Consider the following 57671-nt stretch of genomic DNA (forward strand, 5'->3'; position numbering starts at 1 on the left):
AAATGAACTTAATTTAGATGACATTAAAAAATCTATTGATGAATCTTTAGCTAAATTAGAAGCACAAAAAAATAAATTAAACACCAAAAAACAAGCCAAAGAACTAGAAGCACAACATTTAGCTACAAAAGTCGAAACTTTAATTAAAGAAATTAAAGAAAAAATCCAATTAGCTAATAAAGCTAATTCTTTAAGTGAACTAACTTTAGCTAAAGCTAAGTTAGACGAAGTCTTAGCTAAAGCTGTTGAATTAGATAAAAAACTAACTAAAGCAAAATTAGATGACCTAAAACTAAAATTAGAATTAGAAGTAAAAGAAGCTAAAAAAGTTCTAGAAGCTATAAGCCAAAAACTACAAGAAGAACAAGATAGAATTAAAGCTATTAAAGATGATTTAAGTTCGAAAACTGCTAGCCTTAATAAACTAGCAAAAGAAACTAAAGATGCTTCTGATATTCCAACATTAGAATCTAAACTAGCAGCTTTAGATGCTTTAATTATTACTTCAAATGAACTAGAAACTACCCTTTCAAGTGATAAATCTAAAGATTCATTTAAAACGCAATTTGATACATTCAAAGAAGCTCTAAAAGAAGCTCTAAAAGAGCAAACTGAATCTAAAGCTAGATTAAAAGCGCTAAAAGATGCCAAAGATGCACTAGACCGAATCGTTCAAGAAGCAATTCAACAAGCAGATAATGCTTTAGAAGAAGCTGAAAATAATAAAAATAGTGAAGATAAAGCAAAATTAACTGAAGTTCTTGGAAAATTAGCAGGCGCTAAAACAAAATTAGAAGACGCTAAAAAAGAAACAGAAAAAGCAGGTGATGTTACAAGCACTAAAAAAATTACAGATAAAATTGCTGAAATTATCGCTAAAACCACTCTAATCGAAAATAGAAAAGCAGCAGTTGAACTAAAAGAACAACAAATTGCTCAAGAAAAAGCCAAAATTAAAAAACAAATTGAAGATCTAGAACAAAAAACTCAAGATGTTGAAGGTATTCTAAATTCTTCTAATAAATCAGATATAGTTAATTCTAAAAATGTTCTTGAACAAGAAATTAAAAATGCTCAAGAACTATATGATAAAAATAAAGATGAACCTAAACTTAATGATGATAATAAAACCTTAAAAGATAAAATCGAAGCTGCTCAAGAAGCTTTAAATAAAGCAGCTGAAGCAATTGAAAAAATTGAAAATAAAGAACAAGAAATTAAGACTGAAATTCTTAATGCTACTACAGAACTAGATAAAGCTAATGAAGCTGCTAAGGAAGCTTTAAAAGGTGAAGATTTAGATAAACTTAAAGCAGCTCAAGATCCTTTAAATAAAGCTATTGAAAAAGCTAAACAAGCTATTCAAAAAGCAAAAGATAATAATTTAGAAGATGAAGCTAAAGATTTAAAACAAAAATTACAAGAAGCTGAACAAACCAAACAAGCTCTAGATAATAAAGTAAAAGAAAAAGAAGCTGAGGATCTAGCAAGTAATAAACAAAAAATAATTGATGCTATCCAAGGTTTAGATGATGCCATAAGTGAAGTAAACGAAGCTCTAAAACCAGCAAATGAACATAATTTAGCTAAAGCAACTGATGCATTAAATAAAATAAAAAATGCTTTAGAAGCAGCTAATAATACTAAAGATGAACTAGAGCCTAAAAAAGATAATTTTAAAGCTGAGTTTAAAGAACTAGAAAATAAAATTAAAACTGCTGAGCAAAAACAAGCAGATATTTTAGCTCGCAAAAATCAAATTGATCAAGAAAGAAATGATGCTAAACAACAATTAAAAGATATTCAAAAATCTTTTGAAGAAAACTCAAATCACTATGATACTAACAAAGACAATTTAGCGGAAGTAGAAAAATCAATAGCAGCTTTAGAAAAAAATAAAACAGATATTGAAAAATTACTACAAAAACTTGATGAAATTAAATTTGATGAACCTAAAGCTGAAGTTAACACTTTAAAAACTGATATTACAGCTAAACTAACTGAAGCTAGAAATCAAAAATCAGCACTAGAAACAGCTGCAGAACAAGAAAGACAAAGAATTGCTCAACTAAAACAAAAATTAAGCGGTGCTAAAGATGCTTTAAAACAATTAACTGAGGCCTTAAATAAGGCAGTTGGTTTAGATGATAGACAAACTGCACTAGATGCTTTAGAATCAAAACTAGCCGAAGTTCAAAATCTAGTTAACATTTCAGAAGATGATAAAACTAAAAATGCTAAAACTGAATATGATGCTTTCAAATTGGCTTATGATGCTGCTAATAATTTAGTTGCAACTCAAAAACAACAAATTAAAGAAGTTAAAGAAGAAATTGAAAACAAAGTTAAAGACCTAGAACAAAAAGCTAAAGAAGTTATTCAAAAAGCTGACACAGCTATTGCTGATAATAAAGCAACTGACTTACAAACTTCATTAACAGAATTAGGTGACTTAGAAACTAAACTAGATGATTTAGTTAAAGAAATTGAGCCTAAAAAATACAAAGCTCAAACTGATAAAGCTAAGGTTTTATTAGATGATGTTAAATTTAAAAAAGAAGAAGTTGACCAAAAGCTAAATGCTGAAATCAATAGAATTAATAAAGTTAAAACAGAATTGGAAAAAGCTAAAAATGATTTAGCTAATGCTAAAAAACATGCAACTGATAATATTAATAATATTGATGAGCTTAAAAAAGCTATTGTTGCTTTAGAAGCCCAAAAAACTACTTCTCAAGGTAAATATGATGAACATAATATACCTATTAACCAAGCTGTTGGCGAACTTAAGACAGCTTTAGATAATCTAAAAGATGAATTAAAAGATATAGATGCATTTATAGCTAACTTAAAACAAAAACAAGCAGATAATGAAAAAGAAGTTAAAGATAAACTAGATGATGCTTTAAAACAAGCAGAAGACGCTATTAAAAAAGCAGATGAAGCTGGTACTGATAAAACTAAACTAGATGAAGCTAAAGAAGATTTAGAAAAAGCTAAGGAAGCTTTAGAAGAAGCAAAACAAAAAGCCGAAGAAAAAGGTGATGCTGATTCAGCTAAACAAGCTGAAGATAAAGCAAAAGAAGTAACTGATAAATTAACTGAAATCAATAATAAATTAGATGATACTATAGCTAAAGAAATTGATAGTGCAACTACAGCATTAAAAAATGCTATTAATAGTCTAAATTCAAAAGATGGAGTTGATGAACTAACTACAGAACTACCAAAATTTGAAGCTGAAATTACTAAAGCTAAAGCCGTTTATGATAAATATAATAAAGATGAATACAAAAACAAAGTTTCAGTCCCTGAAAAGTTAGAAGCACTAAAAAACACTTTAGATCAAGCAAACACTCTTAAAACAACTAAAACAAATGACAAAGATACTAAAAAACAAGCTACAGAAAATAAATATACTGAAGCTGAAAATGCCAAAAATGAGGCATTTACAGAAGCAAATGGTGCTGGTGAGGATTCAACTAAATTAGTAGCCGCTTTAGAAAAACTAAGAGCAGCAAAACAAAAAGCAGCTGATGCTAAAACTTTAGCTATTACTAATAAATATAAAGAATATGAAACTAAAGCTGAAGACTTAGAAAAAGAAATTGATGATAAAATTACTGAAACACAAGAAGCTTTAGATAAAGCTAAAGGTGAAGATGCTAGAGTTGACGCTTTAGAAAAAGACTTAAAAGAAGTTATTAAAAACCTTGAAGCAAAACGTGATGAAGCTAATGGTGCTAAAGGCAATATTGATTCATTGGATAGCATTTTACCCGAACTAGACACCGAACTAAAATCTGCTATTCAAAAACATAATACTGAAAACAAACCAGAAAACACTAAACATCAAAAACTTGATGTTGTTCTAAAACAACTAAAAACGCTAACCGATGAAGTTAGTGGTATTTACAATACTCTAAATACAGAAAATACTAAAGATAAAAAAGAAATAACAGATGCTTTAGCTAAAGAAAAAGAAGCATTTAATAATTTAAAACCAAATGTAACTGCTGCAATTAATGCAAAAAATATTGATGAGCTTAAAAAAATTATTAAAAAATTAAGTAAGATTAAAGAAAATGCTGAAAAAGTTAAAAATAGTGCAACCTCAAAACACTATTCAGCTAAAGCAACAGAAGCACAAGCCTTAATTACTGACATAACTAAGTCTATTGAATCTGCTCAAAAAGCACTAGATGAAGCCAAACAAAGTGAACAAGACAGAATTAACACAGTTAAACAAGCACTAAAGAACGCTACACAAAGTTTATTAGCTAAAAAACAAGAATTAGATGGCAAAACTAAATATGATGAAATTAATTTAGCTGTCGTAACCACTAATGCTGAACTAGAAAGTGCAAAAAATGTTTTAAATTTACATAATAGTGTTAAAAACCAAGGTATTTCTGCGCTAAAAACTGAATTAGATAATTTAACTAATGCAATTTCAAATACCGAAACATCGATTACAACAGCTGAAGCTAAAGCCACTGCAATTAAAACAAGACATGAAAGCTTATATAAAACTTTTAAAGACGTTGATTATAAAAATGCTGAAGCTCTAGCTAAAAATGCAGGTACAGAAATTGCTAAAATTAATGAAGCAATTAGAACATATGACGAAGCTTTAACTAAAATTAATACCATTAAAACTAATGGCAATAATGATGGTTACACTGATTTAGATACTAGAATTGCTGATGATATTACAAATATTAATAAAGCGTTAGAAGATTTAAGAGCCAAATTACAATCAGAACAAGAGAAAGAAAATGAACGTGTTAAGAATCTTAAAAAATTATTGCAAGACCATATTAATGCGATAACTAATGTACAAACTGAAGCTGAAGCTAAAAAAGATAAAATTGATCCTTTAAAGACAAAATTAGACGATTTAACTAGCACTATAACATCAGCTGAAGTAGATTATAACACTAATAAAAATGATAAAAATGATGAAATTAAAGCCTTAATTAATACTTTAAAAACTACAATTGATGCTGCTAATGCTAAAAAAACTCTACTTAATACAGCATTAACTAATGCTAAAAAAGCAATTGATGATGCTCTTAAAGAAGCTAAAACAAAATCTACTAAAGCTATTAAAGATGCTAAAGATGCAGGTAATGACATTACTAAATTAAATTCTGCTATTGAGGATCTTAAAAAAGCTATTACAGATGTTGAATTGGTTATTCAACAAGCAACTGATAAAGAATATAATGCTCCTAAACAAGAAGCAACTGAGCTTTTAAATAACCTAAAAGAATCTTTAAAAACTGCTGAAGATAAGGCTAAGGGCGAAGAAGAAAGAATTAAAGGTATTATCGACGAAATTGATAGAAGACTTCAAGAAACGGCTCAAAAACTTCAAACTGCTAAAAATGCTGAAGGAAAATATGATACTTCTGTAATTGCACTTGGTGCTTTAAATACTCAAATCACTCAAAATAATGATTATCAAACAGACCTAAATAAGGATGCTAAAAATAAAACTCCTAAAATTACAGCTAAATTAGAGGAACTAAAAAATAAAACAACTGAAGTCAAAACTAAACATGATAACTTAGTAGCAAAAAATAATCAATTGAAAACTCAAGTAGAAGCTAAATATACTGACGCTCAAAGTTCATGAAACACAGCTAGAACAGGTTTAGATGCAGCTATAGCAAACAAAAATGAAACTAAACTAAAAGAAATAAAAACTGCTCTAGAAGCTTCATTAGAATTAGCTAAAGCTGCTAAACAGCTGGCAACTGATAAAGATTATGGTGCAGTTAGAATAAATTCAGATGATTTAATCAATAACATTGAAAGAGATCTAACTAAAATCAAGGACGCTCTAGAAGGTGTTGAAAGAGACAGAATTGCTAAAGTTAAGGAAAAACTTGAAACTGTTATTAAATCTCTAGATGATTTAATTAAGAAAAATGATCATGCTAATAAATATGACAGTACAAAAAGATATGTAAGTGAATTAAATAATTTAATCAATACCATTAAAAATGATGTTTATGATATATACAACAAACCAGAAAATACTAGTGTTCCTGAACTAAATCAAAAATTAACAGAACTTAAAAATAAACTTGATGAAGCCAAAAGACATTCTGAAGCACAAGATAAATTAGCTAACGATATCAAATGATTTTACGATTTCGCATATAAAGGTTGAAGGGATACTGAATATAGACAAGCAAAAGATGCTGATAATACTAACCCTCAAACAGAAGTTGAAATTAATAATGCTATTGGCAAATTCAATACAGCAAAAACTAAGCTTGAAACGTTAATGGCTAAAGCTTTAGTTCAAGAATACAATGACAATAAAGCAGACCAACAACAAAAATTAGATGAAATAAATACTAAAATCCAACAACTAGAAGACAAGATTAAAGAAACTGTTTGAAAACAAAAAGCACAAGAACACGCTCAAAAAATTCAAGAAATTTATAATCGACTTGAAATGCTTACTAACTTCAAGAAAATTAATGAAGATATAGCAGCACTAGAACCTTTAATCCAAGCTGCTCAAGACTTTATTAATAATGAAGTTAAAGACAGTAATGCTGCTTTCTTGACAAACCTAAAAAATACAATTCAACTAGCTCAAACTTTAATTCAACAAAAAAGAGATTATATTGCTCAAGAAACAACAAAACACAAAGCAGAGTATGAAAACATTAAAAATACACTAGAACACCTTATCAATTTATTTAATTCTATTGGTACAAAATCAATCGAATTAACAAATGCGGAATTCTGACGAGCAAACGAAAACGTTTTATCTAATGAAAATTTAGGAAAATTAAATAATACAGGGGATAAATTTGCAGAATTAGCTAAAAAAACGAAAGAATTAGGTGATGATAAATATGAAAAGTTAGCTCTTGAAGAATTAGAACCATTAATTTCTAAAGCAAGAACTTTATGATGATTAAAAAAAGCTCAAGGTTTAGAATTTTCTCTTAGTCACGCACATCAATTACCTTCTTCTGTTGTAACCGCCAACATTACTTCAATTGGTCATGAACATGATAGATATGACTTTGTAGTTGAAAAAATGACCTATAACGATTTAAAAGGTTATGTTAATATAAGAGTTAAATATTGATTTAAAATATATGGCGATACTTTAACTGAAACAAGAGATTATAGAATAAAAACTACTATAAAATATGAAGCTTTTGAGTTTAAAAATTTACAACTAAAAGAAAATGTTTATGATTATGAGGCAATGAAAAGAAACTTACAGTATGATAATAGTTATGAAATTTTTAAAAAATACTTTGCATGAGAAAACAATAAACTTAGTTATGAACTAATACTGATTGAAAATATATATGAAGATAAACTTAAATTCATTGTAAAAGCACAAGTTCCTAATTCAGAGCATCCAGATGCCCAAACAGATAAATCTAATACTGAATATGTTGTTGTAAACTTTCCTATAAAAGCAAAAATTATTGAAAACCGTAATAAATGAATTGAAGATAATAAAAGTGCTATAGCTAATAGTTGAGAATTAAAGCGAACAGATTTAATTACATCTCTAATAACTGTCAACGATGTGAAATTTAAACCTGATGCTTTAAATTTAATACCAAATTTAGAAATTATTCCAGCCTTTATTAGTCCTAATGATCATGAAGGTACTTTAAAAATTCACTTTAATATTCATGATAAAATATCTAATTCAAATATAGAATGATATTCTAAGACATTTAGTGGACTAAAAAAATATGAACCTACATTTAATTTTCAATTTAGTGATTATTTTATGAATTTAATAAATAAATGAAGAGATTTTGGTCGTGCACTTAGAAATTTAACACATACGGGTGCAAGCTTAAAAATTGATAATAATCTTTTTACAACACATTATAAATTAATTTGAAATACAGATAGTTCATCAACTGATCCTAAAACAAAAGATCTTAAAGATGTATCAATAAGATTCTCAGATGATAGACATGGATTAATATTTAATTATAAAATTAAATACTCTTTTGTATTAGGAAGAACAGCCCCCGGGCAAGATATTATAGATTTTAGAGAAGTTGAAGTAAAAGATAAATATATAGATTACAGTTTGGTAGCCAAATTAACATTTTTTATTCGAATGATTACAGACGATTTAAATAGAGAATCTGTAAATGGCTATCATCTATTTGACAAAGATTTGAAACATTATCGGGAAGGCGGGGATTTAGGTTTAATTAGGTTCAAATATAGTAAAATTTATCAATTCGATGGACCATATAGATTGTTCTGACGAAACTGACCACGAATTAAAAAAGATTCTCAAGTAGTTAAAATAGCAAACAAATACAAGGATAATAATGATGGTTTTTTTCAAAGTTTCCAAGATAACTTAGTTCTTCAAAAAGATCTTTTGCAAAATTGATTGCAAATTGCCATCAATGTTGATATCCTGTTGAAATATATTGAACGAAAAACACCCGACGAGTATAAAGATAATTTTAATTCCGAATGTGAAGAATGAAAATTCACCAGTTATGTCACAAAAAGAGAAGGTAACCCAGATAGACTATTTAAAGAATCGGTTATATTTATAGGTGACAATGAAGACCAATCTAATATCAGAAATTATATTCGAAGAGAATTTGACCTTTTAGAAAAAAAACTAAAGGAATCAACTAAACCTTAATCACAACAATATTGTAAAATATAAATGTGTAACACTGAATATTTCATTTAAGAATCAAGATTAAAAAAACAATCTTGATTTTTTAATTCATTAAAATGAAATAGGCTTTTAGATTAATTCAAATAAGTACACTAATTTCTAAATTTTAAATTCACAAAAATTTTTTTGTTATAATTGATAAGCATATTTAAATTGCAATTTAAAACAAAATTATAAATACTATAAATACATAGAAAGAGAAAGTATGCGTCAAACTACAATTATTAGAAAAGAATTAGTTGATAAAAAATGATACATCATCGATGCAGCCAACGTACCACTAGGTAGACTTTCAACTCTTGTAGCTTCAATCCTTAGAGGAAAAAATAAACCGACATTTACTCCAAATGTTGACATGGGCGACAATGTAGTTGTTATTAATGCCAAAGATGTTCTTTTGACAGCTAAAAAAGATGAAAAGAAAATTTATTACCACCACACCGGATATCCAGGTGGTTTAAAACAAATTACTGCAGCACAATTAAGAGCTAAAAAACCACAAGTTCTTGTTGAAAAAGCAGTTAGAGGTATGTTACCTCATACAACCCTAGGTCGTAAACAATTTAAAAACTTATTTGTTTATGCTGATGCAAATCATAAGCAAGAAGCACAACAACCAGTTAAAATAGAGGTTAAATAATATGGCAGATAAAGTTAGATACAATGGTCTAGGACGTCGTAAATCATCTGTTGCCAGAGTTTATTTAGTTCCAGGTAAAGGAAACTTTTTAATTAATAATAAACCTGCAAAAGAGTACTTAAATTCAGAAATCTTATTAAAAGATGCTTTAAGTCCTTTTGTAGTAACAGAAACACAAAATCAATTTGATATTTTTGCAAATGTTAATGGCGGTGGTTTAACAGGTCAAGCAGGAGCAATCAGATTAGGTATTGCTAGAGGACTTTTAGAGTCTTCAACTGAATATCGTAATAAACTAAAAGATGCTGGTTTTTTAACAAGAGATGCACGTGTTAAAGAGCGTAAAAAATTCGGATTGAGAAAAGCCAGAAGAGCAAGACAATTTTCAAAACGTTAATTTATTATGATATACTTATATGGGTTTTTTGTACACCCATATTTATTATGCGAGCATAGCTCAGCTGGTTAGAGCACACGACTGATAATCGTGAGGTCGATGGTTCAAGTCCATTTGTTCGCACCATTTCAATTTAATTGATCACAACATGCAAAATTGCATGTTTTTTTATTCAAGTATTTTTTTGTTTTTATTATATAATTTACCTTGAATATTATTTATTCCTTGGTAATAATTATGATTATTGCTAGGTTATGAAAGGATTTTAATTATGGTATCAAAAGAAAGAAAAAGTGAACTAGTTAAACAATTTGGTAGAAATGCCAAGGATACAGGATATCTACCAGTTCAAATTGCAATTTTAACTGAAGATATTGAATCTTTAAAAAAACACTTTGCTATTAATAAAAAAGACCTACACTCAATGCGTGGTTTTATGGCAAAAGTTAATCATAGAAAAGCATTACTAAATCACTTAAAATCTGAAAATTACTCACTATATCAAGAAACAATCAAAGCTCTAAATATTAGAAAATAAACCTTCTTGAAACTTTCTAAAGCGCAAATTGCGCTTTTTTTTTAGTTTTAAGGACATTAAAAAATATAATTAAAATAATTTTATTAGTTAATGAGCATAATGCTTATTAATGTATAATTTATTTAAATTTACAAAAATGATTAATACTAAGGGGCTTGTGCATGAAACAAATATTTGTTCCAGATTCAACATCAATAAAAAAAGTTGATATTAAAAAACTTCATTCATCAAAATACTTAAAACTAGTTAATAATTTACTTGATATAAAAAGTCGTGGAGATAATGCCACATTTTTTAAAACTTCGAATTTAAGCTTAGATTTAAAAAAAATTATAGGTGCCAAAAATCTTCGTTACATATTTAAAAATAGAGAATTTAAGATTCCTCTAAAAAATTCTTTTGATTCAAAATCATTAGTAGAGCTTAAATATGTAAAAACCTATCAAGAATTTATTAGTTGAGCTAAAGAATATGATTATTCAATTACACCTAAAATGACTTCTAATTTAGAATCAAACTATGAAAAATGGCTTCCAGCTTACAAAAATCGAATCTTGGACCAAAATAGTGATTTTATTAAGACATGAAAAACAAATGCTAAAAGAATTGAAGAAATTTATGCTGAAACTAGTATTTGGCCTCTATTTATTGGAACTTATTTTATTAAATATCGCAAAGATGATGTGTATTTATATGCTCCTTTTATTTTAAAATCAGCAAAAATTACTTTTTCTGGAAATTCTGTATATTTAGAAAATGCTGATGAAAATATTATTATTAATGAAAAAATCAAATATTTAATAGAGCAACATAGTGACACTAAATTACCAATTTTAGTTAATGGTGAAGAAACAACTATTTTTGATGCTATAGAAAGCATTAAAAATATAAAAGAATTGCAATTTATCAATAACTATGATGAAAACATTTTTTTTGAAAACTTAGTTGAAATGTCAAAAAATGATTTTGCTAATGATGGTAATTTAGAAATTTATCCTGGTACTACTTTATTTGAAGTAAATCCTGGCGGTACTAAACTGCGTAAAGCAATGATCAATTTAATCTTAGGAGATAAAATTGATAATCTAATTAGAATTGATGACTTACGTGATTATAGCAAAGAAGCATATGAAAAAGCTTTAGAAAAAAATAATATAGCGCGTGTAACTCCTTCGGATTTTAGTCAAGAAAAAGCTATTGTTGGAACTCTAAATAATTCTTCAATTATTATTGGCCCACCTGGAACAGGTAAATCACAAACTATAGCTAATATTTTAATTAACATTGCTAAAGCCAATAAGACAGCATTATTTATTTCACAAAAAAAAGTGGCTTTGGACGTGGTTTTAAAAAGATTAAATAAATATCAAAATATGATGTTTCAATTTTCAGAATCGGCTAAGGTTAACCAAAGTGAAAAAGAATATTTCTACAAACCTATAATTGAATATTTCAAGCAAATAAACACTGCTTATAAATTTAGTGATTTAAGTGATTATAATTCAAGTTTTTTTACCAAAAATGAACTAAATTATTTAGATGCCAAAGCTGAATTGGGTGAGATATTTGCTCGTGATCTTAAAGCATATCATGGTATAAAAAACCGTGGCATGGTGCATCAAAATATTCAAAATTTTGCACATTTTTATAAGCTGTATAACAAAATGACCTCAAAAGTCGAGTTTTTAAAAATATTTGAAAATTACAAAAAAATATCTCGGCGTAAATTAGCCAAAAAATTAGGTTATGCCAAAAAAGAAACTTCTTTATTTCAAATTCCTAGTTTGAAATTTGTAAAAATTTATAATAATGCCAAACGGGTAATTAATTTTTACAATTCAAAACTAGCAAGATATGACATAAAAGATTTAGTGCAATTATCTAATTTTATTAGACTAAATTCATTTATTGAATTTGATGAAAAAGAAAAAGATTACACTAAATACTGAGACCTTAAAAAATTGGATAACACCACCCCTGAAATGTTAGAAGCAATTTATGATAACTCAGCTTTTTTAGCTAAAAAAAGATTAGATGAATATCGCCAGCAAGGCGAAAATGAGCGCCAAAAACTTAATAGATTTTTTGGAAGACTAGAAAGAAAAATAACTCCTCCATATATAGTTACATCACTATTTTCAGATATTATTAAAAAAGTTTATAACATCTATGTTGGAACTCCAGAAATTTTGGGCAACTTTGTTGATTTTGAAAAAGATCATTTTGATTATGTAATTTTTGATGAGGCTAGTCAGATCTATATTGAAAAAGCTATACCTTTTATTTCAATTGCTAATAAAGTAATTGTGGCGGGTGATAGCCAACAAATGCAACCTTCAAATTGATTTAGTACTCGTGATGAATCCGAAGATGAATATAGCGAAGAAGAAATTACATCATTATTAGATTGAGCAATTAATAACCACCTTCCAAAATATGTACTAGAAATGAACTATCGTTCAAATTCTAGTGAATTAGTTTTATTTTCAAGTAAAGAATTTTATGATTCTTCTTTAAAAGGCTTAGATAGCTATGCTAAAAGAGAAAAAGCAAGTGTGGAAGTTATTGATGTAAATGGTGAATGGATTGATAATAAAAATGCTGTGGAATGTGAAAAGTTAATCAGCATTTGTGAAAAGAACTTAAAAAAATATAATTCAATAATCCTACTAGCCTTTAATAGAAAACAACAAGATTATATTCGAGAGCAAATTGCATTATTATCACCAAAAATCTTTGAAGTTCTTGAAGATAAAGTAATTTTAAGAAATATAGAAAACATTCAAGGTGACGAAGCTGAATTAGTTATAGCTTCTGTAGGTTACACTGCTAAAACCTCTTTACATTCAACTTATATTGGCTCTAAAAAGGGCAGAAATGCGCTTAATGTGGCCATCACAAGAGCCAAAGATAAAATGATAATAATTAAAAGTATTAAAACAAATGAAATTGATCCTAAAAATGAAAACTTGATGACTTTCAAGCGTTGATTAAACTATATTCAACTAAAATCATCTGACCAAAAATCATATGTAAATGGCAATACTTCTGAATTTAGTCGTTCTGATAAGAGTCAATTTATTTTTGAAATTCAATCATGACTAAATGAACAAAGTTTTGCTGCGGATATTAAAACTGAACTAAAATACTGTGTTGGTTCATACAATATCGATATGGCAATTTTGGACAATAGAAACAATTTTATAGTTGGTCTAAACATTGATGATTCTTCTAATGATGTTAATTTAGATAGCTTTATTGAAAAAAGAATTAAAACTGACTTTATGTCAGTTAAGGGTTATCCAATTTATCGGATTTCAAGTTTTAGATTTAATGAAAATAAACCATCTATGTTTAAGTTTATTAATACATTAATTAACAAATAATGAAAGCACCTAATCTTAAAAAGATTAGGTTTTTTTACTATAATATATAAATTATGATTAACATTATTTTATATCAACCAGAAATAAGCCCAAATACTGCAAATATTATTAGAACAACATTTGCAGCTAAGGCTAAATTACATATTATTAAGCCTACTGCTTTTGATTTACATCCACATTGACTAAAGCGTAAAGCTGCAGGCCATTTTCTAAGTGAAATTCAGCATGAAATTCATGAAAATTATGATTCATTTTATGCTAAATATGGTTCTAAAAATATCTATTACATAACTCGCTATGGCCTAGAAAATTATTCAAACATAGATTATAAAAACATTTTAGGGAACGATAATGAAATATGAATTATGTTTGGCACAGAGAGCACTGGCATACCCAAAAAAATAATGCAAAATAATATTAAAAATTGCTTACGAATTCCAATGAATTCTGAGTGTAGAAGTTTAAACTTAGCAAACTCAGTTGCAATTGTATTGTATGAAATTTTAAGACAAAATAGTTTTGAAGGCTTATCAGCTTTCGAAAGTCAAAAGGGCAAAGATTTTATACTAAAAAAAGACTAATTACATTTTAAAGGATAGGTTATGATTCATTGATTTCCTGGTCATATGGCTAAACAATTTAAATTATTACAAGAGAAACAAAAACTCTTTGATCTTTTTATTGTTGTTTTAGATGCCAGAATACCTATTAGTTCTTTTAATGAAGAAATATATAAAATTATTAATAATAAACCAATTCTATTTGTAATTAATAAATCTGATAAAAGCAATATGAATCTTTTAAGACCATTAATAACTAAATATGAATCGAGAGGTCAAGTAATCATAACCAATTTAAAAAAGCATGATAGCTATCACAAAATTAATTTGGCTCTAAATAAAGAATACCTTAAATTTAAGGCTAAAAATGATGCTAAAAATAAATTAACTCCACCACTAAAATGTGTTGTATTGGGTGTGCCTAATGTAGGTAAAAGCACTTTAATTAATACGCTTTCAAAATCAAAATCTACAAAAGTAGGTGCCAGTGCAGGTGTAACTAGATCAGAGCAATGAATTAATTGCAAAAACTATATGTTGCTAGATACACCCGGATTATTAATGCCTAAAATTGAAAGTGATGAAATTGGAGCTAAACTTGCTCTAGTAGGCTCAATTAGACAAGAAGCAATTGCTTTAAATGAATTGATTTTAGCGCTATATCGTTTAATGACTAGATATTATCCTTCAAGACTTCAAGAATTAGGTTTAGATCCTTCTGAAGAAGAAACAATAATTTTTAATAATTTAAATGAATATGCAAAAGCTAATAATTATTTATTAAAAGACGGCTTATATGATACAAATAAAGCTAGTGTTGCACTTATCAATTATTTTAAGAACATGAATAATGTGATTTTTGATACAGATAAGAAAGAAAGGAAATAACTATGTCAGAAAAAATAAGCATAAAATACGTTGCTTTAGGCGATGGTTTAGTGGCCGGATTTAATTCTAAAATAGGATTTAATACTAATGGGCTTATGAACCAAGATAAAACAATAAATGGTTTAGGTTATCCTTCTTCTTTGGCTTATTTAATAAAAAATAATCCTAAATATGAATTAGAAAGTTTTTATAATTTAGGTATCATAACTGGTTCAACTGATTTTCTTTCTGCTTTATTTACAAATGATAAAAAAGCTTTAAAACAAAATATTAATAAAATTGATTTATTACAATCATTAGATTGATATTCACTAAATCCCTTTAAGGATTATTTTTCGCAACTATTTAAAGAATGAAATATAAGTAATAATGACTTTGAAATTATTTCAAAAAGAATTAAAGAAGCTAATTTAATTACTTTAACAGCTGGTTTATATGATTTTTTATCAATGCTTCCTTTTTATGAAATTAAATCACTTCACAATTTAACTGGTGAAATTAGAGATGAAAAATTAAAAAATATTAAGAAATTAATTTCAACAGTAAAAATAAAGGTTGAATCGCAACTAATGAATTTAATTAGCAAAATTAAAAACATTAATCCTAAAGCTAAAATTGTAATTACTAATTACCCTGAATTATTAATTCATCTAAAAGAAGCAATTAATTCATTCATAAATGTAACTAAAATGAACACATTTGATTTATATCACTTTATCTTAGCTTCTTTAAATGAAGCAATTAAAAACGCTGCTGCTAAGTATACAATTGATTACGTTGATATTAATGATCAAGAATATTGAACTAAAAATAAAAATTATTTATTTGAAAATATTTTATCTCTATATCCAACTGAAAAAGGATACAAAAAAATTGCTAGTGATTTATATACAAAATTATTTATAAATACCAAAACACTTAAAAACGATTTGCAAAACTATCAATTTAGCTCAAAATATATTATTAATGAAGAGTATTGAACAAATAATTTAGTCACATATCAACCAATAGATAATAATTCAAACAATCTAGAACTTTTTAAAGAGGTTTATGGTTCTAATAAAAACCAAAAAATCTATATTTATAGTGATAATGAAAATAAATATTCAACATATTTAGATTCGGGCATTAATTTGGCCAATTTTGTTTCATTATTTATAAGATATGGCAAGACACCAATAAGTAAAATAGCTAAAAAAGTTGTATTAGATAAGTTCTCACACTCATTTGAAAAATATAAGACAGTAGATAAAATCATTGAGTTTTTAAATAATGAACAAAGATCAAAAGAAGTAGCTTTAACTTTATTAAAAGATAGAAAAATAGATAATATATTATTTATTTTAGAAAAAGAATTATTTAAAAAATCTATTGTTGAAAATAGTCCTATTACTTTCAGTGACATGAAGGACAATTTGAATAGTATTTTAAAGAATAATCAAAACTTAGTTTATGACGTGCTTAAATATTTCTTTAATTCAGGTTTAATTAATGAATCTAAAACTGAAATAAAAGAAATATTTGAAATTGCAATTAAAGAAGCATTAAATACAAGCTTGCTAAGCTATTTATTTAATTTCAAAAACAATAAAAAATTCCAAAAAGTTAGAGAATATCTTTCAAGTTTAGATTCTTTTAAAGAATTTATTGATTTTTTAGTTGAATCAATTATTAATTATTCTGATGTTTATGTTAAATTAAATAATTTTGACGAATTTTGAGCTTCTTTTATTGTTAAAAATAAATATAATTTAGTATTTCTGTTTGACAAAATGTTTATGGAACTATCATCAGAAAATAATTTTGAAAAAACTATTGATTTTGTTATTCAAACCATTCAAACTTCTATTAGAATGCAACACTTAAATGCAAAAGACTATAAAAATTTCAGAAATGCTATTACTAAAATATTTTTAATTTTAAAAAATAATCCTAAGTACTTGAATAATATTTTTCTTAGATTCTTAGATAAGATTAAAAGCGTTTCACTTTATAATTTAGTGTTTAAATCAAAATCAAAAACCTCAAAAAGAAAAATAAAATGAATTAAATTCATTTCATTAAATAGTTTCTTTATTATAGGCCTAAAAGTAGCTAAACACTTAATTACAATCCAACTAATAATTTCAAAAAACAAGTTGTAAAATAATAAAACCTAAAAACTTGAACACACTTTAGGTCAATCGATATAATTTACTATAATTATTAATATTCTATTTTTCGCTTATTTTTCTTATTAATATTTATTAAATATTAATAGATGATACACTTTATATATAATCAATATCAATATAAATAACAAGTGTTTAATGCAAATAAGGAAAAAAATATGATTTTAAAATATGAAGAATTTTGTGATTTAATTACTAATTTTATAGATGAAGGACAAAACTTTTATTTGAATTTATTAAAGAAAATGATTGATAAACCTTCTAGATTTTTAGGGTCATTTAGACTAACAACATTAAATGAAAAAATTGTACAAAACATTTCCCAGAGCCGAGAAATTAAATTTGGTAGCTTCATTGAATCTATAGTATCTAAATATATAGAAAAATCGGGTGGAAAAATTTTAAAGCAAAATATTGGCAAAAACGAAAAGCAGGAAAATTTTTTAGTTGACAATCTTTTTGTGTTTAAAGAACAATTATTTTTAGTCGAAATGAAAATAAGAGATGACCATGATAGTTCAAAAAAGAGAGGCCAATATTTAAATTTTAAAAGCAAGGTTGAATTAATCACAAAAAAATATGTCGATAAAAAAATTAATGCAATAATGTGATTTGTCGATTCCTCATTAATAAAAAATAAAAAATATTATTTATCTAAAATTTCTGATGAAAAAACACCAAATTGTGCTTTCTATTTGTTTTATGGAAAAGATTTTTTTGTTCAGATATTCAATAACGAAGAACCTTGAAATGAACTTGTTTCATATATTGAAAAATATAAGAATGAGGCACATACTAAAAATATAAAAATCATTGACTTTGATAATAATAAAGAAATATATGAAGCAATGATACAATTACCAGATAAATATTGAAATAAATTAATATCAAATGATGAACAATATGTAACTCTTCGTAAATCTTTATTTAAAAATGAGGATTTATTTAATAAAATACAAATAATACGAAATCAAACTAAAAATGGGGGTTAAATATGAATATTAAAAACTCAATTATAAAAGGTGATGCAATCGAGGAACTTTCAAAAATTCCAAGCGAAACCTTTGATTTTTGTTTTTCTGACCCTCCTTATTTTTTACAAATAGACAATAATAAAGAACTTTATAGAGTGGAAGGCTCTAAGTATAATGGTTGTGATGATGATTGAGATAAGTTTTCTTCGATGGAAGAATACAAAAAATGAACACATTTGTGACTTTCAGAAGTAAAAAGGGTTTTAAAACCAAATGGAACTGTTTGTGTAATTTCTGGAATGCAATCTATTTATGAAATTGGCAGCATTTTAAAAGACTTGGGCTTTTGAATAATAAATGATATTATTTGACAAAAAACCAACCCTACTCCCAATTTTTTAGGCACTAGACTTAACAATAGCCATGAAACAATAATATGAGCTGCAAAATCTAAGAAAGCCAAATTTACTTTTAATTATAAAACAGGAAAGTTTTTAAACGATGGCAAACAAATGGGTTCAGTTTGAAAAATACCAATTTGTTCTGGAAAAGAAAGATTAAAAGATGAAAACAATATTAAGGTTCATACAACACAAAAACCTAAAAAGCTTATTGATAGAATCATTTATTTATTTACCAAGCAAGGTGATTGAATATTAGATCCCTTTGGCGGAACAATGACTACTGGTGTATCTGCTAAAGAAGCTGGTAGAAATTATACTTTAATAGAACGAGAACTAAAGTATATAAAATATGGCCAAAAAAGACTAGATGAAACTAAACCAAATATTGGTGACATCCAAAAAGGTGTTTATGATATAAAACCAGCTAGAATAAAAATAGAAGACCTAGTAAAAGAAGGATATTTAAAATTAAATGAGTTTTTTATACACAAAAATGGCGAACAAGCAAGATTAGTAAATACCAAGGGTCAATTAGAATATAATGGCAATATAAATTCCATGCATGATATAGCTTCTGCTATGATGAATAGAAAAAATAGAGTTAATGCATATGATTATTTATTTGTTAATAGAAATGGAAATAATGTGTCTATTTCGGATATAAGAGAAAAATATAGATTGGATCACAATTTGCCATTAAAAGTTGATTTTTAAAAGTCAATAATGTTTATAATAGACTAAAATTCACAAAATAATGTAATGCAGCTTTATTCATATATATATATATATATAGAACATTAGTTAACTGAAAAAAAATGACACCTAAGCAGTATAGATGTCATTTTTTTAACCTTTATTTTTTGCTATCACCCTTTGTATTTTCAGGGTTTATTATCCCATAATACCTTTTTTTAGTTGAGGATTAGCTGCCATTTCCTTCATTTGTTTTGACATTCTTTCGAAGTCACTAACTAACATATTAAATTCTCTAGCACTTCTTCCTGAGCCTTTAATTATTCGTTCTTTTCTACTTGAATTCTTCAATAATTTAGGGTTCTTTTTTTCTAATTCTGTCATTGAATTAATTAAAAAAGTATATATTTTGAATTTACTTTCAGCTTCTTCAATTTTTTTATCATCAATTTTATCTGCCATTCCTGGAATCATTCTTAAAATAGCTTTCATTTTACCTAGTTTTTTAATTTGAGCTAAGGAATTCATTAAGTCACTCAAATCAAACTTTCCAGTAATCATTTTGTAGCCGATTTTTTTCATCATTTTTTCGTCTACTTCTTCCGAGGCCTTTTCAATTAATGTTAAAACATCTCCCATTCCCAAAATACGGTCTGCCATTCGATCAGGATAAAATATTTCCAATCCAGACATTTTTTCACTAACCCCAATAAATACTATTGGAATATTTAATAAATGAGTAATACTTAATGCAGCCCCACCTCTAGCATTAGAGTCTAATTTGGTTATTATTGTTCCATCTAATTTAAGCTCTTTGTGAAATATTTTGGCAGTGTTAATAACATCTTGACCACTCATTGCATCAATTACTAAAAATATATAATCTGGTTTAGTATATTTTTTGATATTCTTCAGTTCATTCATTAATTCTTCATCAATTGCCAAACGACCTGCGGTATCAATAATCACTAAATCATTTTTATTTTTTTCAGCGTGTTCTATTGCATTTTGAGCTATTAAAACAGCATCATTTTCTTTTTGAGTATAAAAATCAGTTTGAGTTTGTTTAGCCAATTGTTCCAATTGTTCTCTAGCTGCAGGACGGTAAATGTCATCCCCAACTAATAATGTGTTTTTGAAAGTATTTTTTTTCTTAAAAAATACTGATAATTTAGCAGCCGTTGTTGTTTTACCTGAACCTTGCAAGCCCACCATCATAATTTTAGTTATTGAAGATTTAGGCTTAATATCAATTGATTTTTGACCTAATATATTAGTTAACTCATCTTTAAATATTTTTAAAACTGTTTGTTGTTGATTTAATTTACCAATAATTTGACTGTTAATTGCTTTTTCTTTAACTTGTTTAATAAAGTTTTTAACAACAACAAGATTAACGTCAGCCTCCAACAACGCTAATTTCACATCACGCAATACTTCAAGTATATCTTCTTCATTAATAGATAATTTTTTATTAATTTTATCCATTGATTTTTGCATTCTTTTTTGTATAAAATCTAACATGTTAAATATTATAGCAAAGATACTTTAATTAATATTAATTAAAGCTCCTGGTTTAATTTAAAGGTATAAATCTTAAAAAATTACTAAAAAGGTCAATTTGTCCAATAATTAAATATTAACGTTCAATATTTAATATAAATATATTAAAAATGGAATAAAAAATTATTTTTTGGTAAAATTTTATTATTATTTTTAGATTTAATTTTAAAAATATATTAGCTTGGAGGGTTATGACTAATAATGATAATAAAAATATTCAAGATGTGATAGCTCATTTAAAAAATCAAGGTTTTGTTTTTCAAAATTCAGAAATATATGGTGGAGTTATTAATACCTGAGATTATGGTCCGTTGGCAACAGCAATGATGTCAGAAATAAAACAACAATGAATTAATGATTTTATTAGAAAAGAAAAAAACTATCAAATTGATTCGAAAATAATAATGCATAAAAATATATGAAAAGCAAGTGGTCACATTGATAACTTTTCAGATTTTTTGATTGAAAATAAAATTAACAATAAAAGATATCGTGCTGATCATATTGTTAAAGACTTATTTCCAGATATTAATGTTGAAAAGTGTAGCTTTGAAGATTTAGAACAAATCATAAAACAAAAAGTTAAAAAATATGATGGTTCAGAAACTAATTGAGGGACAATCAAACCTTTTAATTTAATGTTTAGAACTCATATGGGCGCTATTGATACTAATGCTTCTGAAACTTTTTTAAGACCTGAAACTGCACAAGGGATATTTGTAAATTTTAAAAACCTAACAAGAACTTCAAGAGCTAAATTACCATTTGGTATAGGTCAAATTGGAAAAAGTTTTCGAAATGAAATAACACCTCGTGATTTCATCTTTAGAACTCGTGAATTTGAACAAATGGAATTGGAGTTTTTTTGTGAAGAAAAAGATAGTGACCATTTTTATAAATACTGAATAAAAAAATGTGAGCAACTAGTTATTTCTCTGGGTTTAAAAAAACAAAATATTAGAATTCGTCCTCATGAAAAAGAGGAACTTAGCCATTATTCAAAAGGAACAAGTGATATTGAATACTTATTTCCATTTGGTTGAGGCGAATTACTTGGAATAGCAAATCGTGGTAATTATGACTTAAGTCAACACATAAAGCATTCAAATCAATCATTGGAATACTTAAAAGAAGACGGTTCAAAAATTATTCCATATGTAATTGAGCCTTCAATTGGACTTGATAGATTATTATTTGCTCTTTTAATTGATGCTTATGAAGTTGAAAAATTAGAAGAAGATGAAAGAGTAGTGCTGAAATTAGATTATAAAATTTCGCCCTACCAATTAGCTATTTTGCCTTTAATGAAAAAACTATCACCTAAAGCTAAGGAAATTTTTGAAAATTTAATTGAAAATACAAATATTAGAGTAACTTATGATGAAACTGGTTCAATTGGTAAAAGATACCGTAGACAAGATGCTATAGGAACACCTTATTGCTTAACTATTGATTTTGATACTCTAGAAAAAAACACTGTAACCATTAGAAATAGAGACACCATGAAACAAGATGTTGTTTCTATAAAAAATATTGAACAATATCTAAGAAATAATGGTTCTAAAAGAAGATAGGTTTAATGACAAAAGAAAACATTTGAGAATTTATTACATCTAATGTAGACATAATAAGTGTAATTGGTGAATATGTATCACTTCAAAAGCAAGGCAAAAATTACAAGGCTTGTTGTCCATTTCACGGTGAAAAAACCCCTTCCTTTATCGTTAGCAAAGATAAAGGAATATTTAAATGTTTTGGATGCAATAAAAGCGGAAATGTTATTAAATTTATAGAAATAATCGAAAATTTAAAAGGAATTGAAGCATTAAAATTTTTAGCACATAAAAATAATTTAGATATTAGTGCATTTGGTAGTTATTTAAATAGCTCAAATATTTCTTCAGAACACACCAAAATATTTGAAGTTAATAATGCTGCTTTGGATTTTTTTAAATATCAAATTACTTTTGAAAAATATGGGGCACTAGATGAATTTTTAGCTTCAAGAAATTTAACAAAATCAATTATTAAAGAATTTGAAATTGGTTTTGCACCTAAGAATAAATCAATTTATGATAAATTAAAAGAATTAAATTTTGAATCTTTTGCTATTTTTAATTCATCATTAATTTCTTCACATGATAATGTTAATTTTTTTAATGATAGATTAATATTTCCAATTCATGATAAATTTGGAAACGTTGTAGCTTTTTCGGGAAGAGATATTACCAATCAATCAGATCCTAAATATTTAAATAGCTCTGAAACAATTGTTTTTAAAAAGAATGAAGTAATGTTCAATTACTATCATGCTAAAGAAGAAATAATTAAAACTAACGAAGTTTATTTGGTTGAAGGTCAATTTGATTGCATCGCTTTATATCGAATTGACATTAAAAATGCTGTTGCTATTATGGGAACGTCCTTATCTGCTATTCATCTAAAAGAATTAAGTAATCGAACAATTAATTTGTTTTTCGATAATGATACAGCTGGTATTAATGCGACACTTAAAAATTTAAGAATTATTTTATACTATGCCCAAGACTATAAACTAAATGTTAATTTCATAAATAACACTTTAAACAAAGATCCTGATGATTTATATAAACTATATGAAGGTAAAACCTTAAGGCAAATTGCACTTAATAAAATTGATATTGTTGAATATTTATATAATTCTTTTAAAAAAATACATGATTCAAATATTTCAGAATCTAAAAAATTTGAAAAATATAAAATATTATTTGAATATATTTATTACATCAATAAGCAATTAGTTATAACATTGCAAAATAAACTAGCTGAAAATAAAATAATTGAATCTAAACTATTTGAATCATATTTAAAAGATTTTGCTAAACCAAATTTTCCTTCAGATAAGTATTTTATTTCTAAGCTAAAAGAATATAAAAAATCAAGTTCTGAACAAAAACAAACCAAACAAAATTCAATTGATTCATATTTTAATGTTGATGCAACTAATTTAAATGTTGAAGCACTTACACCTAATGCTCAAATTAATGATCCTAAGCTAAATAACCTAAAATTTAAATCAATAGAACTAAAAAAACGCTTAAGTCCACATTGAAATTTATTAAATGATATTTTAATAGCAACCTTAAGTCAACCTAATTTTGCTCAAAACTTTACAAATGAACAGTTTCATTTTTTAACTTTTGATGAAATAGTTCAGCCTACTAGAGAACTTATTTCTTATATTATTGCTAAATCGAAAAAAGGCACCAAAATTAGCATTGATAATATTATTCCAATTCTTGAAGAAGATATTAAAAAAACAACTAATGATTTATTGAAAAATAAATACAGCCAATACTTAGCTGAAGCTCAAACACTAAAAAATATAGCCTTAAATAATCAAAGTATTCTTGAAAAAGATGTCTATGACCAAAAAATCAAGGAACTAATCGAACAAAAACACAAACATAATCCTAAAGAATTGATTACAAAGAAAGGATAAATTATGGAAGAAAAAGACTTAATGAATTCAATAGAATTAACAATCCAAATTATCGAAAAAGAACTTAAAAAACTTCAAAAAAAGAATGCTTCAAAAAAGAGTTTATCTCAAGAAGAAGTTTTTAACATTATCGAAAAGAAAAAATTATTTGTAGATGAAGAAGAATCTGATTTGCTTTTAATGAAATTACTTGAAAGAAAAATTGTTGTTAATGATGTTGATGAGGGCGATGAAGATGATGTTCTTGGTTTGCTAGAAGATTCGTTATTAGATGAAAAAGACTTAAAAGAAATAGATAGTGAAGACATTGATAATGAAGAAATTGATGTAGATTCAGAATATGACGATTCTACTGTTGTCCCACGTGATAATTTACCAATTAATCCAAAAGAAGAAGAAATATACGACGAAGACCAAGACTATATTTCAAATAGTTTACATTTATCTGATGACGATGACGATGAATTTAGTGAATATGGACTTGACGATTACGATGATGATTATGATGAACTACCTTGAAAATCAAATAAAAAGGGTGATGAATTTGATGCTTCTAAATTACTAAAAAACTTTGAGAATCAGGAAATTAGAATAGATAGCAAAAAAAGTAATTCTGAAAATGACAATTTATCAAATAGATTAACCGAAACTAATGATATTGTTAAGTGATACATGCGTTGAATTGGTAAATATGGTAAATTACTAACTGCTAAAGAAGAACGCGATTTAGCTGAAAAAATGGAAAATGCTAAAGCAGCAGGTAATGAATATCGGTTCAAAAAAGCTAGAGACCATTTAGTAAATAGAAACTTACGTCTTGTTATTAATAATGCCAAAAAATACAAAAATAGAGGGCTTAGTTTTATTGATTTAATTTCTGAAGGAAATTTAGGAATTATGAAAGCTGTTTCAAAATACGATTATAAAACAGGATATAAATTTTCAACTTATGCTACTTGATGAATTAGACAAGCAATTACAAGAGCAGTAGCAGATCAAGCTAGAACAGTTAGAGTACCAGTTCATATGGTTGAAACAATTAATAAAATCTTAAAAATTGAACGTGAGCTACAACAAGAACAAGGTTATCCTCCTACTGATGAACAAATTGCGAAAGCTTATGGTCCAGATTTCACTGCTGAAAGAGTTAGATATATTAGAAAAATAAATATTGATCCAATTTCACTTGATAAAAATATTGGTAAAGAAGAAAATTCTAACTTCTCAGACTTTGTTAAGGATGAAAGTATTATTAGCCCTACAAATTTCGCTAGTCAAGAAGAACTTAGTGTTATTTTAAATGAAATGATAAATTCTTTAAGTGATGAAGCTGATCGTGTATTGATTAGAAAAAGATATGGAGTAGCTGACCCTAATGGTGAACAATATCGTCCTCATTCTTTAGATGAATTATCAAAAGAATTAGGTATTAGCAAAGAAAAAGTTCGTCAATTGGAATCAAAAGTTTTAAGAAAACTAAAACACCCACAAAAGCGTAAAAGATTAAAAGAATTTTATATGAATGAAAGTTACGATTTAGACTAGAAATTTGGATATTAATTATGATTAAAATCGGAAGTCACATTTCATTTTCAAAGCCCGGTTATTTAGTAGAAGCTGCTAGAGAATCTATTGAAAATGGAGCTAATTGTATGATGATATATTTAGGAGCACCACAGACAACTTTTAGGATAGATAAAGCTAACTATCAACTTGATGAATACAAGCGATTATATTCTTCTAAAATTAAGCCAGAAGATATTATTGTACATGCTCCTTATATTGTTAATCCTTCAAATCCTGCTAAAGCTAATTTTTCAATTGAATTTTTAGTTTCTGAAATTGAAAGAATGAATTATATTGGTGCTAAATATTTAGTTTTACATCCCGGAGCTCACACCACTTATACAATTGAAGAAGCTAAAAGCAGTTTGATTAATTCTATTAAAAAAATCCTAGATAGAACTAGTGATGTTATTATAGCTTTAGAAACGATGGCAGGCAACGGTTCAAATTATTGCAATACATTTGAAATACTAAGAGATATTATTAATGAAATAGATAATAATAGAGTGTGCATTTGTCTAGATACATGTCACATTTGGGATGCTAATTACAACATTAAGCAATACCAAGAATTTAAACAATATTTAATTAAGAATGATTTTTTGAAATTGATTAAAGTAATTCATTTAAATGATTCTAAGAATCCTTTAAATTCTAAAAAAGACCGCCATGAAAATATAGGTGAGGGTTACATTGGTTTAGAAGCGCTACAAAAATTCATTTATGATAAAGACTTTGATAATATTCCTATCATCTTAGAAACACCTTATATTAATAATAAGCCTCCTTACAAAGAAGAAATTGCTTTATTATTAAACAAAAAAGAACCTAGTTTGTTCTAAATACTAAAAAAGACACTTAAGGACATTTTTTTCCATTAAGTGTCTTTTTTATTTTTGCAATTCTACTATTTCTCTAAAATAAGGTAAGTATTTTTCATATATTGTATTCTCTAAATCTTTAATACTAATAAATTCTAAAGAAGCACCATTAATACAATATCTTAATGAACCCTTATCTTTAGGACCATCATTAAAAACATGGCCCAAATGCGAATTTTGAATATTAGAAAGAGTTTCAGTTCGTTTCATATAATGAGAATTATCAATTTCATATTTTATTGAATCGGTAATTATAGGTTTTGTAAAAGAAGGTCAACCACAGCCCGCATCGTATTTATCTTCACTAGAAAATAAAGGCTCTTTGCTAATTTTATCCACATATAAACCAGATTCAGTGTTGTTATTCAAGTTTGAACTAAATGGACGTTCTGTTGCTTTGTTTATCATTATATCTAAGCTTAAATCATCTAAATTAAGAGAATCGATATCCTTTTGGTTTAGTTTGCTAAATTTTGCCAATGGCTGGTTTAAAATTGCCAAATCTATGTGGCAATATCCGGATGAATTTTTTTGTAAATAATCTTGGTGATATTCTTCTGCTTTTATAAAATGATTTAATTCTTGTATCTCAATAACAGTTTTTTTGTTATTGCGATTTTTTTCATATATTTTTATAGTTAAAAGGGCACATTTTCGATCATAGTCATTTAGATAATATATACCTGTGCGATATTGTCTGCCGATATCATTTCCTTGTTTATTTAGAGAATAAGGATCTATTAAAAGCATAAAACGTTCGTAAATTTCAGCAATATTAATAATATTATTGTCATATTCAATTTCAACAACCTCGGCATGATCGGTGTTTTTAAGGTTATAATAACTAGTATTGTTAGTTAAACCGTTAGCATAACCAACTGTAGTTTTAATAACTCCTTTAATTTTGCAAAAATATGCTTGTAAACCTCAAAAGCAGCCTCCTGCTAAATAAATTTTAGATATCATTTATTATCTCCTTATATAAGTCTATATATTGTAATATATTAAGTATTTTTCGTTTTAAAAATCAAGCGCATTATTTAATTGCGCTTGAATGTAATTTGTATTTTTAAGATCTTAAATTAATCTTGGTATTAGTTTATTTATAATCTTCAGGACGACTTAAAACTCTAGCTCCGTCTTTTGTTACAAGAATTGTATCTTCAACTCTAGCGCCACCTAGACCTTCAACATAAATTCCAGGTTCAACAGTAATTATCATACCTTCTTCTAGCACCACATTACCTGCTCTTCTACCAACACCTGGCATTTCATGTACATCAATACCAACACCATGTCCAGTTGAGTGTGTAAAGAATTTACCATAACCTTTTGATTCAATGTAATCACGACATATTTTATCAATTTCAGAACTTTCAATTCCAGGTCTTACAGCTTCTCTTCCTAATTTTTGAGCTTCAGTTACAATTTCTAAAATATTAATCAATTCTTGTGATTTTGGTTTACCAAAGAAGAATGTTCTAGTAATATCACTTGCTCAACCTTCAAATTGAGCTCCAAAATCAACCTTGACAATATCTCCATCAGCTAGTTTTCTATTTGTTGGATGGTGGTGTGGTTCAGCGGCATTAGAGCCAAAAGCAATAATGCTATCAAAACTTTCTTTTTCAGCGCCAAATAAACGCATTAAATATCCTAATTTATTAGAAGCTTCTAATTCGGTCATTCCTTCGATTAGAATTTTCTTTAGTTCTTCAAATGCTTGTAATGATATTAAACAAGCTTCTTGAATCTTTGCTATTTCCTCTTCATCTTTTTTAATTCTAAATTGTTTTGCTTTAACATTTTTGATTGTAGCTTTTGGTAATAAAGTCTTGAAGTATTCTAAAGTTTGAACTTGTAAATAATCTTCTTCAATACCAATAGTTTTGTAATTTTTCTTTGCTAAAAATTTCCCTAATGAATCTTTTTCTAATAAAATTACTTCCACATTTCTAGCGTTTTTGGTGGCATATTCAATATATCTACCATCTACAAATAAAAACGCTTTATCTTTTTCAATAACCAAAAAACCATCTGAAGTTTGAATATTAGCATATCACAATCTTGTTTGTGGAGCCTCTGATATAATTGCATCTAATTTTGATTCTTCGAATATTTTATTTAATTCTTGTTTTAACATTTAAATCTCCTAAATTTTATTGATTATTTTTTTTCTTTATGATCTGTATGAGCATTACATTTCGAACAATATTTTGTTACTTCCATTTTTTCAGGATGTAATTTTTTATTCTTTTTAGTAATGTAATTTTCCATTTTACACTTTTCGCATCTTAGTGTTAAACCTTCTCTAGGCATAGTTCCTCCTGTGTTTAAAAATGCTCAATTATATGCATTAAAAATAATAATAAATTATATATTAAAAATGCTTATAATGTTACATTTTATTAGTAAGTTTTAAATGCTCAATTTTAAATAAAAAAGCTAGATTGGCTCTAGCTTTCAAAAAATGGATCTTCGTTTTCAATTCTTTGTGAATTAGATATTTGATTATTTTCATTTTGCTGTTCTGGGATTTCAATTTCTGTTTCAATATTAGAGTCTGTTGGAATTTGAATTGAATCACTAGTCATTTTTTCTAGTTCTTCTTTAGCTTTTTGTTCGCTAATATCAATATTATATTGTTTAGAAATACCTTTTAAGTATTTAGATAGATATATAATTCCACTTACTCAAGAAAACACTAAACCAATTATTAAAGGTATATTAACATATAAAATAAATAAATCATTGGCTATTCATTCACCTGAACCTTCTTTGGTTTCTTTTACCATTCAAGGTGCTGAAAAAGCAACGGTTATTAAAGCAAATGATACAATGATAGTTTTTACTTTTCCTCATCAGCTCGAAGCTACTTTAATATCTTTTTTAACAGCATAAACTCTTGCTCCATCTACTAAAATATCTCTTAGTATAAATAGAATTGCAAGTGGTAAATAGCTATAGTTCATTACTGATAAAAATATTAGCATCAAAGTAGTAGCAATTTTATCAGCAATTGGATCAAATATTTTTCCAAATTGCGATACTGTTTTAGTTTTTCGGGCTATGTGTCCATCTACAAAATCGGTAATCATTGCTAATATAAAAATGGTTACACTTACTCAATAAATGGCTGATAGACCTACTTTATAAGTTTGGTCACCAACTAGTGTAATTTTGTCATATCAAAATGTGCCACCAAAACGCACCATAATAATAAATGCAGATGACATCAAAGCAATAAATGGTATCATTAGCACCATTCTCAAAACTGTTAATCAGTTTGCAACACCAAATTTTTTTAATGGTTTATTTGTATTTGGTGTCATATCTTTCTTATTTTTTTTATTCTTCATAAAACTTTCTTTCTATTGATTCGTTTGTAAGTTGTTCTAATTCATGTTTTCTTTCACCTTCAGGAACATGTTTATATTGATCTTTAAAAAAATCAATCACATTGGGAATTTTTTTAGCTCATAAATTAGCTTGAGTTAAAGTAATTAATTCAGCATTTGTAACAAATTCCTCATATTTTTTATCACCATGAAAATGAATTGCAAAATCTTCTCTGGAAATTAGAATATTTAATAATCTTTTAGCACCTAACTTGATTTGACCCATTTTATAATCTGTAGTTTTAGCTTCAAATTTCGCTAATTCATTTTCAGTGTAATTAATGATTAAATTGTATGTCAAAATAAATTCATAGTATAAAGACAATGCTTCTTTTAATTTCTTGGCTTCTAGTTTTTCTTGTTTTCTCTTTATTATTTTTGGTTTGGTAAACTTTCAAATTATATAAGCAATAATAAAAGCTAATATAATCGAAAGTAAAACATAAATTATTGACTGCATTGCTTTTTTTCTCCTTTATAAAATAAAATAGCCAAATTTATATCAAAATTATACTATTTAAATAGTTTTTAATAAGTATATTATACTTTGCTAAATTACTTTTTACTTTTGATCTTTAAATTCTTTAAATAAAATCAAACTTTCAAAGGGTCCAAGAGTTTTAGGTGTGTCTGAATAGAATTTATTGGCATAGGTTGAAGATAAGATTGAATATTCATTTAAGGGTACAACTTTGTTATGTTTATTAGAAATATTAATTAAAAATGTAATTCGTTTATTGCGACTTTTTTTAGTAATTTTAAAAATACCTTTTTTATTGTATCTAATATTCAATTTTGCTGAATTAAGAAATTCTGTGTAATCAGAATCAAAAATAAATTTATTTAAAAAATAAACATAATTTAGTGAACTTTCTTTATTATCTAATTGATTCTTTACATTGATATATGAATAATTTAGGGCACATGGGACTTTTTGGGGATTGCTTTTAGTAGCTCCTGCAAAACGATCGTTATTTCAAGACATTCAAGTGTATGAAGTTCATTTATTGAAATATCATTGATATTTAAAATACTCTTCAGAATTGATATTTTTAGATTGATAGTATCTTTTTTCTTCATTGTAATCTTCATTATTAAAATCAAAATTATTATTTATTTTTGCTCTTAACATTCCAATTTCATCGCCATAATAAATTCCAATAGAATTATTAGCAGCATACAATAAACTAAAAAAAGATTTAGCCGATTCATTAAAATAAGCTTTTTCATTGCCTCATTTAGATATCATTCTTCCTGACAAATCAGATCCTAGAGAAATGATTGCTCGTTTATCTTTCAGCAGCACTTCGAGTAGTTTAAATAATTGCTGAAAATTTAAGTTATTTTTTTTATTATGTTTAAGGTCTTCTTTATTGTTTAATGTTGAAATCGAATTAACATATAAATAGTCAAAACAAATACTTTTAGTTAGCAATAATTGTTCTAATAATATTACATTATCGGTATTAGATTTTAAGATAATGGTTATCTCAGGTCTTTTTCTTTTAATAATTTTGTACAAATCTTCTAAAAATTGAAATTTGATTTCATCTTTCAAATTTGATTTTATTAAAAATTCAAAATTATCTAAAACAATTGCTTTAATATCAAGTTTCAAATAAAAATCTAAAATTTCTTCAAAGTATCTAATGAAATTAGCAATTTCTGACAATGAAATTTTTTGAATATCTTTATTAATTAAATAAGGATCTAATCTGGTTAAATATTGAGGCGATTCTTTATCTTTATCTAAGTTATATAAACTCATCATATTGCATCAGTTTATATATGATTGTTTAACTGAAACTAAATCAAGAGTTGGAGCTATTTTAATATTATTTTCATAAAAACTTCTTACAAGTTTTACAAAATCCTTAACTGAGCCATATTTTGTTCTAATAACATCTAAATTAAACTCATTTTGATATTGATTAAGTACATTATCCAAAACTACATAATTTACATTTAATTTTTTGAAATATTCTAGTTTAGTTAAAATTCCATTAAAGTCACCCACACCACTATCATTAGTATCAAAAAATGTATTTATTTTAAGTTCATACAATATTATTCTTTTAGTAAATAAATCCATAAATGTACTCTCCAATTATTTTATAAATTCTAATGTTAGCAGGTCAACAAATATTTCATCTTTAATTTTGCCTTGTTTTAGTTCAACATCAATTTTGGCAATATTAGTAATTAGACTATCTAGTTTTTTCAAACCAATTTTATTTAAAAACTCTCTATGTAATTTAACTCGATATGGATGAATATTAATAACTTTCGAAATTTCATCATTAGTAGGTTTTGTATTCTTTAAAACTGCAATGTTTTTTGAATTAATTAGAATTGAGGCAATTTGATTTAGAATTTGATTTGAATCAATTCCATAGTTTAATTGTTCTTGAATCTTTTTAACAATATCCTGGGGATTTTTTCATTTTAAAATTGCTTCAGTTAAAGCAAAATCAATATTATTAGACATTGAAAAATTATTGTCGTCAATCATTTTTTGGCTAATATTTTTATCAACTAAAATTAATTTATCTATTTCAGATTCGATTAAGCTTAAATTATTAGGCATATTAACTAAGAAGTTGGCCAAAGTAATTTCTGAAATGGTGGCATTTTTTTGTTTTATCATCTTATAAACGAATGCAAATAATTCACGTTCTTCAAGTTTATTAGCTTCTATTATTTTAGAAAATTTAGATACAAATAAATATGCGCTCGAGGGGCTAAAAGAAGTATCATATTTATAAATTTCTTGACTAAAAATGAATGTGCAATTTCCAGCATTATTCAATTGTTTTATTAATTGTACAAATTCATCAATAACACTCTTAGAAATTTTATTTTTTAAATTGAAAAAATATGGATTTTTAATAATAACAACTTTTTTAGCACTAAACAATCCTAGATTACTTAATGTTTCAGCAAACTCTTCAATACTAAAAAAATCATAGAACTTTATAAGATCTATTTCTTCTTTAATAGCCTGTTTTTCAGCATTTAATATTTCATCAATTTTTTGGTTAATAAAATATTGCTCATCACCTCTAATTAAATACATATTGTTCATGTATTATATTATAAAGACTTTATTTTTTGATATAATGAACAAATATTATTTACTAAATTTATTTTTATAGAATGGAGCAAAAATGGCAGGACATTCAAAATGAGCTACAACTAAAAATCGCAAGGCTGCAATGGACTCAAAAAGAGCAAAAATGTTTCAAAAATTTTCAAAAGAAATAATTGTTGCAGCGTCTTTAGGTGGACCCGATCCTGATTCAAACCCCTCACTAAAATTAGCAATTGCTAAAGCTAAAGCTAAATCTATGCCAAAGGCAAATATTGAAAAAGCCATTGCTAAAGTATCTGGCGCATCTAAGGAAGCTGTTAATTTTCAAGCGTATTTATATTCAGGTACAGCTTTTGGTGGTATTAACTTTGTTGTAAGCTGTCTAACTGATAATTTCAATAGACTAGCTTCTAATATTAAACATTATTTTAATAAATACAATGGTCAACTAGGTAAACAAGGAACAGTACCTTATGTATTCGACCAAAAGGGTTTAATTGAATTTCCTTCAGATGTAGCTTCTGAAGAAGAAGTAATGATGATTGCTTTAGATGCCGGTGCTGAAGATTTTAAGATGGAAGATGATTTATATATAATCACAACTCAACCTTCTTCTTTTCAAGCAGTTAAACAAGCATTGGATGAAGCTTTGGCAATTGAAAATTATTCGACTGCTGAAGTTACATATATTCCTAATTCAGAAATAGAAATTGATGCAGAAAAAGCAGAACAATTAGAAAAATTTGTAGATTTTTTAGAAGACGATGAAGATATTCAAGAAGTTTGACACAATGCAATTTTTGAATAAAATAATTAGCAAAAAAATTGATTAATCTTAGATTAAATTTCTAGGATTATTTTTTTCTCTTATTTTTCTTCAAAAACATAAAGTTAAAATTATTTTTTTTATATTTAAAATATGAAAATAAAATTAAACAAGAAAAAACTCGCTTTAGGCTTAAGTTTATTTTTGCTTTCATCATCAATTTTGATTGGAGGCATTATTATTAAAACACAAATAATTGATAAACTAAAGCCAAATGCAAACAAAGAAATTGAAAACAAATATATAACAGTTAAAGTCTCAGGAGCAATAAAGTATCCTGGTGAATATTCAATTAAAAAAGGTTCAACATATCAAGATGTTTTTAAAGAATGCATATTACTATCGGGCGCTGAATTAAGTGGAATTAATCGACAAGAAGTTTTGCTAGAAAATAAGAATATTTATATTCCATTTTTAAAAGATAGAAAGCTAAAACTTAGCGATATTACGAATGCTGAAATACTAATTAAAATTGGACTAAAACCTGGTATAGCTAAAAAAGTATTTGATTATTTAAAGGATAATAAAATTATAAGTTGAGATGAAGTATTAAAAATACCAGGAGTTGGTGAAAAAACTTATTTATTACTAACAAAAAATATAGCTATATAAATTCAATTTTTCCTAGTGTTTTAGCTAGTTTTCTTGTTGTTTGTATATTTTTAAAAATCAGCTACTTTATTACTATTCCTCTTTTAATTGTTGTTTGCTTTTTAAATAGTCTAAATTTAAAGTTTTGAAATTTATTTTTATTTTTTAGTGTTATTTTAGTAATTAGTTTGCTTATATATCAATTTTTATTTAAAAAGTATGACGGTCAAGAAATTGAAGGAAATTATGAACTAATCAAGAAATACAAAAATAAACTAATTTTTAGATATAAACAATTTAATTTTCAAGTAAATATTAAGGATAATAAATTTAATTTAAATGAAAATTTAAAAATCAATCTTCTCTTTTATGTGTCAGGAAAAATGCAAAAGTTGAATGAAATTAGTTTATTTAATATAAGAAATCAAATATTTTACAATTTTAATTATTCAAATTTAGCATATATAAAAGAAATTCCAAACAGCAATTTTATTTATCATTCTAATGAAATTGTGCAAGACTATTTAAATATTATTGTATTAAATAGATATTCATATGTAAGTTCAATATATAAAAAATTAAGTGATTTAAATATAATTCATTTTTTTACTATTAGCGGGTTTCATTTTAGTTTAATATATTCTTTTTTATCTTTCATTTTTAAAAAAATCAAAATTAAAAAACCATATAATGAATTAATATCATTAATGTTCTTGCTAGTTTATTTAATAATATTAGGTCACAAAATTAGCGCAATAAGAGCAATGCTTTTTCTTTTAATAAATTTTATTAATAAAAACTTTTTAAAATCAAAATTTAGCAAAATATCATTACTAGCAATTAGTGCTCTAACAATGAGTTTATATAATCCGTTTGAATTTTTTTCATATTCATTTATTCTTTCATATATAATTACACTTTTAATATTAATTACATATGATTTGTGCAAGAAACTAAATATTTATGCCAAGAATATTATTGTTATTTTAGTTGCTCATTTGAGTTCGACTCTAATTATTCACACTTTTAGTGATAAGTACAATATTTTTTCAATTTTTATTCAAGTTTTAGTAGCCCCTTGAATATCATTTAATTTTATTATCAGTATATTATTATTTAAAACAGGTTTTTTAATTGAAAAAATTATTTTAATGATGGATAGTTTTTTAAATTTACTTAACACTTCTAATTTTTATTGATATTTCAAAATTTCAAATGAAATTTGTATATTACTTATATCTTGAGTGTTGATTATTAATAGAATAAAAATATTTGAAATTTTTGCAATTCCAAATATTAAACGTTATTCATTAATTAATTCATAAAATTCATTTTCATCAATTACTTTGATTGAAAATTTTTTAGCTTTAGATAATTTTGAACCCGCATCTTCTCCCGCTAATAAGTATTTAGTGGTTGATGAAATGCTAGAAATAACTTGGCCGCCATGGCTTATAATAAGTTTTTCAAAATAATTTCTAGGTTTAGAAAGCTTGCCTGTAATAACAAAACTAAGATTTTCTAATTTATTGCTAATTTTAGATTCCTTGTATTCTGGATTAAGTCCTAATGATATTAAATTCTTAATTAATTTTTGATTCTCTAAGTTTGAAAATCAATCAATTAAATTATTTGTTATTTTAGAGCCAAATTCATGATAAGAACTAAATATACTAAAATCAAAAGTTAAAGCATTTTCAAATTTTTTCAATTTAGAAGCAACAAATTTTGCTGTTTTGGCGCCTATTAACGGTATTGAAAGGCCAAAAATTAGCTTATCTAAGGATTTGGTCTTTGATTCTTCAATCGAAAATAGCATTTTTGAAATTGATAATTTTCCAAAACCTTCAATTTTGATTAATTCATCTTCATGATCTTTTAGTTTAAAAATATCTACAACATTTTTTATAAAACCTAATTTATTAAAAGTGATAATATTTTTTTCGCCTAATGTATTTATATCTAAACCTTCTTTAGAAGCAAAGTGTATCAATTTTTTGACTTTAATTTCAGAACAGTTTTCATTATTACAATATTGTTCTAAAAAAGTTTCATTAAAAACTAATTCACTATTACAATAGGGACAATTTTTAAAGTAATTGAATGGTTCTAAATTATTTTTGTTAGCAATGCCAATTACACAAGGTATTATTTCACCGGCCTTTTGAATGTAAACTTCATCGCCTATATTTATGCCTAAATCACTTATAAATTGAAAATTGTTTAATGTTGCAAAAGCCACTTTGGTGCCTGATATTTCAACTTCTTCTAAAGAAGCGTTATAAGTAATTAAACCTGTTCGACCTACTGTAATAAAAATGTCTTTCAATAATGTTGAAGCTATATCAGGCTCATATTTAAAAGCAATGGCTGAATGAGGAAATTTAGAAGTGGTTCCAAGTTTTTCGTAATATTTAAGCTCATTTAATTTAATTACAATACCATCTGTTTCATAATTTAAGAGTTTTCTTTTTTGTTTAAATTCCTTTATATAGTTTTCGATGTCTTCTAAACTATGAACTTTTTGAGACTCAGCTGTAATTTCAAAACCTAATTTTTTTAGAAAATTAAAAGATTCTTCCATAGTTTTGAGCCCATGTTTTTCAGCTAAAACTACATAATATAAAAACGCAGATAATTGTCTTTCTCTTACAATAACAGGGTTAAGCTGTCTTAATGTCCCAGCAGCTGCATTTCTTGGATTGGCCATTGCGGGTTTATTTTGTGCTAATAAATTTTTATTCAAAGCATCAAATTTATCTAAAGCTAAAAATACTTCGCCTCTAACTTCTAAATCTTCGAAATAATTAATATTTTTAGGAACATTTTCAATTTGCAATATATTTTGAGTAACATCTTCGCCAACTAAACCATTTCCTCGAGTTAAAGCTTGAAATAATTTACCATTTTTATATTTAATTGAAATTGAAAGTCCATCAATTTTAGGTTCTATAAAAAAACTAAAATTTTTGGCTATTTTCTTAATATTTTCAATAAATTTAATAATTTCTTCAATTTTGTATGCTTTATTTAAAGAAAGCATAGAATGTTCATGTGATACTCTTTTAAATATTTTAGCAGCATGAGCATTAATACGATTAGTAGGAGATAATTCTAGTTCCTCATCACTAAAAAGAGAGCTATATTCTTGCTCTAATTTTTTTAGTTTATTGAACTCTATATCATATATTTCATCACTAACAATCGGATTGTCCAAATCATAATAATGTTTATCTCATAAACTAATTTTGTCTTGTAATTGCTTGATTTCTAATTTTATTTTTTCATTATTAGTCTTATTAGTCATATTCTAAACTCTTTGGAATGTTAATAATCATCAAGAAGGTAAATAAACTTGGTCAATCTTAGTAACTATAATCATTGATGTTAGACCTACAAGTATGATAGTTGTAATAATATCTCTTCAGTTCGGTCTTAAAACACGATAATGTGTTCTTTTTGAATATGGTTCATATCCTCTTGAAGTCATAGCATCCGCTAGATCATTTGCTTTATTAAATGATGAAACAAACAATGGAATCATTAAAACTATAAAAGATTTTGTTTTATCTTTAAAACTTCCATTTTTAAAATCTATTCCACGACTAGATTGAGCTTTCATAATTCTTCCCGCTTCATCTAGTAATGTTGGAATAAATCTTAAAGCAATTGAAATAATCATAGTTATTATTTCTGTTGGAATTTTAATTAATTTCAAGGGATATAACAAATCATTAATTGCTCTAGTTAATAGCACAGGTTTTGTTGAAACTGTTAGAGATGTAGTTATTAGAATAACTCCGTATATTCTTAAAAAGATGGTAACTGAGCGATGAATTGTAAACAAATTTAATTGGAAAATTGATTTTACATCATTTTTAGGGGCCAAATATGTAACATTAACAATTAGTTTTCCTCGATAAATAACATATGCATCAGCATTAACTTCTGAAGAAAGGGGAATATATTTATCAACATCATTAAACATAACAGCACCTTTGACTGTAAACATGTTAATAATTAATAAAAATAATGCAATGTATAATGGTAACTTTAGTTTTTTAAATACAGATTTAACTGATTTTGTTGCCAAAATATATATTACCATACTTAAAATTACTAAAACTCCTAAGGTTAAATAATGTTCAGCTAGAAAAAATAAAACAATAAATAAAATGTTGCCTAAAAATTTTAGACGAGGATCTAATTTATGAATTGGAGTATCAATGTTTAAGTACTTACCAATAATTGACTTATTCATTATTTTGCTCCTTTTTTAGATCTTATTTGTTTATTAATTTCATTTGCTAGTTCATTAATATTTGTTACTTTTCCAATATTAAAACCTTTTTGTTTTAGCTCTTCTACATAAGAAAGCAGTTTGGTAGGAATTAAATTGTTCTCAATTAAGAATTTATTATCATTCAAGATATCATAAGTATTGCCATCTCTAATAATTTTGCCCTGTTTTACAAATATTGTTCTATTTGTTCATCTTAAGGCATTATCTAAGTCATGAGTAACAATAATTATTGTTGTTCCATTTTTATATAAGTTATAAAACAGTTGCAACATATCTTCTACACCCTGAGGATCTAGCCCGGCTGTAGGTTCATCTAAAACCAAGAATTTTGGTTCCATGGCTAAAATTCCTGCTAGTGCAACTCTTCTTTTTTGACCTCCAGAAAGATTAAAGGGACTTCTTTGTAAATAATCTAAGGGTAAATTAACTAATTCTAAGTATTTAGCAGCCAAAGCTTTAGCTTTTTGTTTTTTAACACCCATAGATACAGGACCAAAAATAATATCTTTTTCAATTGTTGATTCAAATAATTGATATTCTGCGAACTGAAAGACAACACCTACTTGTTTTCTTAATGATTTTATATTTTTTATCTTAGACTTTGTTTTTTTAACATTTATGTCTGTATATACAATTTCTATTCTTTCTTTTTTAGGGGTTGATTTTCATTCAGATAATTTTGTTAAATAATCTTGAAAATCTTGTTTATATAATTCCTCTGATTCGTATTTTTTTCTATCTGGTTTGGATGGTCTTGAACGTTTTTTATCTTTTGGAACATCATAAAAATTAATTTGGCCAGCATCTGGAATTAATAATGCATTAAAATGTTCAATTAAAGTTGTTTTACCTGAACCAGTAGGTCCAATTATTGAAATAGCTTCGCCTTCTTTTAATTCAACACTTACTTCATCTAGAACTTTTATATAAGTTGGTAATTTTTTATTGTATTCCTTAGTTATTTTATCTACTTTAATTTGCATAATTTCTCCAATAATTCTTTACCATCGTAAGTGGGCTCAACGCCATTTATTAATTGACTTAGTTTATAAATGAAAGGCGAATCTATTTTAGCTATTTCAATAATTTCTTTATTATTTAAAATTTCAATTGGTTTTCCTTGAGCTATTACTTTACCTCCTGAAAAAACAATCAATTTATCTGCCAATAATGCTTCATCCATATCATGAGTGATTGAAATTAATGTTTTTTTTGTTTTAGCATGCAAATCATGAATAATTTTATAAATATCATTTCTTCCTTTAGGGTCTAACATTGAAGTTATTTCGTCAAAAATTATTATTTTAGGATCTAGTGCCAAGGTTGACGCTATGGCAACTCTTTGTTTTTGGCCACCTGATAAATTCTGAGGTTCATGGTCTAAAAAATCGCCCATGCCAACTTCATTAGCATAGTTTTTAATAATTTCTTCCATTTTTTCATGAGACATGTTTTTATTTTCAAGACCAAAAGCAATATCATCTTCAACGGTTGAACCAATAAATTGGTTGTCAGGATTTTGATATACAATTCCTATTTTTCTTCTAATTTCTTTTAGATTTTCAGAATTAATTTCAATTCCATCAATAAGTATTTTTCCACTGCTTGCCTTATAAATAGCAGCTAATAATTTTGAAAAAGTACTTTTTCCCGAACCATTGTGACCTAGTATTGCTACATATTGGCCTTCATTTATCGTTAGATTAATATTGTCTAATGCTAGCTTAGGTGCGCCAGGGTATTTATAACATAACTTCTTTATTTCAATCATATTGTTATATTATATTAAAAAGATAAAAATATAGTTTAAACTGGAAAACAATTTGAGGGAAAAATTGTGCTTTTTATTAATGTATTAATAAGTTTGTGTAAACAACTAAAAAGTTTAAGTTTTTCAAAAACCTAAATTTGTGTTAAAATTACCTTATATCAAACAACAAGAGGTTATATATGAACAAAAACAAAAAAACTATGCTGATTTTAAGTTCAAGCGCATTGCTAGTTCCTGCAATTGCAGCTATTTCAGCAAAATGTAAAAACGATGAAGTTCCAAATACAAAAACAGAAGAGCAAATTAAACAAGAATTAAACGAATTAGCTAAAAATCTTGATATAAATATTGATTCGACTAAATATACAATTGAAGAAGCTTTAGATATTAACAAATATACTTTTACACTTGCTAAAGAATACAAATTGGAAGCTAACATTGTAAAAAAAGGTACTGATAAAGTTGAATTAACTTATACAATAAAATCAATAAAAGACAACATTTCATCAAACCCTTATAAAAAAGAGTTTTCTAATTTTGTTAATCCACACACTGAAACAGAGCAAGAAAAAATTAATAGAATTGCTAGAAATCTAAGCATTACATTAGATAAAAAATTCGGAATAGATGATGCTTTAAGTATTTCAAATTACAAATACACACTAGAGCATCCATATAAACTAAAAGCTACTATTACTAAAAAATCTAGCACAGTTATTGTTTTGAAATATAAGATAATAAAACCGGGCACTCCAAAAATTGAATCTGAAGAAATTGAAAAAGAATTTTTATTTGAGATTAAAAATTTAGGTGAATGAAAAGACACTCCAGCAGAAGTAAATGGATTAAATTTTGATAAATACTCTGCACTAGGATCATTTTATAACATTAACAATAAAATGACAGTTTCAGAAGCTTTAGAGATACTAAAAAACAATAAAACTTCTGGAAATATTAAAGTATCTAATGTTGTTTTTGAACAATATGATGAAAGTAATGGTAATTTAAAATTAAAATTTGATTTAGAAATTGAAGGCAACAAAATAAACACAGGTTTAGTATCTATTTTTGGTTTTAAAAAGATTGAATCATTTGATATTAGTCTTATAAATGTAGAAATATATCGTGACAAACTAATTAAAGAAAAAAAACAAATATCTGATATTGAAAACAATAATTTATCTGAATACTTAAAATTAATTACTAAAGATGAAACAAATCAAAATGTTAATATTTTAGATTTAACTAAGAAATATCCAAATAATTATGTTGTAACAAAAGCAATTACTTTTACAAATAATAAAAAAGAAAAAGTTAATTTCGAAATTGAAACAAGATATAAAAAGAAAACTAGTGCTGCTCAAGCAGAAGAAGTTGTCGTTAAAAAAATTGATGGTATAGCTAAAGAAATATTAAAAAGTAAAATTGAAGTACAAGAAATTTTGAACTACATAATCGATAATGAAATTGAAGAAAAAGACATTGAAAACAAGCAAGATAAATATGCTTCTTCTTATCTATACAGGAACAGAATTCTAGATCAAATTGCTTCTGATTTTGTTGTTAATAAAAAACAAGATTATTGAGATAATGGTTCAAGAGCCATTGAGTTTGTAACTCAAGAAAATTGATTCAAAATTGATGATAACTTAGGAAAAATTGAACTTACTTTCAACCTAAAGGTCACAATTGATGGAAAAACTCACCTATCAAAATATCGTACTTTTGAATTTTTAGGTTTTAAAAAATTAGATGAAAAAATTGTAGATGAATTTCAATTAAATTTTAATCAAAACGAGAATAATGCCAAAAACTTTTTTGAAAAAATAAAGGCAGAATATAAGAAGAATCCAGGACAAGGTTTTACATTAGATAAAAATTGAGTGGGAACAAATTTAATGTTTGGATATGAAAAACAATTTCTAAGAACCGTTGGTGTTCATCCTCATAATAAATTAGAATATCAAAAAAGTTCAATACTAACACTAAATCTAGGTGGAGAAACTGTTGAAAATGCAATACAAAACAATACACAACTAAAGGGACCTGGAGCTAGATCAGAATTCGAAATTGTAAACTTATATGCTTATTTTAAAAACATTACAATTGAATCTATAGAATCAAATAGAGTTTATTTTAAATTAAATTATGATCTTAGAATTAACATTAACTCTCATACAAAACCTTTTGTAGAAAAAGAACAAAGTGTTTCATGATACTTCAATCTACCATAATTTAAATAACAAAAAATCGGGAAATCATTATTCCGATTTTTTAATCATGTTTCTTTTGATTGTTCCAATATATGGTAATTGGCGCATTTTTTCTTCTCAATCAAAGCCAAAGCCTACAACAAAGTCATCTTTATTAACTAAAAACCCAAAATTGTCTGGCTCAAATTTAACTATTCTACCGCTAGGTTTATTTAAAAGTGATAAAACTTTTAAACTCTTAGGGTTTCGAGATTTTAGAATTGATACTACTTTTGTCATCGTTCTAGCTGTGTCAATTATATCTTCAACAATTAAAACATCTCTATCTTCAATATTGTTAACTAAATCTAAAATTATTTTGACATTTCCGGAAGATTTATCAGTTCCCTCATATGAACTTGTAATCATAAAATCACTAACAAAATCAATATCAATGCTTTTAATTAGTTGAGCATAAAAAGGAAGACAACCTTTTAATAATCCGACAATTATTAAGTTATTGGAATGCTTGTATTCTTCATTAACTCATTGGCTTAATTCATGTATCTTATTTTCTAATTCTTCTTTGGAAAATAAAACTTTTTCAATTCGGTTATCTATTTTTTGGTTTTGCATTTATTTTCCTCTTCATCAATTATTTGAACTACTCTATTATAAACTTCTTCTTCGTTTAAATCGTTGGTGTCTAATATTTTGAAATTTAAATTGTAAGTTTCTGCCAACTCTTTAAAAAGTTTAAAATAATTTTCATGTAAATTTTTAAAGTAGTTGTAATTTAAATCTCAGTTTTCAATTTCGCTTTTTCTTCCTCTTTCAAAAATTCTCTTTTTGAATGTGTCAAAATTTATATCCAAAAAGATTACTAAATCAGGTAATTCTTTTTTTGTTATAAGTTTAGAAAATAAAGCATCATATGCTTCTAAATATTTAGGTTCTTTTTCTTTTAATATCAGTTTAGCAAATATATAGTGTTCAATTGAAAAACGATCTAAAAATAAGTGTCTATTGTGATCTGTTTTTTTAAGTAATTCTTTATATATTTCATCAAATTTTGCGCTATGGTTTTCAATTATAAAGCTTTGAAAACCTATTGTTAAATTAGGTTTCTTTTCATAAAGTCATTTTAAAAAAGTATTAAAAACTTCATCATTTTCATCAAACTCATGCAAGATTAATGAGTTTGGGTATGAATCATTTAATTTTTTAGATAGCGAACTTTTGCCGGCAGCTATCATGCCGCTTATGCCAATTATCATATTACTCCTTCTTAATTTAAAATTTATTTAAATTATTTTACTAAACTTTAAGTTATAAAGTACTATTTTTTGTACAAAAAAACAACTAAAATAATTTAATCAATTTTTGGCAAAATTTCTTTTAAAATCATAAAAAGTAATAAAATAATTTGCCATCATAAATAGCAAATTTTTTAAAACTGTTTTTTGTAGTTTTTTAAGATATTTTCATATAGATTCTTGTTATTTTGAATGTCATATGACTTAATTAAATTTAGTATTAGTCCAATAATAGTCATTGGGCCAACTCCCCCAGGTACAGGACTTAAATATGAAATAGGTGTTTTAATATTATTAATATCAACATCACCAACAATATCATTATTTATTCGATGAATTCCGACATCTACTAAAATTACATTGTTTTTTAAATTAATGTCTTTTAAACAATTTCTAGTGCCTGTTGCAACTATAACTATATCATTATTAGTCATATTGTTTTTTGGTGTATTTTTATCATATCTATTAACAATTAATCCTAATTGCTCAAAGTAATTAGCTAAAGGCCTGCCTACTATTTTGCTTTGACCAACTATTCCTATAGTTTTATTTTTAAATTCAATATTATATTCTTTTAATAAAAGTAATATGCCTAAGTCTGTAGCAGGAAGAAATGATTCAATTTGAGAGATGTAATTAGATGATTGATTTGCATCATTTAAACCATCTATGTCTTTAATTTGAGGAATTTTATTAAGTATTTCATCAACATCAATTTTATTTGATGCGTCCATAGGTAATTGGACTATAAAACCTGTTGTTATTTCATTAAGTTTTTGAATAGCTTCAATAATTTCGACTTGAGTTGAACGTTTAGATAATTTTATAAACTCTGTGCTTATACCTAGTTCATGTGCTGCTTTTAGTTTATGCTTAATATAAATATTAGATTCTTCCAAATCACCAACTTGTAGAATGCCCAAAATTGGCATATTATTTAATGCCAATTTTTTAAGTTCATCTCTAATCCTATTTTTTAGCTTTTCAGAAGTCTTTTTTCCATCTAAAATCTTATACATTTAAATTATGCTTTTCTAAATGCACCTTTTCTGCTTTGTACATTGGTGCCTGTTGTATCTTTTAGTGATCTAGCATAATCTATTGCTTCTTTTTGAGTTTTAAAAATTCTAATTGCTTTCTTACCTTTTGGGTTTTTTACTGCTCAACCATCGGGGTGGTTAACTATTAATCTGACTGCCACAAATTGCCTCCATTATTACTAATTTGAAACTTATTAAATAAATTATAAGTTAATTGTCCGTTTTTCTTAGAAAATAAGATTGTTTTTTAAAAAAACAATTATATAAAGATTTAATCTGACCTTATTCAATGATTAATTAACGAATTAAAAAATTATTTGGTTCTTATTTCGATTTGCTAAAAATAAAAATATTGGCACTTTCTAAGTACCAATTTGGCGATTTATCATTTGGTGGAGATGCGGGGAATCGAACCCCGGTCCACACACTCTAGTGAATTTGATTCTACAGTTTAGTTTATTTTTGATTAACTTGCTACTTTAAAATAAACAAAAATCATAACAAGTTTTAGTTTGCTTTGTCATTTAGCTATAAACTAAAAAGTCACTAAATCAAAGCCCTCCAACAAACATTCCTCAACCGGGCTAATCAAGGGTTTGACCAATTACAAATTAAGCGTAAACTGGGTTTGAGTGATTCATCATAACATTTGTCATCATGAATTCTTCTTGTTTTTTGTTTTCTAAGTTTGCATTTAAAAAGCCTAGAAAGTATTATGGTCTACAAAACCACTGCTACAAAAGCATTCGAGTGCCTGTCGAAGCCATTACACCCCCGTTTGTATTAATATAATGTCTTCAAATTTCTTTTCAAGTCTTCTTGTTTAATTTTTTCACGTTTGTCATATTTCCTTAACTTTTTAGCTAAGGCTATTTCAATCTTTATATTGTTATTAATTCAATACAAAGAAATCGGAATAATTATCAACGATAAACGATCACAAGTGTTTTTCATTCTTAAAATTTCATTTTTGTGCATTAAAAGTTTTCGAGAACGGTCTAAATCACCTTTTACTAACATATACTGAGATATGTGAGCATTATTTAGCCAAAGTTCATTTTTAGTACTAATTGAACAAAAAGCGTTATCCAATTTTACGTTTTTTGCTCTTAAACTCTTAACCTCTCATCCTAGTAATGAAATGCCGGCTTCATATGTGCTGTGAATTTCATAATCAGATTTGGCAAATTTATTTTTAACTATTAACTTTGACATAAGTTAAATTATAAGATATAAAAAAAGAAATACTAACACAATTGAGCGTTAATATTACCTTTTTCACGTTCGATGCTTACAATTTTAATTCTGCGATTATCACCGACTTTAAAATTTAAATGTTGGCCCTTAGCTTCAAAATTAGATACTTTTAGTACATAATCATTTAAGTCTTCAAATCTAATTAAAACACTAGTTTGATATTCATTAATATTAAAGAATATACCAAATTTCTCAATCGAAACTAAAGTTGCAATAAATTCTTTATTAATTAAATTATTAAAGAATTCGGCTTTTCTTATATCTACAATATCTCTTTCAATAGTCATAGCTATTTTTTCAGATTCTGAATTTAACGCTGCTATGCTTGAAATTTTAGATTTAAGCTCACTAAAATCATTAATGTTAAATTGAGCTTTAGTTTTATTAAATAAATATTTCTTAATTATACGGTGTAATAACAAATCGGGATATCTTCTTATTGGCGAGGTAAAATGAGAATAATGTTCAGAAGCCAATCCAAAATGTCCTATGTTATCAGAAGAATAAATTGCCTTTTGCATTGTTCTTAAAAAGGCATTTTTCATATATTCACTAGAGGTATTATTTGATATTTCATTTACCATTTTAGCAAAACTTAATGGCTCACCATCATAAGGAACTTTTATATGTTTTAAACCCGAAAAATTGATTAATTCTTGTAATTCAAGTAATTTCTCTGAAGATGGTTTATCATGAATTCTATAAATTGAAGGAATTTTGTTTTCTGTCATCATGGAAGCCACTGTTTCATTTGCTCTAACCATGAAATCTTCAATCATATTTTCACTTTCGCCTTCTTCGCGAATGATAATGTCTTTTACAAAGCCATTTTCCATTACAATTTTTGGTTCTTTAATATCAAAATTCACATATCCTTCAGCAATTTTATTTTTTCTAATAAGTTTAGATATATCCCTAGCTATGTTTAGCATACTTTCAATTTCAGGTTTCAATGATATTTTTTTATCATAAAATTCATTAACTTCCTTGTAATTAAGTCGATAATCTGAATTAATAACACTTTCATACAATTCTTGTTTAACATTTTGACCTATAGGATTTATTTCTAATTCCAAAGTAATGGTATTTCTATCTACATTAGGATTTAGTGAACAAATTCCATTTGATAGTTCAGTTGGCAACATCGGAATAACTTTGTCTGGTAGATAGATACTTGTTCCTCTTTTTAGCGCTTCTTTATCAATTGCACTATCTTCAGGAACATAATACGAAACATCAGCTATGTGAATAAATAGTTTTGTATTACCATTTGGTAATTTAAAACAAGAAATTGCATCATCAAAATCTTTTGTATCAAGACCATCAATAGTAACTGTTAATATATTTCTTAAATCACGTCTATTGCTAATCTCTGTCGCACTAACTTTTTTAGGCAATTCAAATGCTTCAACTAGAGTTTCTTGGTTGAATGAAGTGTCAATTTCATTTTCGGCTAATATTTTTTTAAATGGATATTCAAAATCACTTTTTGTTGTTAATATATCTTCATACTTAGCTATTACTGCTTTATCATTTGGTTCTAAAACTTTTAATTTAATAATTTGATCTTCAGTTATATTCTTAGGAATTTGCATTCAATTTAAAATTTCCACCCTAGCTGAGGATTTTTCATTCGAAGCTACAAAATTATATTTAGAATATTCATTCTTTATTCAAGAACCAGTAATTGTTTTAATTTTGTGTTCTATTAATTTAACAATTTTAGCTCGATATAATTCTTGATTTTCTTCATTATAATATGCAAAAATTTGTGCTATCACTAAATCACCATCTAATATATTTTTGATTTGAAATGGAAACAATATTGCTGATTTAAGTTCATTATTTCTTTGGTCTTCAAAATCAATAAAACCTAGGCGTTTATTAGTAATCGAAATTCTTGTTTCTAATTCACTAAGAAAATAAAGAGGGAAGTATTTATCTTCTTTATTTATATCAATTTTATTTTCTTGAACAAGAATTTTTAGAAGTGTTGATAGCTCATAATTTTGTGAATGATGTATTTGTAATTTTTTGGCAATTTGTAAAAAATTTAGACCTGATTTGTGATTTTGAATAAACTTCAAAACGCTTTCAGAGTCTAAACTTTTTCTTTTATTATTTTGAAATTTCATTTGTTAGCCTCTTTGTATAAGCACTCTTAATACAATTGCAAATACAAATAACAACACTCCCAAAGAAATCATAGATCATTTTAAAACCTTTTTAATTCCACGTTCTTTTGATACTTTAAATAAATCAAGGTCATTGCTTCCAACTAAGGCACCACTAAAACTATTTGAATCTGGAGCCATCATAAATGAAATACCCACAATTGCTAAAGAAATAAATATTGTTATAGATACTAATACTCATAAACCGGCACTACTCATTTTTATCTCCTTGTTTTTTAATTTCTAATCCGTATTCAAATAATTGTTCTTTAGTTACTTCTGAAGGCGCTGAAGTTAATAAATCTACACCTTTTGCATTTTTTGGAAACGCAATAACATCTCGAATTGAAGAAGATTTTGTTAATATCATTAAAACTCTTTCAATTCCAAATGCTATGCCACAATGTGGAGGAAGACCATATTCAAATGATTTTAGGAAAAATCCAAATCTTGAATTTTGCTCCTTTTCTGACATATTTAGTATATCAAACATTTTTCTTTGTGTTTTTAAATCATAAATTCTAATTGAGCCAGATCCTAATTCAAAGCCATTTAAAACAAGGTCATAAGATTTAGCCTTAACTTTTGAGTATTCTTTTGAATCTAGATATTTAAGTGTATTTTCTTCAAATTGTGTAAATGGGTGGTGTGCTGGTGCATAAGTTTGGTTTTCTTTATCATATTCAAACATAGGTCAATTTACAATTCAAATAAAATTTAATTTATTAGGATCGGCCAAATTATAAATTTCATTTAATAATGTTCTAATTGCACCTAATGATTTTAAAGCATCTTCTTCATCATCAGAAGCTGATACAAGACCAAATTTTGAAGTTTTTGATTTACAAATACTTGATAGATGATTACTAAAATCACATTTAGGAAAACTTAAGTCTAAAATTTCAAAGAAATCTCCATTATTTTTCTTAAATGTTTCATTAATTATTTTGATGTGTTCAGTTACATCACGATCAAATATAATTGCTTTAACATATTTCTTTTTGAACTTTGAACTAAATTCAGCTGAATAATCTTCAATTAAATATTCATAACGCGTATCTGGCTTGTCATTTCCATAGTGTTTCATTGCATAATCAAAATCCATGCGAGGAAAGTTGTTTTCAATTTTATAACCTAATTCATTTAAAACATATACTCACATATCTTCACATATTTTGAATATATCTTCTTGATTAGCAAAAGACATCTCAATATCCAATTGTGTAAATTCGGGCTGTCTATCTTTTCTTAGATCTTCATCTCTAAAAACTCTAGCTAATTGAAAGTATTTTTCAAGTCCTCCTGCCATTAATAATTGTTTAAATAATTGAGGCGATTGTGGTAGGGCAAAAAACTTACCTTTTCGTCTTGTTGGAACTAAATAATCTCTTGCTCCTTCAGGTGTTGATTTAGCTAAAATTGGTGTTTCAACTTCAATAAAATTTTCTTTATCAAAAAAGTTTCTAATTAATAATAAAAGTTTATGTCTTAGTTTCAAATTATGTAGAACTTTAGCATTTCTGATATCTAAAAATCTATATTCCAGTCGCAAGTCCTCATTAGCTGAATTGTCACGGTTGTCATTAATATCAAAAGGAATTTGTTTTGAAGAATTTAAAATTTCATATTCTTCAACTAAGATTTCAATTTCTCCTGACTCTAATTCTCTATTAGCTTCAAGTCTTTTTTGAACCAAACCTTTAACTTTTATACAACTTTCTTTGGTTAATAAAGGATCGACTATATTTTGAAAAACCAATTGTACAATTCCACTTGAATCTCTCAAATCAATAAACATTTGGCCTTTAAATTTTCTTTTATTAGCAATTCAGCCAAATAATTCAACTTCTTGACCAATATTATTAATATTTAGTTTAGAACAATAATTTTGCTTCATTATAATACTTCCTTTATTTTTTGTTTAAAGCTTTCTAAACCAGTATATTCAAATTCAAGTTCTTTATTCTTAGATTTTAGTTTTATGTAATTAGGTTTTGAATTCAATTCCTTAAATAATAATATCTTAGGATTGTGCTTAAAATTAAGCTTAAAAAGTTGTTTTATATTTATTTTAAAATTCTGAAATTCAACACTAAATTCTTTACGCAAGTCATAGACTATTTTAATAATTTCATCTTTTTCATCTTCATTCAAATAACCAGCTAAAATTTCTAGATTATCTTTTAAATTATCGTATTTGTCCAAATTATAATTAATGATTTCAACAAGTCTATCAACGCCAAAAGCAAAACCTATTGAACCAATATCAGGTCCTCCAAATGACTTAATCATGCCATCATATCTTCCACCACCAAGAATGGTCGACTTTGATCCTAAAGCTTTTGAAGTTGATACAAATTCAAATACTATATCAGTATAATAATCTAATCCTCTAACTAGATAAGGATTTTCAACATATTTAATTTGGTTTTTATCTAATAATTGCAACAGTTGTTTATAATCATCTTTTTCTTTTTGACTTAAAAAATCCACTAGTTTTGGAGCATTTTTTACAAAATCTTTTTCAATTTCATCTTTATCGTCTAAAATTCTCAAAACATTTTTTTCAAGTCTGATTTGTGATGTTTCACTTAATTGTGATTTATATTCCAAAAAATATTTTTTCAAACTATTAACGTAGTTATTTCTAGTTTCAAAATTACCTAAATTGTTGATTTCTAGTACAAAGTCTTCAACTTTTATTTCTTGTAAGAAATCATATGCCAATTTTATAATCTCAAAATTACTCAAAACACTTTTAGGTTCAATTAATTCAATTCCACCTTGAATAAATTGTCTATATCTACCTTTTTGAGGTCTTTCATATCTAAACATGGGACCAAAATAGTATAATTTTGCATTTTCTAAATTATTAATTTTGTTTTCGATATAAGCTCTAATGACTGCAGCTGTTCCTTCTGGTCTCAAAGCAATAGTACGATTTCCATTATCTTTAAAAACGTACATTTCTTTAGTTACAATATCGCTTGTTTCACCTGTAGCTCTAACAAACAAATTATAATCTTCAATAATCGGAGTTTCAAGATGCTTATAGTTATATCTTCATGAAACTTTTTCAAAAGATTTATGAATGAAATCGATAATTTTTGCTTCATTATTGTAAATATCTTTTGTACCTTTTAGCCTACTAAACATCTTTTACCTCCATAATTTAATTTAATATTTTTATATTTATATTGAAAAATCATTTATACCAATAAATGTTTGTTCTTGAATTTTTTCTGTATTTCAAAAATCATTTTGAATTCTTTTTAGCTTATTAGCATATTTTAAATTGGTTAATGATTCTCATATTTTTGGCATTATGAATAAATTTAAATATCACAATGCAATGAAACCTACACCAATTGCCATGATTGCACTAAATGATATTGTTACCAACAAGAATGGTGCAGAAATCATGAAGCCGATTGCTATTAACATATTAATTCTTTGAATTGGTAATGTATCTGTTAATAATACCTTAAAAATAGTATGAACTTGTTCTGGTGTGTATATGTAATTTTTTGTATTTAAATCCTTTTTAGTTTCCGCTTTAATTCTAGATGCATTAATTGCAGAATCAAAAATATTAATAAATGAAATTAATACTAGTGAATCATAAGCCTGAACATTCATTTTGGTTCTAAATATTGCAAATGAAGCAAGTAAAATGCCAATTAGTAAAATTTGTTTAATAAAGAATATAAATGCTGCTTGAAATGAATATCTAAATGATAAATAAATAATACTACTTATCGTAATAAGCACTAGTAATAAAGTGTTTCAACCAATTGCATATCCTATGTTAGTTGCTCCTAAAACATTTGCACTTCTAACTAGTTCAACATCGGTGTAACCTTTAGAATTAAAGTAACCAACTAAATTAGTATCCATAAAATCATTTAAATTAACTTTAGAATTAACAATAATTTCATTAAAACCTTTTTCACTATTTAAGGTTAATTTAACTAATGCTTCAGGGTGGTTTGAAGTTATATAACTGTTTAAATCAAGTAATATTTTTTGATGTGTTTCTAAGTTAGATTCATTTTTAAGATTAATACCAATTGAATATATGTGATTATTGTAAATTTCTGAATTAACATTTAAACCAGCAAAACCGTGATTTTCTTTAATAGCAAAAGAACCATATACAATTATTCCCACAACTAAAAATACAATTACAGGAATAATAAAATATTTAGCTTTAAATAAAACTTCAATTTTTGCTAAGAGTTTGCACTTAGGAACTTTTTTAGTTAAAAGTCAATTCGTTTTTTTATCAAAAGATTCAGTTTGTATCAAAGCTCTTAAAACAATGGTGTTTAAACCTATTAATATTAAACCTATTAATAATACACCTATTCCAACTAGTGCACCTATGGTTGAAGAATGGTTTACATTTAGATAATAAGTAATTATTGCACCAAGACCCATAATTGCAACTACATCTAAACCAGAGATAAAAGTTTTTTTGGTAGCTCTATTAATTGCTTTGTTAGGATTTGCGCCTTCTAACATTTCTTTACTAAAGATTTGAAGTTTTTTAGCAATGATGTTAAATGCCACAAACATGATTAACATAATTGAAATAACAACTAATGAGTTTATTGCTAATCCAAAGGCAGTAATTATTGATAAGAATACAAATAATAGAAATGCCATGGCAATTGATGAAATAGCACCCATCATTCTATGTTTAATTATTAGATATAGTGCTAATGTGGTATATAAAATAACTATTGCTAAGACAAATGAATCAAATTTGTAAACTGGTTTTAGTTCATAATAAGAAAATTGTTTAGTCAATGTAAACGGTGTATATGAAAAGTTAATTAAAGAAGCTAATTGACTATTAGAATATCCATTTGGACTATTATTAATTAAATAAAACACTGAGTCTCTTTTTTGCGAAGAAATTAAAGAGATTGGTGAAGTTGCTGATATTAAATATTTTTGTGCAGTTATTGAATTTTTTAAAATAGGATCAATCGAGCTAATAACATTACCTTTTTTATCCTTTTTTTCTTCAACATCAGGATTGTTATTTACATAAGCATATTTAACAGGATTTTTTCCTGCTTTTTCTCAACCTTCTTTGTCATTGGTTTGAGCATTATGTATGAATTCATCAATATTTAATCAAAAATAAATTTTGTTTTGTGAAAGAGTTGGACCACCTTGACCTTGTTGAAAACTTTTTAATCAATAATCAAAAGCTAATCTTGTAAATTGATCTCAAGCATAATCATTTAATTTAATTTGGATTCTGTCTGCATAACCTTGCGGAATTTTTGATATTGCAGGATTTGCATCTAAATCCATGTTGAAGTTTTGAGCACCTTCAGCAATTAATTCATCTAGTCCATGACTTGTAGCACCTTGGCCTTGATATTGACCTTTATAAAATAGGGGTTGACCTTTATGGTCTGTTATTGTTAAATATGGTTTTTTAGTAAGTGAAGAAATTAATTCTTGTTGCAGTTTATCATTTGTAGCTAATAAACTCTTCACTTCTAATAAATCACTAGATAACAAACCAACATCAAAGTTTGATGTTAGCTTATCATTTTTTTCTTGTAGATAATTTTTAACTATATTTGCTATTTGACTTGGTTGTAATTTTTCCTTTGGACTAACTAAATTTTTATCCTCATCGATTCTAAGGGTTACTTTTGAGCCCACAATCTGGTTATTTACAATATTACTTTTTTTAATATTTGGCCCTAAATAAAATATTGAACCAAAAATTAAAGAAATAAGCATAGCAAAAATTATAAAAATACTAAAAGCTCATTTTAAAGCTGGACTAATTCTTATTTTTTTATTCATGGTTAAAATTATATTAAAATTTTTGAATTTAAATAGCAATATATTTAAAAATATATAATCGCTAGTTTTTAGAAACTTTTTTTATCTTCAAGACCATTTAAATAATTTAAACCTGCTTCAGTTATTTTTCTTCCTCTAGGACTTTTTTCGATAAATTTTTTTACTAACAAAGAGGGTTCTAATTCATTAACAATTGTCATTCTATCATCTTTAATTATTGAACTTAAAGCGTCTAATGAAGCACTTTTTTTATTAAAAACTTTTTTTAAAGCATTTAAATACTCAATTTGAGGAACATTTAGACCTCCCGGATAAACTTCAAGATAATTAAATGTTTGATTAACAATATTTTCATTAATTTCAACAGCATTATTAAAAATCGCAAAATCATGCACTCTTTTTAATAAATTATTAGCTATTCTAGGTGTAAATCTGCAATTTTTAGCTATTAGACATATTGCTTCTGAATTGATAGCAATATCATTTCTTTTTGCTGAATTTTTAATAATTGTTTTAATATCATCAATTGTATATGATTGTAGTTTACCAATATAACCAAATCTATCCTTTAGTGGATTTGAAATTAAATTATATTTAGTGGTCGCTCCTATTAATGAAAACCTTTTTAAATTCAGGCGCATTATTTTAGTATCACCTTCAACACCAATTGGTAAATCAATTACATAATCTTCGATTGCTGAATACAACAATTCTTCAACGTTTTTGTTAATGCCATGAATTTCATCAATAAATAAAATGTCATTTTCTTGTAATGATGAAAATATTGTTAGTATATCGCTTCTTTTTTGAATTAATGGCCCTTGTACATAAACAATTTTAGCTTTGGTTTCATTAGCAATTATTTGAGCTAAAGTCGTTTTGCCCAATCCTGGAGGTCCATAAAACAAAATATGATCAATTGCTTTGTTTTGAACCATTGAAGAATTTATCATTATTTTTAAAGTTGATGTAATTTTATTTTGACCAATAAAATCTTCAAAGCTCTTAACTCTATACTCTTGCTTCATTTTGTTTTTGGCTAATAATTTTTATAGCATTTTCAACTGATTCTTCAATGTCAGAACTTAATTCCATATTATCTAAAGCCAATTTAATTTGACTACTCTTAAAACCTAACATTTTCATTGTCTCTTCAAATTCTTTTAAATGAGAATTTTGCTTAGTTTTATTGTTAAATTTAGCCAAATCTTCTTCTGGCATTTTAGCAATAAATTTGATGTATTTATCTTTAAAAGTTAAGATGATTGCATTAGCAATTCGATTAGAAACATATGATATTTGAGTTAATGCTTCTCTATTCTCATTAGCAACATAATGAATAACATTTTCTCAACCTACATTTAATATTGAAATAGCTGTTTTAGGTCCTAAACCTTGTAAACTAATTAAATCTTCAAAAACCACCATTTCTTTAAAACTCTCAAAGCCATATGTAACTTTTGAATATTCATTAACTATTTGAGAAATAAATATTTTTTTATTTTCTCCACTCTTAAATCTTTCAATTTTGGGTGTATAAATTAATTCTCCTGTTCCATTGTGATCTAAAATAAGGTAATTTGTATTAACGTGTACGATTTTTCCATATAAATAAATTGTCATTTTCTCTTCCTCCAAAATTAACTATAAGACAACAAAAAATATCGTGATTAAGAAAATGAAAAACTGATGAAATTATTGAGAAAAAATAAAAATTGGTAAAATTAAAATATGAAAAATATATTAGTAAACATTGAAATTCCTATGAATTCTAGTATTAAATATGAATATGATAGAAAAACAGGAAAAATTAAAGTAGATAGAATATTAAGAGGGGGTTTTAAATACCCTGCTAACTATGGATATTTATCAGAAGCATTAGATTGAGATGGTGATGAATTAGACGTCTTGGTTTATTCACCTGAACAATTTATGCCTGGAACATTAGTAGAAGCGAGAATAATAGGTGCAATGAAAATGATTGATTCTGGAGAAACTGATACCAAATTAATTGCTGTTCATGCTGATGATTATTGTTTAGAACATATTAAAAGTCTTGATGATATTGACAAAATGTGATTAAAATCAATTGAAATATTCTTTAAAAATTATAAGTTCTTTAAAGGCCCTAATATTACTGATGTTACAGGATTTGAAGGTATCGAGTGAGCCCTTAAAGAATACAATGAATGTGTTGAACTCATGAATAAATATGGTTCATTAGACAAAGAAGAATTTATTAAAAAAATGAAAAAATTGCACCCAGATAAATATCTATAGATAATAGTGGCCTTTTTTAAGGCTGCTTTTTTTAGCAATTTTTTAATTTTAATGAAACAATAACTAATTGTTTATATATTAATATATAAACTACTTTCAAAGTCTCATAAAATCTTTTTTGTCTAGAAATATTCATAAAATGAAAAAGAGGAAAAAAATATGGCTAGTAGAAAGTATAAAGAATTAATATCTCTAAGACCTTTTGTTAGCTCGGTCTTACAAGGATGTCTTGGTAATAGACCTAAAAACTTAACGGATCAGCAAATTAAAGCTAAAGACTTAAGAAATAACAACAGTGAATTAGAAAAAGAATTTTCAATAAAAATGTCAAACTTTAAAGACCTAAAAAAGCAAAAAGAGATTATTGATAAAAACTATAAAACACTATTATTAAATGCAATCAACAATTTACAATCTATCGATAAATCAATTTTATTAACTATTATATTTAAAAGAAATTTAAGTAATATTTCTTGAAAAACTTTTAATATTTCAAAATCAACTTTTTATAGAAAAATTAAATTCATTGAAAAAATCCTCAAGTGGTGTTTTTTTGAATAAATAACATCTAAAACTGAATTAAATAATCAAATATTTACATTGTCATGTAAATAGTTTTGATTTTGTTTTACAAATAAAAATGTCTTATTAATTAATGGGACTTTAAATTATTTTATTTATATATAAATAACGATTTTTTTAGTGCTTTAAAAACATATTTTAATCCTCTTTCTGGTGT

General features: G+C 26.0%; 44 protein-coding genes, 1 tRNA gene and 1 other RNA gene. 21 read left to right on the plus strand and 25 right to left on the minus strand.

Annotated elements, in window-relative coordinates:
* The 11 genes from JXZ91_RS01500 to JXZ91_RS01550 form a co-directional block, all read left to right on the plus strand.
* A partial coding sequence (locus JXZ91_RS01500; RefSeq protein WP_205851257.1) for a hypothetical protein occupies window positions 1–8677 on the plus strand: 8677 nt, incomplete at its 5' end.
* 244 nt (window positions 8678–8921) lie between these two features.
* Window positions 8922–9356 (plus strand): 50S ribosomal protein L13, encoded by a 435-nt coding sequence (gene rplM, locus JXZ91_RS01505; RefSeq protein WP_205851258.1) that lies wholly within the window; start codon window positions 8922–8924, stop codon window positions 9354–9356.
* 1 nt (window position 9357) lies between these two features.
* Window positions 9358–9753: a 30S ribosomal protein S9 gene (rpsI, locus tag JXZ91_RS01510; protein WP_205851259.1), complete on the plus strand. Its 396-nt coding sequence runs from the start codon at window positions 9358–9360 to the stop codon at window positions 9751–9753.
* Window positions 9754–9802: 49 nt separating this feature from the next.
* Window positions 9803–9879: transfer RNA gene (locus tag JXZ91_RS01515), tRNA-Ile, on the plus strand.
* Window positions 9880–10024: 145 nt separating this feature from the next.
* Complete coding sequence (rpsO, locus tag JXZ91_RS01520; protein ID WP_205851260.1) at window positions 10025–10291, plus strand: 30S ribosomal protein S15; 267 nt, start codon at window positions 10025–10027, stop codon at window positions 10289–10291.
* Window positions 10292–10452: 161 nt separating this feature from the next.
* A complete protein-coding gene (locus tag JXZ91_RS03655; protein WP_205851261.1) occupies window positions 10453–13677 on the plus strand; it encodes a DEAD/DEAH box helicase in 3225 nt (1074 codons plus the stop codon).
* A gap of 53 nt (window positions 13678–13730) precedes the next feature.
* Window positions 13731–14258 (plus strand): tRNA (cytidine(34)-2'-O)-methyltransferase, encoded by a 528-nt coding sequence (locus JXZ91_RS01530; protein ID WP_205851262.1) that lies wholly within the window; start codon window positions 13731–13733, stop codon window positions 14256–14258.
* 21 nt (window positions 14259–14279) lie between these two features.
* Complete coding sequence (ylqF, locus tag JXZ91_RS01535) at window positions 14280–15125, plus strand: ribosome biogenesis GTPase YlqF (protein WP_205851263.1); 846 nt, start codon at window positions 14280–14282, stop codon at window positions 15123–15125.
* Window positions 15126–15127: 2 nt separating this feature from the next.
* Window positions 15128–17269: an SGNH/GDSL hydrolase family protein gene (locus JXZ91_RS01540; RefSeq protein WP_205851264.1), complete on the plus strand. Its 2142-nt coding sequence runs from the start codon at window positions 15128–15130 to the stop codon at window positions 17267–17269.
* 185 nt (window positions 17270–17454) lie between these two features.
* Window positions 17455–18288 carry an HpyAIV family type II restriction enzyme gene (locus JXZ91_RS01545; protein ID WP_205851265.1) on the plus strand — a complete coding sequence of 278 codons (834 nt, stop codon included), beginning with the start codon at window positions 17455–17457 and terminating at the stop codon, window positions 18286–18288.
* 2 nt (window positions 18289–18290) lie between these two features.
* Window positions 18291–19388 (plus strand): DNA-methyltransferase, encoded by a 1098-nt coding sequence (locus JXZ91_RS01550; RefSeq protein ID WP_205851266.1) that lies wholly within the window; start codon window positions 18291–18293, stop codon window positions 19386–19388.
* Window positions 19389–19565: 177 nt separating this feature from the next.
* Here the strand turns inward: JXZ91_RS01550 and ffh are convergent, their stop codons facing one another.
* Window positions 19566–20891, minus strand: a complete 1326-nt coding sequence (gene ffh, locus JXZ91_RS01555; RefSeq protein WP_205851267.1) for a signal recognition particle protein — start codon at window positions 20889–20891, stop codon at window positions 19566–19568.
* Window positions 20892–21121: 230 nt separating this feature from the next.
* Between ffh and JXZ91_RS01560 the strand changes: the two genes are divergently transcribed.
* Genes JXZ91_RS01560 through JXZ91_RS01575 form a run of 4 tightly spaced genes read left to right on the plus strand, consistent with a single transcriptional unit; the run spans window position 21122 to window position 26819 of the window.
* A complete protein-coding gene (locus tag JXZ91_RS01560; protein ID WP_205851268.1) occupies window positions 21122–22504 on the plus strand; it encodes a glycine--tRNA ligase in 1383 nt (460 codons plus the stop codon).
* Window positions 22505–22509: 5 nt separating this feature from the next.
* Window positions 22510–24411 (plus strand): DNA primase, encoded by a 1902-nt coding sequence (gene dnaG, locus JXZ91_RS01565; protein WP_205851269.1) that lies wholly within the window; start codon window positions 22510–22512, stop codon window positions 24409–24411.
* 3 nt (window positions 24412–24414) lie between these two features.
* Entirely contained in the window at window positions 24415–25956 is a 1542-nt protein-coding gene (locus JXZ91_RS01570) for an RNA polymerase sigma factor (protein WP_205851270.1), read from the plus strand.
* Between the two features lie 17 nt (window positions 25957–25973).
* Window positions 25974–26819 carry a deoxyribonuclease IV gene (locus JXZ91_RS01575; RefSeq protein ID WP_205851271.1) on the plus strand — a complete coding sequence of 282 codons (846 nt, stop codon included), beginning with the start codon at window positions 25974–25976 and terminating at the stop codon, window positions 26817–26819.
* Between the two features lie 48 nt (window positions 26820–26867).
* Here JXZ91_RS01575 and msrB read toward each other — a convergent pair whose 3' ends face one another.
* From msrB to holA, 7 genes are all read right to left on the minus strand, one after another.
* Window positions 26868–27824, minus strand: a complete 957-nt coding sequence (gene msrB / locus JXZ91_RS01580; RefSeq protein ID WP_205851272.1) for a peptide-methionine (R)-S-oxide reductase MsrB — start codon at window positions 27822–27824, stop codon at window positions 26868–26870.
* Window positions 27825–27957: 133 nt separating this feature from the next.
* The gene (locus JXZ91_RS01585; RefSeq protein WP_205851273.1) at window positions 27958–29001 is read right to left on the minus strand and encodes an aminopeptidase P family protein; all 1044 of its coding nucleotides are present in this window, start codon (window positions 28999–29001) and stop codon (window positions 27958–27960) included.
* A gap of 23 nt (window positions 29002–29024) precedes the next feature.
* On the minus strand, window positions 29025–29177 hold the full coding sequence (rpmG, locus tag JXZ91_RS01590; protein ID WP_205851274.1) for a 50S ribosomal protein L33: 153 nt from the start codon (window positions 29175–29177) through the stop codon (window positions 29025–29027).
* Window positions 29178–29314: 137 nt separating this feature from the next.
* Entirely contained in the window at window positions 29315–30217 is a 903-nt protein-coding gene (gene pgsA, locus JXZ91_RS03660) for a CDP-diacylglycerol--glycerol-3-phosphate 3-phosphatidyltransferase (protein WP_205851275.1), read from the minus strand.
* Window positions 30207–30716, minus strand: coding sequence for an MHJ_0274 family protein (locus JXZ91_RS01600; protein WP_205851276.1), 510 nt, complete (start codon window positions 30714–30716; stop codon window positions 30207–30209). Before JXZ91_RS01600 ends, pgsA begins: the two co-directional genes overlap by 11 nt.
* Window positions 30717–30818: 102 nt before the next feature.
* Window positions 30819–32348: an alpha-amylase family glycosyl hydrolase gene (locus tag JXZ91_RS03665; protein WP_205851277.1), complete on the minus strand. Its 1530-nt coding sequence runs from the start codon at window positions 32346–32348 to the stop codon at window positions 30819–30821.
* A gap of 15 nt (window positions 32349–32363) precedes the next feature.
* Window positions 32364–33341, minus strand: a complete 978-nt coding sequence (gene holA / locus JXZ91_RS01610; RefSeq protein WP_263752546.1) for a DNA polymerase III subunit delta — start codon at window positions 33339–33341, stop codon at window positions 32364–32366.
* 82 nt (window positions 33342–33423) lie between these two features.
* On the opposite strand from holA, the gene JXZ91_RS01615 reads away from it, so the two are divergent.
* The 3 genes from JXZ91_RS01615 (at window position 33424) to JXZ91_RS01625 (ending at window position 36089) form a co-directional block, all read left to right on the plus strand.
* Entirely contained in the window at window positions 33424–34155 is a 732-nt protein-coding gene (locus JXZ91_RS01615) for a YebC/PmpR family DNA-binding transcriptional regulator (RefSeq protein WP_205851278.1), read from the plus strand.
* 111 nt (window positions 34156–34266) lie between these two features.
* A complete protein-coding gene (locus JXZ91_RS01620) occupies window positions 34267–34785 on the plus strand; it encodes an MAG0490 family ComEA-like DNA-binding protein (protein ID WP_205851279.1) in 519 nt (172 codons plus the stop codon).
* Window positions 34710–36089 (plus strand): MAG0480 family ComEC-like protein, encoded by a 1380-nt coding sequence (locus JXZ91_RS01625; protein WP_373422508.1) that lies wholly within the window; start codon window positions 34710–34712, stop codon window positions 36087–36089. Before JXZ91_RS01620 ends, JXZ91_RS01625 begins: the two co-directional genes overlap by 76 nt.
* On the opposite strand, the gene ligA is transcribed toward JXZ91_RS01625, so the two are convergent.
* Genes ligA through JXZ91_RS01645 form a run of 4 tightly spaced genes read right to left on the minus strand, consistent with a single transcriptional unit; the run spans window position 36068 to window position 40838 of the window.
* Window positions 36068–38071 carry an NAD-dependent DNA ligase LigA gene (ligA, locus tag JXZ91_RS01630; protein ID WP_205851281.1) on the minus strand — a complete coding sequence of 668 codons (2004 nt, stop codon included), beginning with the start codon at window positions 38069–38071 and terminating at the stop codon, window positions 36068–36070. The genes JXZ91_RS01625 and ligA overlap by 22 nt on opposite strands.
* A gap of 3 nt (window positions 38072–38074) precedes the next feature.
* Complete coding sequence (locus JXZ91_RS01635; protein WP_205851282.1) at window positions 38075–39025, minus strand: energy-coupling factor transporter transmembrane component T family protein; 951 nt, start codon at window positions 39023–39025, stop codon at window positions 38075–38077.
* Window positions 39025–40050 (minus strand): ATP-binding cassette domain-containing protein, encoded by a 1026-nt coding sequence (locus JXZ91_RS01640; protein ID WP_205851283.1) that lies wholly within the window; start codon window positions 40048–40050, stop codon window positions 39025–39027. The genes JXZ91_RS01635 and JXZ91_RS01640 overlap by 1 nt, the downstream gene beginning before the upstream one ends.
* Window positions 40035–40838 carry an energy-coupling factor transporter ATPase gene (locus JXZ91_RS01645; RefSeq protein ID WP_205851284.1) on the minus strand — a complete coding sequence of 268 codons (804 nt, stop codon included), beginning with the start codon at window positions 40836–40838 and terminating at the stop codon, window positions 40035–40037. Before JXZ91_RS01645 ends, JXZ91_RS01640 begins: the two co-directional genes overlap by 16 nt.
* A gap of 179 nt (window positions 40839–41017) precedes the next feature.
* Between JXZ91_RS01645 and JXZ91_RS01650 the strand changes: the two genes are divergently transcribed.
* Window positions 41018–43072, plus strand: coding sequence for a hypothetical protein (locus JXZ91_RS01650; protein WP_205851285.1), 2055 nt, complete (start codon window positions 41018–41020; stop codon window positions 43070–43072).
* Between the two features lie 27 nt (window positions 43073–43099).
* Here JXZ91_RS01650 and hpt read toward each other — a convergent pair whose 3' ends face one another.
* The 13 genes from hpt to ruvA all read right to left on the minus strand — a co-directional run bounded on the left by hpt (window position 43100) and on the right by ruvA (window position 56275).
* A complete protein-coding gene (hpt, locus tag JXZ91_RS01655) occupies window positions 43100–43666 on the minus strand; it encodes a hypoxanthine phosphoribosyltransferase (protein WP_205851286.1) in 567 nt (188 codons plus the stop codon).
* The gene (locus JXZ91_RS01660) at window positions 43648–44307 is read right to left on the minus strand and encodes a deoxynucleoside kinase (protein WP_205851287.1); all 660 of its coding nucleotides are present in this window, start codon (window positions 44305–44307) and stop codon (window positions 43648–43650) included. The genes hpt and JXZ91_RS01660 overlap by 19 nt, the downstream gene beginning before the upstream one ends.
* 173 nt (window positions 44308–44480) lie before the next feature.
* The gene (locus tag JXZ91_RS01665; RefSeq protein WP_205851288.1) at window positions 44481–45365 is read right to left on the minus strand and encodes a bifunctional 5,10-methylenetetrahydrofolate dehydrogenase/5,10-methenyltetrahydrofolate cyclohydrolase; all 885 of its coding nucleotides are present in this window, start codon (window positions 45363–45365) and stop codon (window positions 44481–44483) included.
* Between the two features lie 5 nt (window positions 45366–45370).
* A complete protein-coding gene (locus JXZ91_RS01670; RefSeq protein WP_205851289.1) occupies window positions 45371–45547 on the minus strand; it encodes a DUF2188 domain-containing protein in 177 nt (58 codons plus the stop codon).
* A gap of 229 nt (window positions 45548–45776) precedes the next feature.
* Window positions 45777–46162: a transfer-messenger RNA gene (gene ssrA / locus JXZ91_RS01675) on the minus strand.
* Window positions 46163–46169: 7 nt separating this feature from the next.
* On the minus strand, window positions 46170–46601 hold the full coding sequence (gene smpB, locus JXZ91_RS01680; protein ID WP_205851290.1) for an SsrA-binding protein SmpB: 432 nt from the start codon (window positions 46599–46601) through the stop codon (window positions 46170–46172).
* A gap of 32 nt (window positions 46602–46633) precedes the next feature.
* On the minus strand, window positions 46634–48778 hold the full coding sequence (rnr, locus tag JXZ91_RS01685; protein ID WP_205851291.1) for a ribonuclease R: 2145 nt from the start codon (window positions 48776–48778) through the stop codon (window positions 46634–46636).
* Between the two features lie 3 nt (window positions 48779–48781).
* Window positions 48782–49036 carry a preprotein translocase subunit SecG gene (gene secG, locus JXZ91_RS01690; RefSeq protein ID WP_205851292.1) on the minus strand — a complete coding sequence of 85 codons (255 nt, stop codon included), beginning with the start codon at window positions 49034–49036 and terminating at the stop codon, window positions 48782–48784.
* Window positions 49029–50714 (minus strand): aspartate--tRNA ligase, encoded by a 1686-nt coding sequence (gene aspS, locus JXZ91_RS01695; protein WP_205851293.1) that lies wholly within the window; start codon window positions 50712–50714, stop codon window positions 49029–49031. Before aspS ends, secG begins: the two co-directional genes overlap by 8 nt.
* Complete coding sequence (gene hisS, locus JXZ91_RS01700; protein WP_205851294.1) at window positions 50714–51973, minus strand: histidine--tRNA ligase; 1260 nt, start codon at window positions 51971–51973, stop codon at window positions 50714–50716. The genes aspS and hisS overlap by 1 nt, the downstream gene beginning before the upstream one ends.
* A 36-nt stretch (window positions 51974–52009) precedes the next feature.
* The gene (gene secDF, locus JXZ91_RS01705; protein ID WP_205851295.1) at window positions 52010–54652 is read right to left on the minus strand and encodes a protein translocase subunit SecDF; all 2643 of its coding nucleotides are present in this window, start codon (window positions 54650–54652) and stop codon (window positions 52010–52012) included.
* A 68-nt stretch (window positions 54653–54720) separates the two neighbouring features.
* Window positions 54721–55680, minus strand: coding sequence for a Holliday junction branch migration DNA helicase RuvB (ruvB, locus tag JXZ91_RS01710; protein ID WP_205851296.1), 960 nt, complete (start codon window positions 55678–55680; stop codon window positions 54721–54723).
* Complete coding sequence (gene ruvA / locus JXZ91_RS01715; RefSeq protein ID WP_205851297.1) at window positions 55664–56275, minus strand: Holliday junction branch migration protein RuvA; 612 nt, start codon at window positions 56273–56275, stop codon at window positions 55664–55666. The genes ruvB and ruvA overlap by 17 nt, the downstream gene beginning before the upstream one ends.
* A gap of 108 nt (window positions 56276–56383) precedes the next feature.
* Here ruvA and JXZ91_RS01720 point away from each other — a divergent pair, with 108 nt between their 5' ends.
* Window positions 56384–56932: an inorganic diphosphatase gene (locus JXZ91_RS01720; protein WP_205851298.1), complete on the plus strand. Its 549-nt coding sequence runs from the start codon at window positions 56384–56386 to the stop codon at window positions 56930–56932.
* A 159-nt stretch (window positions 56933–57091) separates the two neighbouring features.
* Window positions 57092–57493 (plus strand): hypothetical protein, encoded by a 402-nt coding sequence (locus JXZ91_RS01725; RefSeq protein WP_205851299.1) that lies wholly within the window; start codon window positions 57092–57094, stop codon window positions 57491–57493.
* The last annotated feature ends 178 nt before the right edge of the window (window positions 57494–57671 follow it).

It is taken from the genome of Mycoplasma enhydrae, assembly GCF_017116825.1.
GTDB lineage: Bacteria > Bacillota_I > Bacilli_A > Mycoplasmatales > Metamycoplasmataceae > Metamycoplasma > Metamycoplasma enhydrae.